General features: G+C 73.1%; 50 protein-coding genes and 1 pseudogene (2 of these 51 only partly in view). 16 read left to right on the top strand and 35 right to left on the bottom strand.

The window, feature by feature from the left end; all coding sequences use genetic code 11:
* Positions 1 to 907, top strand: partial view of an MFS transporter gene (locus ACIBBD_RS08940; RefSeq protein ID WP_399418611.1) — the 3' portion only. The gene continues 371 nt to the left of window position 1, outside the view; only the last 907 of its 1278 coding nucleotides appear in the window; the start codon falls outside the window, past its left edge; its stop codon occupies positions 905 to 907.
* A 222-nt stretch (positions 908 to 1129) separates the two neighbouring features.
* Positions 1130 to 1423: a zinc-ribbon domain-containing protein gene (locus ACIBBD_RS08935; RefSeq protein WP_399418610.1), complete on the top strand. Its 294-nt coding sequence runs from the start codon at positions 1130 to 1132 to the stop codon at positions 1421 to 1423.
* A gap of 39 nt (positions 1424 to 1462) precedes the next feature.
* On the opposite strand, the gene ACIBBD_RS08930 is transcribed toward ACIBBD_RS08935, so the two are convergent.
* On the bottom strand, positions 1463 to 2269 hold the full coding sequence (locus tag ACIBBD_RS08930; protein ID WP_399418609.1) for a TIGR03943 family putative permease subunit: 807 nt from the start codon (positions 2267 to 2269) through the stop codon (positions 1463 to 1465).
* A complete protein-coding gene (locus tag ACIBBD_RS08925; protein WP_399418608.1) occupies positions 2266 to 3285 on the bottom strand; it encodes a permease in 1020 nt (339 codons plus the stop codon). The genes ACIBBD_RS08930 and ACIBBD_RS08925 overlap by 4 nt, the downstream gene beginning before the upstream one ends.
* Positions 3286 to 3470: 185 nt before the next feature.
* On the opposite strand from ACIBBD_RS08925, the gene ACIBBD_RS08920 reads away from it, so the two are divergent.
* The gene (locus ACIBBD_RS08920; protein ID WP_399418680.1) at positions 3471 to 5426 is read left to right on the top strand and encodes an NAD-binding protein; all 1956 of its coding nucleotides are present in this window, start codon (positions 3471 to 3473) and stop codon (positions 5424 to 5426) included.
* A 219-nt stretch (positions 5427 to 5645) separates the two neighbouring features.
* Here the strand turns inward: ACIBBD_RS08920 and ACIBBD_RS08915 are convergent, their stop codons facing one another.
* Positions 5646 to 7463 (bottom strand): prolyl oligopeptidase family serine peptidase, encoded by a 1818-nt coding sequence (locus tag ACIBBD_RS08915; protein ID WP_399418607.1) that lies wholly within the window; start codon positions 7461 to 7463, stop codon positions 5646 to 5648.
* Between the two features lie 166 nt (positions 7464 to 7629).
* On the opposite strand from ACIBBD_RS08915, the gene ACIBBD_RS08910 reads away from it, so the two are divergent.
* Positions 7630 to 8484 carry an SURF1 family protein gene (locus ACIBBD_RS08910; RefSeq protein WP_399418606.1) on the top strand — a complete coding sequence of 285 codons (855 nt, stop codon included), beginning with the start codon at positions 7630 to 7632 and terminating at the stop codon, positions 8482 to 8484.
* Here ACIBBD_RS08910 and ACIBBD_RS08905 read toward each other — a convergent pair.
* From ACIBBD_RS08905 to ACIBBD_RS08875, 7 genes are all read right to left on the bottom strand, one after another.
* Positions 8454 to 9503, bottom strand: coding sequence for a hypothetical protein (locus tag ACIBBD_RS08905; RefSeq protein WP_399418605.1), 1050 nt, complete (start codon positions 9501 to 9503; stop codon positions 8454 to 8456). The genes ACIBBD_RS08910 and ACIBBD_RS08905 overlap by 31 nt on opposite strands.
* A 125-nt stretch (positions 9504 to 9628) precedes the next feature.
* The gene (locus ACIBBD_RS08900; protein WP_399418604.1) at positions 9629 to 10321 is read right to left on the bottom strand and encodes a SigE family RNA polymerase sigma factor; all 693 of its coding nucleotides are present in this window, start codon (positions 10319 to 10321) and stop codon (positions 9629 to 9631) included.
* A 556-nt stretch (positions 10322 to 10877) separates the two neighbouring features.
* On the bottom strand, positions 10878 to 11945 hold the full coding sequence (locus tag ACIBBD_RS08895) for an aspartate-semialdehyde dehydrogenase (protein WP_399418603.1): 1068 nt from the start codon (positions 11943 to 11945) through the stop codon (positions 10878 to 10880).
* Positions 11945 to 13237 carry an aspartate kinase gene (locus ACIBBD_RS08890; RefSeq protein WP_399418602.1) on the bottom strand — a complete coding sequence of 431 codons (1293 nt, stop codon included), beginning with the start codon at positions 13235 to 13237 and terminating at the stop codon, positions 11945 to 11947. Before ACIBBD_RS08890 ends, ACIBBD_RS08895 begins: the two co-directional genes overlap by 1 nt.
* 260 nt (positions 13238 to 13497) lie before the next feature.
* On the bottom strand, positions 13498 to 14154 hold the full coding sequence (locus tag ACIBBD_RS08885) for a DUF5063 domain-containing protein (protein WP_399418601.1): 657 nt from the start codon (positions 14152 to 14154) through the stop codon (positions 13498 to 13500).
* Complete coding sequence (gene recR / locus ACIBBD_RS08880; protein ID WP_399418600.1) at positions 14147 to 14746, bottom strand: recombination mediator RecR; 600 nt, start codon at positions 14744 to 14746, stop codon at positions 14147 to 14149. The genes ACIBBD_RS08885 and recR overlap by 8 nt, the downstream gene beginning before the upstream one ends.
* 98 nt (positions 14747 to 14844) lie before the next feature.
* Positions 14845 to 15189, bottom strand: a complete 345-nt coding sequence (locus ACIBBD_RS08875; protein ID WP_399418599.1) for a YbaB/EbfC family nucleoid-associated protein — start codon at positions 15187 to 15189, stop codon at positions 14845 to 14847.
* Between the two features lie 300 nt (positions 15190 to 15489).
* Here ACIBBD_RS08875 and ACIBBD_RS08870 point away from each other — a divergent pair, with 300 nt between their 5' ends.
* Positions 15490 to 16224 carry an SLATT domain-containing protein gene (locus ACIBBD_RS08870; RefSeq protein ID WP_399418679.1) on the top strand — a complete coding sequence of 245 codons (735 nt, stop codon included), beginning with the start codon at positions 15490 to 15492 and terminating at the stop codon, positions 16222 to 16224.
* Positions 16225 to 16256: 32 nt separating this feature from the next.
* On the opposite strand, the gene ACIBBD_RS08865 is transcribed toward ACIBBD_RS08870, so the two are convergent.
* The 4 genes from ACIBBD_RS08865 to ACIBBD_RS08850 form a co-directional block, all read right to left on the bottom strand.
* Positions 16257 to 17822 carry a substrate-binding domain-containing protein gene (locus ACIBBD_RS08865; protein WP_399418598.1) on the bottom strand — a complete coding sequence of 522 codons (1566 nt, stop codon included), beginning with the start codon at positions 17820 to 17822 and terminating at the stop codon, positions 16257 to 16259.
* Positions 17823 to 17921: 99 nt separating this feature from the next.
* Positions 17922 to 19733 (bottom strand): protein kinase, encoded by a 1812-nt coding sequence (locus tag ACIBBD_RS08860; protein WP_399418597.1) that lies wholly within the window; start codon positions 19731 to 19733, stop codon positions 17922 to 17924.
* Between the two features lie 78 nt (positions 19734 to 19811).
* Positions 19812 to 20270 carry a MarR family winged helix-turn-helix transcriptional regulator gene (locus ACIBBD_RS08855; RefSeq protein ID WP_399418596.1) on the bottom strand — a complete coding sequence of 153 codons (459 nt, stop codon included), beginning with the start codon at positions 20268 to 20270 and terminating at the stop codon, positions 19812 to 19814.
* Positions 20267 to 20872 carry a DJ-1/PfpI family protein gene (locus ACIBBD_RS08850; RefSeq protein WP_399418595.1) on the bottom strand — a complete coding sequence of 202 codons (606 nt, stop codon included), beginning with the start codon at positions 20870 to 20872 and terminating at the stop codon, positions 20267 to 20269. Before ACIBBD_RS08850 ends, ACIBBD_RS08855 begins: the two co-directional genes overlap by 4 nt.
* Positions 20873 to 21047: 175 nt before the next feature.
* Between ACIBBD_RS08850 and ACIBBD_RS08845 the strand changes: the two genes are divergently transcribed.
* The 4 genes from ACIBBD_RS08845 to ACIBBD_RS08830 all read left to right on the top strand — a co-directional run bounded on the left by ACIBBD_RS08845 (position 21048) and on the right by ACIBBD_RS08830 (position 26459).
* A complete protein-coding gene (locus ACIBBD_RS08845) occupies positions 21048 to 22403 on the top strand; it encodes an aspartate aminotransferase family protein (RefSeq protein WP_399418594.1) in 1356 nt (451 codons plus the stop codon).
* A gap of 164 nt (positions 22404 to 22567) precedes the next feature.
* On the top strand, positions 22568 to 23269 hold the full coding sequence (locus ACIBBD_RS08840) for a GntR family transcriptional regulator (RefSeq protein WP_399418593.1): 702 nt from the start codon (positions 22568 to 22570) through the stop codon (positions 23267 to 23269).
* A 29-nt stretch (positions 23270 to 23298) separates the two neighbouring features.
* Positions 23299 to 25767, top strand: a complete 2469-nt coding sequence (locus tag ACIBBD_RS08835) for a glycosyltransferase (RefSeq protein ID WP_399418592.1) — start codon at positions 23299 to 23301, stop codon at positions 25765 to 25767.
* 41 nt (positions 25768 to 25808) lie between these two features.
* Positions 25809 to 26459 carry a hypothetical protein gene (locus ACIBBD_RS08830; protein ID WP_399418591.1) on the top strand — a complete coding sequence of 217 codons (651 nt, stop codon included), beginning with the start codon at positions 25809 to 25811 and terminating at the stop codon, positions 26457 to 26459.
* 106 nt (positions 26460 to 26565) lie between these two features.
* On the opposite strand, the gene ACIBBD_RS08825 is transcribed toward ACIBBD_RS08830, so the two are convergent.
* Positions 26566 to 27849, bottom strand: coding sequence for an adenylosuccinate synthase (locus ACIBBD_RS08825; protein ID WP_399418590.1), 1284 nt, complete (start codon positions 27847 to 27849; stop codon positions 26566 to 26568).
* Between the two features lie 218 nt (positions 27850 to 28067).
* On the opposite strand from ACIBBD_RS08825, the gene ACIBBD_RS08820 reads away from it, so the two are divergent.
* From ACIBBD_RS08820 to ACIBBD_RS08810, 3 genes are all read left to right on the top strand, one after another.
* Positions 28068 to 28919: a diacylglycerol kinase family protein gene (locus tag ACIBBD_RS08820; protein ID WP_399418589.1), complete on the top strand. Its 852-nt coding sequence runs from the start codon at positions 28068 to 28070 to the stop codon at positions 28917 to 28919.
* A 190-nt stretch (positions 28920 to 29109) separates the two neighbouring features.
* Positions 29110 to 29526 (top strand): DUF6086 family protein, encoded by a 417-nt coding sequence (locus ACIBBD_RS08815; RefSeq protein WP_399418588.1) that lies wholly within the window; start codon positions 29110 to 29112, stop codon positions 29524 to 29526.
* A gap of 151 nt (positions 29527 to 29677) precedes the next feature.
* A complete protein-coding gene (locus tag ACIBBD_RS08810; protein WP_399418587.1) occupies positions 29678 to 31189 on the top strand; it encodes an APC family permease in 1512 nt (503 codons plus the stop codon).
* A gap of 117 nt (positions 31190 to 31306) precedes the next feature.
* Here ACIBBD_RS08810 and ACIBBD_RS08805 read toward each other — a convergent pair whose 3' ends face one another.
* Complete coding sequence (locus ACIBBD_RS08805) at positions 31307 to 31801, bottom strand: GbsR/MarR family transcriptional regulator (RefSeq protein ID WP_399418586.1); 495 nt, start codon at positions 31799 to 31801, stop codon at positions 31307 to 31309.
* A 73-nt stretch (positions 31802 to 31874) separates the two neighbouring features.
* Here ACIBBD_RS08805 and ACIBBD_RS08800 point away from each other — a divergent pair, with 73 nt between their 5' ends.
* Positions 31875 to 32771 carry an ATP-binding cassette domain-containing protein gene (locus ACIBBD_RS08800; protein WP_399418585.1) on the top strand — a complete coding sequence of 299 codons (897 nt, stop codon included), beginning with the start codon at positions 31875 to 31877 and terminating at the stop codon, positions 32769 to 32771.
* Positions 32768 to 34363: an ABC transporter permease gene (locus ACIBBD_RS08795; RefSeq protein ID WP_399418584.1), complete on the top strand. Its 1596-nt coding sequence runs from the start codon at positions 32768 to 32770 to the stop codon at positions 34361 to 34363. Before ACIBBD_RS08800 ends, ACIBBD_RS08795 begins: the two co-directional genes overlap by 4 nt.
* 325 nt (positions 34364 to 34688) lie before the next feature.
* Here the strand turns inward: ACIBBD_RS08795 and ACIBBD_RS08790 are convergent, their stop codons facing one another.
* The 8 genes and pseudogenes from ACIBBD_RS08790 to ACIBBD_RS08755 form a co-directional block, all read right to left on the bottom strand.
* Positions 34689 to 35906, bottom strand: a complete 1218-nt coding sequence (locus tag ACIBBD_RS08790) for a cytochrome P450 (RefSeq protein ID WP_399418583.1) — start codon at positions 35904 to 35906, stop codon at positions 34689 to 34691.
* A 105-nt stretch (positions 35907 to 36011) separates the two neighbouring features.
* The gene (locus ACIBBD_RS08785) at positions 36012 to 36677 is read right to left on the bottom strand and encodes a response regulator (protein WP_399418582.1); all 666 of its coding nucleotides are present in this window, start codon (positions 36675 to 36677) and stop codon (positions 36012 to 36014) included.
* Positions 36674 to 38032 (bottom strand): histidine kinase, encoded by a 1359-nt coding sequence (locus ACIBBD_RS08780; protein WP_399418581.1) that lies wholly within the window; start codon positions 38030 to 38032, stop codon positions 36674 to 36676. Before ACIBBD_RS08780 ends, ACIBBD_RS08785 begins: the two co-directional genes overlap by 4 nt.
* Before the next feature lie 136 nt (positions 38033 to 38168).
* Positions 38169 to 38843, bottom strand: a complete 675-nt coding sequence (locus tag ACIBBD_RS08775; RefSeq protein WP_399418580.1) for a response regulator — start codon at positions 38841 to 38843, stop codon at positions 38169 to 38171.
* Positions 38840 to 40330 (bottom strand): sensor histidine kinase, encoded by a 1491-nt coding sequence (locus ACIBBD_RS08770; RefSeq protein WP_399418579.1) that lies wholly within the window; start codon positions 40328 to 40330, stop codon positions 38840 to 38842. The genes ACIBBD_RS08775 and ACIBBD_RS08770 overlap by 4 nt, the downstream gene beginning before the upstream one ends.
* Before the next feature lie 10 nt (positions 40331 to 40340).
* Positions 40341 to 41551: pseudogene (locus ACIBBD_RS08765) on the bottom strand (acyltransferase).
* Positions 41544 to 42524, bottom strand: a complete 981-nt coding sequence (locus ACIBBD_RS08760) for an alpha/beta hydrolase (RefSeq protein ID WP_399418578.1) — start codon at positions 42522 to 42524, stop codon at positions 41544 to 41546. The pseudogene ACIBBD_RS08765 and the gene ACIBBD_RS08760 overlap by 8 nt, the downstream one beginning before the upstream one ends.
* A 587-nt stretch (positions 42525 to 43111) precedes the next feature.
* Positions 43112 to 44011 (bottom strand): alpha/beta hydrolase, encoded by a 900-nt coding sequence (locus ACIBBD_RS08755; protein ID WP_399418577.1) that lies wholly within the window; start codon positions 44009 to 44011, stop codon positions 43112 to 43114.
* A 222-nt stretch (positions 44012 to 44233) separates the two neighbouring features.
* On the opposite strand from ACIBBD_RS08755, the gene ACIBBD_RS08750 reads away from it, so the two are divergent.
* The gene (locus ACIBBD_RS08750; RefSeq protein ID WP_399418576.1) at positions 44234 to 44845 is read left to right on the top strand and encodes a TetR/AcrR family transcriptional regulator; all 612 of its coding nucleotides are present in this window, start codon (positions 44234 to 44236) and stop codon (positions 44843 to 44845) included.
* Between the two features lie 13 nt (positions 44846 to 44858).
* Here the strand turns inward: ACIBBD_RS08750 and kynU are convergent, their stop codons facing one another.
* The 11 genes from kynU to ACIBBD_RS08695 all read right to left on the bottom strand — a co-directional run bounded on the left by kynU (position 44859) and on the right by ACIBBD_RS08695 (position 55947).
* Positions 44859 to 46073, bottom strand: a complete 1215-nt coding sequence (gene kynU / locus ACIBBD_RS08745) for a kynureninase (protein WP_399418575.1) — start codon at positions 46071 to 46073, stop codon at positions 44859 to 44861.
* Complete coding sequence (locus ACIBBD_RS08740) at positions 46066 to 46905, bottom strand: tryptophan 2,3-dioxygenase family protein (protein WP_399418574.1); 840 nt, start codon at positions 46903 to 46905, stop codon at positions 46066 to 46068. Before ACIBBD_RS08740 ends, kynU begins: the two co-directional genes overlap by 8 nt.
* A 171-nt stretch (positions 46906 to 47076) precedes the next feature.
* Positions 47077 to 47490, bottom strand: a complete 414-nt coding sequence (locus tag ACIBBD_RS08735) for a DUF3151 domain-containing protein (RefSeq protein ID WP_399418573.1) — start codon at positions 47488 to 47490, stop codon at positions 47077 to 47079.
* Between the two features lie 303 nt (positions 47491 to 47793).
* Positions 47794 to 49242 (bottom strand): MFS transporter, encoded by a 1449-nt coding sequence (locus ACIBBD_RS08730; RefSeq protein WP_399418572.1) that lies wholly within the window; start codon positions 49240 to 49242, stop codon positions 47794 to 47796.
* 70 nt (positions 49243 to 49312) lie between these two features.
* Complete coding sequence (gene fbaA / locus ACIBBD_RS08725) at positions 49313 to 50344, bottom strand: class II fructose-bisphosphate aldolase (protein ID WP_399418571.1); 1032 nt, start codon at positions 50342 to 50344, stop codon at positions 49313 to 49315.
* Between the two features lie 155 nt (positions 50345 to 50499).
* Positions 50500 to 51048, bottom strand: coding sequence for an orotate phosphoribosyltransferase (pyrE, locus tag ACIBBD_RS08720; protein ID WP_399418570.1), 549 nt, complete (start codon positions 51046 to 51048; stop codon positions 50500 to 50502).
* 10 nt (positions 51049 to 51058) lie between these two features.
* Positions 51059 to 51865, bottom strand: coding sequence for an aldose 1-epimerase (locus ACIBBD_RS08715; RefSeq protein ID WP_399418569.1), 807 nt, complete (start codon positions 51863 to 51865; stop codon positions 51059 to 51061).
* 38 nt (positions 51866 to 51903) lie between these two features.
* Positions 51904 to 52815: an SRPBCC family protein gene (locus ACIBBD_RS08710; RefSeq protein WP_399418568.1), complete on the bottom strand. Its 912-nt coding sequence runs from the start codon at positions 52813 to 52815 to the stop codon at positions 51904 to 51906.
* Positions 52816 to 52932: 117 nt separating this feature from the next.
* On the bottom strand, positions 52933 to 54522 hold the full coding sequence (locus tag ACIBBD_RS08705) for a polyamine aminopropyltransferase (protein WP_399418567.1): 1590 nt from the start codon (positions 54520 to 54522) through the stop codon (positions 52933 to 52935).
* A gap of 201 nt (positions 54523 to 54723) precedes the next feature.
* The gene (locus ACIBBD_RS08700) at positions 54724 to 55260 is read right to left on the bottom strand and encodes a DUF2617 family protein (protein WP_399418566.1); all 537 of its coding nucleotides are present in this window, start codon (positions 55258 to 55260) and stop codon (positions 54724 to 54726) included.
* Positions 55261 to 55656: 396 nt separating this feature from the next.
* On the bottom strand, positions 55657 to 55947 hold the full coding sequence (locus ACIBBD_RS08695; RefSeq protein WP_399418565.1) for a hypothetical protein: 291 nt from the start codon (positions 55945 to 55947) through the stop codon (positions 55657 to 55659).
* A gap of 141 nt (positions 55948 to 56088) precedes the next feature.
* Between ACIBBD_RS08695 and ACIBBD_RS08690 the strand changes: the two genes are divergently transcribed.
* A protein-coding gene (locus ACIBBD_RS08690) for a pyridoxal phosphate-dependent aminotransferase (RefSeq protein ID WP_399418564.1) crosses the window boundary here: on the top strand, positions 56089 to 56985 show its 5' portion. It continues 300 nt past the right edge of the window; only the first 897 of its 1197 coding nucleotides appear in the window; its start codon is at positions 56089 to 56091; the stop codon falls past the right edge of the window.

The following is a 56985-nucleotide window of genomic DNA, read 5'->3' as shown; positions in this document are numbered from 1 at the left end:
CATCGCCAGCCGCGCCCTGGTCGGTGTCACCGAGGCCGCGATCATGACGTGCTGCACGACACTGATCGCCGACTACTACTCCGGTCACCGGCGGGTGAAGTACCTCGCCCTGCAGACCATGTGCTCCTCCGCGTCGGCCACCGCCTTCTTCGTGCTCGGCGGCGTCGTCGGCTCGGCCGGCTGGCGCTTGCCCTTCTGGGTCTACGCCGTGAGTCTGGTGCTCGCCCCGCTGATGGCCACCGCCCTGCCCCGGCCCGCGGCCCGGACCGCCGCCGACGGGGCCACGACGGTCACTCCCGCCGAGACCGGGGACACGGCCCGGCGTCCGTTCCCCTGGCGGCGGATGGCGGGCATCTGTGCCCTCACCTTCTTCGGGGCGATGGTCTTCTACGCGGTCCCGGTGGAGATGGCGTACCTGCTCGACGACCTCGGGGTGGAGGACTCCCGTGTGATCGGTCTGGCCACCGCCGTCGCGAGCGCCGCCACGGTGGGCGGATCGGTCACCTTCGCCCGGCTGAAGCGCTCTCCCGACCCGATGCTGCCCGCCGTCCTCGCGGTCTGCGCGGCCGGTTTCGGGGTGATGTTCCTGGCCGGCAACGCGCCGCTGCTCGTCGTCGGAGCGGTGATCAACTGCCTGGGAACGGGCATGCTGCTGCCCGCCCTCCTCACCAGCGCCATGTCCCGGCTGTCCTTCGAGGACCGCGGCCGGGGCACGGGGCTGTGGATGGCGGCCTTCTTCGGCGGTGAGTTCGTCTGTCCGCTGGTGCTGCTCGCCGTGGAGGCGTGGGTCGGCAGCCTCGCGGGTGCGGTGGGCGTGCTGGGCCTGGCCGCGGCCCTCGTCGCGGGCGGGCTGTCGGCGGCCCGTCGCCGTACGGCCGCCCTCGCCCCGTCGCCCCGTCATCCCTGATCGCCCCCGACGTTCCGTCGCCCCGTCATCCCTGATCGCCCCCGACGTTCCGTCGCCCCGTCATCCCTGATCGCCGCGACGTTCCGTCGCCGTTGTCTCTGTTCGCCCCCGTCGCCGTCGTTTTCTGTGGCCCGTAAGGGAAAGCCGGGAGAGGATCTGGACCGACTCACCCACGGAAGACGACAGCAAGAACCACGGCAAGATCACGGGAAGGCCAGCGGAGTGATCATCTTCGGCACCAAGGGGTACCTGTACCAGCTCGCGATACTGACGCTGGTGTGCGGCCGCTGCGGCAACCCCGCCGCGCACACGCTCAGGAAGCGCGTCACCAAGTTCACGTTGTTCTTCGTGCCGCTGTTCCCGGTCTCCACGAAGTTCATCACCCAGTGCACCTTCTGCGGCGCGGAGCAGAAGGTGACCAGGGAGCAGGCGGAGCAGCTGCTGGCGCAGGGCACGGACGGTCCCGGCGGTCAGCCGTACGGGCAGCCGCAGCGGCAGCCGTACCAGGGAGGATGACGGGTCCCGCGGGCGCCTCGCCGGCCCGTCACCGGCCGGTCAGTCGTTCCAGGTCTCGTCGTAGGGGTCCCGGGGTGCCGCCACCGGCGCCGCGGTGGCGACCTCGATGAACGGGATCGGTCCGTCGTTGACCGGGTCGCGGGCCAGCCGCGCGGTGTAGGTGCCCGTGACCCGCAGCCAGGTGTCCGGCTGGAGGACCGGCGGGATGCGGCCGGCGAGGCCCACCTTGACCGGCTGGGCGTCCGCCGCGCAGCAGTTGAGGGTCATGCGCACCAGGTACGGGGTGCCGTCGCGGTCGAGGGCGACGAAGCCGGTGAGGACGACGCGGCGGCCGGTGAGGGTGCGGCCGCGGTCGTACACCGCGCGCCCCGCGTAGTCGGCCACCCCGAGGGGCAGCGGGTCGGTGGAGGGGAGGGCGGGGTAGGCGACGGGTTCCTGGAGGGCGGTGCCGGTGCGGGTCGCGCTGTAGGAGCCGAGGGCCGGCGGGGCCACGAGGATCAGGGCCAGGAGGGGGAGGATCAGCAGCCAGGAGATCCGGGGTTCGGGATGGTGGTCCCGGTACTGGTCCTCATCCTGGCCCTGGCCTTCCTCCTGGTCCCGGTCCTGGGCTCCGTCCCGGCCCCGGTCCTGGGCTCCGTCCCGGTCCCGGTCCTGATGGGGCCCCTTCGGTCGCCGCCACTCGTAGTACGCCGTCGCCAGCGCCGTGGCGATGAGGACCGCGCCGGAGGCCAGGAGGAGCGGCTGCAGACCCGCCTTGACGTAGCGCAGGTAGAGGTCGGTGGTGCCGGCGTGCAGGAGGCTCGCGCCGAGGAGGAACAGGACCGCTGCCTGGGCCTGGCGGTTCACAGGAGCACCGCCCCGGTCAGCACGGACACGGCTACCGCCAGGACGAAGGTGGCGGGCGCGAAGCGCAGGGCGAAGGCGCGGCCGAAGGTGCCCGCCTGCATCGCGAACAGCTTGAGGTCGATCATCGGGCCGACCACCAGGAAGGTGAGCCGGGCCGTGAGCGAGAACTGGGTCAGGGACGCGGCGACGAACGCGTCCGCCTCCGAGCAGATCGACAGGACCACGGCCAGGACGGCCAGCGCCAGGACCGCCACCACGGGATTGTCGGCGGCCGTGCGCAGCCAGCTCTCCGGGGCGAACGCCTTCAGTGTCGCCGCCGCCATCGCGCCCACGACGAGGAAGCCGCCCGCGTGCATCACGTCGTGCCGCACCGAGCCCCAGAACGCCGCTCCCCTGCCGCCGCCCCCGTGCGGCGCGCGCGTCGGTGGGCGCAGCCAGTCCGCGCGGCCGAGACGCTGCCAGAGCCAGCCCATCGCGCACGCCACGAGCAGGCTCGCGACGAACCGGGCCAGGACCATTTCGGGGTCGCCGGGGAAGGCGACGGCCGTGGCCGTCAGCACGATCGGGTTGATGGCCGGGGCGGAGAGCAGGAAGGCGAGCGCCGCGGCGGGCGGGACGCCCCGGCGTACCAGGGCGCCGGCGACGGGGACGGACGCGCATTCGCAGCCCGGCAGCACCGCGCCGGCGGCCCCCGCCACCGGGACCGCCAGCGAGGGACGGCGGGGCAGGGCGCGGGCGAAGAAGGACGGGGGGACGTGCACGGCGATCACCGCCGACAGCAGGACGCCCAGCACGAGGAACGGCAGGGCCTGCACGACCACCGCCACGAAGACCGTCGTCCAGCTCTGCATCACCGGTGCGGACAGGGCCCGGCGGAGCGGGCCCTGCAGCAGCATCGAGACGAGCAGGATCAGGGTCAGGACCAGGGGGGAGGTCAAACGCCGGGATTCCCGGGGAGGACCGGACGCCGAAAGCTCCGTGCCCTCCTCGTGCGGGGCCGCTCTGGTGATGGCCACGGGCGGGCACCTCCGGGTTCCGTGTCTGTCCCTCCCCTCCCCTACGGCCGCACGGCCCCGCGCGTTCACCGCACCCGGCCGTGCCCTGCCGCACGCAGGGAACCACCCGTCCCGGTGAGGCAGTCTTTCCTCTTGTGGGGAGCGTTCCGAATCAGAGTGCGCCGTCGGGCGGCGCCGGCGCGCACATGGTGGTGTGCGGCGACGACGGGCTCGCGCACCGGCTGGCCGCCGAGTTGCGGCATGTGTACGAGGAGCAGGTCACGCTGGTCGTGCCGCCCTCCGAGCGCACGGTACGGCCGCCGGTCGTCGGGCGCGCCCGCTCGGTGTCGGCGGCGCTGCTGGACCGGGTGGTGAGCGCGGCCGTCAACCGGGCGTCCGGCAGCGGCAGTAACGGTTCTGCGAGTACCGGTACCAGCACTGGAACCGGCACCGGCACCGGCACCGGCGGCGCGGGTGGCGGCGGCGAACACGGCGGCTTCGGACCGGTGTTGGAGGCCGCCGAGCCCACCGAGGCGGTGCTCGCCGAGGCCGGGGTGGAACGCGCCGCCGCACTGGCGCTCGTGTACGACGACGACGAGACCAACATCCGCGCCGCCCTCACCGCCCGTCGGCTCAACCCCCGGCTGCGGCTCGTCCTGCGGCTGTACAACCGGCGGCTGGGCCAGCACATCGAGGAACTCCTGGACCAGGCGGCAGCGTTGGCGGTGGGCGGCGCGGCGGACGGCATGGTGGAGGGCGCGGTCGTGGCCGACGCGTCGACGACCGTGCTGTCCGACGCCGACACCGCCGCGCCCGCCCTGGCCGCGACCGCCGTCGCCGGGACCACCAAGGTGGTGCAGACGGACGGGCTGCTGCTGCGGGCCGTCGAACGTCCGCCGCCCGGGCCGGGGCGGGCCGCCGACCCCGGGCTGGCCACCCTCGCGCTGTTGTCCTCGACGAGCAACGACCCCGCCTTCGCGGACGGTTCCGAGGCCAGCGGGGAACAGGGGCCCCGGCTGCTGCCGGACGCGGCGACCGTGGCCGCCGCGACCGGGCGGGGCAGTGTCGTCCTGGAGCAGGTGGCGTACTCGGCCGGCACGGCGCTGCCGTCCGGACGGGGCGTCGGAGTCGTGGCGCCGTTCGCCTCGTTGTTCTCCCGGCGGTTGCGGTGGTCCCTGGCCGGGCTCGTGGGATGTGTGGTCGCGCTGGCGGTGGCGCTGTGGCTGGTCACCGGGATCCATCCGCTGGGCGCGCTGTACCTGACACTGCTGGATCTGTTCGCGATCAACGACCCGGCGGTCGGGTCGTCGACGGAACGGCAGGTGCTGCAACTCCTCTCCGGGCTGATCGGGTTACTGCTGCTGCCGGTGCTGCTGGCGGCGGTGCTGGAGGCCCTGGGCACGTTCCGCGGGGCGGGGGCGCTGCGCAGGCCGCCGCGCGGACTGGGCGGGCACGTGGTGCTGCTCGGGCTGGGGAAGATCGGGACGCGGGTGCTGACCCGGCTGCGGGAGCTGGACATCCCCGTGGTGTGCGTCGAGGCCACGCCCGAGGCGCGGGGCGTCGCGGTGGCGCGGCGGCTGCGGGTGCCGGTCGTGCTCGGGGACGTCACGCAGGAGGGGGTCCTCGAGGCCGCCAAGATCGGTCGGGCGCATGCGCTGCTCGCGGTGACCAGCTCCGACACGACGAATCTCGAGGCCGCGCTGTACGCCCGCTCCCTGCGGCCCGATCTCCGGGTGGTGCTGCGGCTGTACGACGACGACTTCGCGACCGCCGTGTACCGCACCCTGCGGGCCGCGCACCCTCATGCGCTCACCCGGAGCCGGAGCGTGTCGCATCTGGCGGCGCCGTCGTTCGCCGGGGCGATGATGGGCCGGCAGATCCTGGGAGCGATCCCGGTGGAGCGGCGGGTGCTGTTGTTCGCCGCGCTGGAGGTCGCGGGGCACGGGCAACTGGAGGGGCGGACGGTCGGGGAGGCCTTCCGGGCGGGGTACTGGCGGGTGCTGGCGCTGGACACGGGGGACGAGGGGCGGGGCGGGTCCGGGCTGGTGTGGGACCTGCCGGAGACGTATGTGCTGCGGGCCGAGGACCGGGTGGTGCTGGCGGCCACCCGGAGGGGGCTGGCGGAGTTGCTGGGACGCCGGCGCAGGGCTTCGGGGGTGTAGGAGGCCTGGGGCCACTCCACCCGGAGTCCGGGTCCCGGCCCGGCGTCCCGGCGAGTGGCCCCCACCCCGCCCGGAGTCCGGCGTCCCGGCGAGTGGCCCCGACTCCGCCCGGAGTCCGGCGTCCCGGCGAGTGGCCCCGACTCCGCCCGGAGTCCGGCGTCCCGGCGAGTGGCCCCGACTCCGCCCGGTATCCCGGAGAAGTGGCCCTCGCCCGGCCCTCTACCTGCGCAGGTGCCTCTCCGCGAACTCCAGCTCCAGCCGCACCTGCTTGATCCGCTCGTCCACCACCAGGGAGCCGTGCCCGGCGTCGTAGCGGTACACCTCGTGGACCGCGCCGCGGGACTCCAGGCGCTTGACGTAGTTGTCGACCTGGCGGATGGGGCAGCGGGGGTCGTTCACCCCGGCGGAGATGTAGACGGGTGCCTTGACCTGGTCGACATAGGTCAGCGGGGAGGACGCCTCGAAACGCTCGGGGACCTCCTCCGGGGTGCCGCCCAGGAGGGTGCGGTCCATGGCCTTCAGGGCTTCCATCTCGTCGTGGTAGGCCGTGACGTAGTCGGCGACGGGGACCACCGCGATGCCCACGGCCCACGCGTCGGGCTGGGTGCCGAGGCCGAGGAGGGTGAGGTAGCCGCCCCAGGAACCGCCGGTGAGGACCAGGCGGTCGGGATCGGCAAGCCCGGAGTCGATCGCCCACGCGCGGACCGCCGCGATGTCCTCCAGCTCGATCAGGCCCACCCGGTGCTTGAGGGCGTCCGTCCAGGCGCGGCCGTACCCGGTGGAGCCGCGGTAGTTCACGCGGACGACCGCGTAGCCGTGGTCCACCCAGGCCGCCGGGGCCGCCGCGAAGGAGTCGCTGTCGTGCCAGGTGGGGCCACCGTGGATGTCGAACACGGTGGGCAGCGGGCCGGTCGCGCCCTGCGGCTTCTGGACCAGGGCGTGGATGCGGCCGCCGGGGCCCTCCACCCACACGTCCTCCACCGGGACCGAGCCGGGTGACTTCATGCCGGGCGGGTCCAGGACCACCTCACCGGTCGTCGAGCGGACCGCCGGCGGACGGGCGGCGCAGGACCACAGGTACTCCACGCTGCCGTCGGGGCGGGCCGTCGCCCCGGACACCGTGCCCGGCGGGGTCGGCACCCTCACCAGCTCGCGGGTCGCCAGGTCGTAGCGGAACAGTTCGCTGCGTGCCTCGAAGCTGTGCACGACCAGGAGGCCCGAGCCGTCCGGGTACCACTCGGCGCTGACGTCACCCGGCAGCTCCAGCGCCAGGTCCGTCTCCTCGCCCGACGCCACGTCCCACACCAGCGGCTCCCAGCGGCCCCGGCGCTGGTGGCCGATGAGCAGCCGGCTGTCGCCGTCGACGGGGGCGAAGCCGAGCACCTCCAGGCCCAGCTCCAGGGTGCCGCCCTTGGTGTCGTCCAGCTCGGCGACCGTCGTGCCGTCGGGACGCAGGACGCGCAGCGCGGAGTGCATCGCGTCGCCGTGCTCGGTGTGCTCGACGGCGATGAGGGAGCCGTCGTGGGAGAGGTCGCCCACGCCCGCCGACTCGCGGTGGCGGTACAGCTCGAAGGGGGGCTCGCCCTCCCGGGCCAGGTGGATCGTCGTACCGTCCTCGTCGGTGGAGCGGCCCACCACCGCCGTACGGCCGTCTCGGCCCAGGGCCAGGCCCGCCGGGTACGACGGGTCCAGGCCCGGCGTGGCCAGTTCGTCCTCGCCGCCCTCGAAGGGCTGGCGGCGCCAGACGCCGAACTCGTCGCCGTCCTTGTCGTCGAACCACCAGATCCACGCGCCGTCCGGGGAGAGCACGCCGTCCGTCGTGCCGTTCGCCCGGTTCGTCACCTGGCGCTGGGCGCCGGTGGACCGGTCCCAGGCGTACAGCTCATAGGTCCCCGTCGCGTTCGACACGAACAGGGAGCGGTCCGGCGCGTCCTCGGCCCAGTCGGGCAGCGACACCCGGGGCGCCCGGAAGCGCTTCTCCCAGTCCGGCATCTCCTCGTACCGCTGCGGCGCGGCGGACCCGTTGCTCTCAGTCATGGCCCCATACTGCCCGTCCGCGGCGACGAGCGAGCGCCGAGGTCCCCAGGCTGTGGACAACTTTGCACGGACCCCACCGCGCACCCTCACTCCCGCCGTACCGCGCGGGCCCCTCACCCCCACCCCGCGGACCGCTTCCCGACGTCCGCCCCGTACCGTTGAGGGCGTGTACCGGTTTCTGCTGACGCCCCGCTGGTGGGGGATCAACGTCTTCGTCCTGCTGGCCATCCCCTTCTGCGTGTTCATGGGGTCCTGGCAGCTGAGCCGGTTCGAGTCGCGGGTCGACGACCACCGCAGCGCGCAGGAACGGGTCTCGTCGGAGCGGACCGAGGCGGCGCGCCCGTTCGCCGAGATGCTGCCCGTGGACAAGGCGACCTCCGGCAGGCGCGTCACCGCGACCGGCCGGTACGGCGAGCAGCTCCTGGTCCCGGACCGCGAGCTCGACGGGAAGCGGGGCTTCTACGTCCTGACCCTGCTGCGGACGGACGCCGGGAAGGCCCTGCCCGTCGTGCGCGGCTGGCTGGCCGGTACGGCCGACGCGGCGAAGGCCCCGGCCCCGCCCGCCGGCGAGGTCACCGTCACCGGGGCGCTCCAGGCGTCCGAGACGCCCGGCGACAACGGCGTGAGCGCGCAGGGGGGCCTGCCCACCGGACAGACGGCCGCGATCAGCGCCGCCTCGCTGGTCAACCTGGTCTCCTACGACCTGTACGACGCCTGGATCACGCTCGACACCGCCGACTCGGGCATGAAGGCGGTGCCCGCGAGCGCGCCGACCGGCTCCGGGCTGGACCTGAAGGCGTTCCAGAACCTCGGGTACACCGGCGAGTGGTTCGTCTTCGCCGGGTTCGTGGTGTTCATGTGGTTCCGGTTGCTGCGCCGCGAGGTGGAGTTCGCACAGGACGCGGAGCTGGGGATCGCCCCGGAGGGGACCACCCCGGACGGGACCGGCCCGGAGAGGACCGACCCGTCACCCGCGGCGGGCGCCGGGGCTCACGACGAGGCCAGCACGCCCGTCCGGTAGATGGTCCCCGCGCACGCGTTCGGCACGGTCGCCGACACCGTCGGGGAGCCGCCGTCGGCGGTGTACGTCACCACGACGCTGCCGTCGGCCGTGCCGTCCTCGACGAGCATCTGGGTGGAGGCGCCGTCGGTGCCCGTGCCGGTGGTGCCGGTGGTGCCGGACTGCTCGCTCGGGCTGGGGTCGGGGGAGGCCGAGCTGCCGCCGTCACCGCCGCCGTTGCCGCCGCCGCTGTCGGTGGGGCAGGTCTCGGAGGGCACCCAGGCGAACTTCACGTCGTAGGCCGAGCCCGGGGCGAGGGACAGCTGGGAGACGTAGAGGGAGGGGTCGGGCAGACCGGCCGCCGCGTCCCCGGAGGTGTGCTCCACCACGCTGATCTTCGTGCCGTCGGCGGCGCCCTGGGCGGTGGGCGACACGGAGACGCCCCCGCCGACCGCACAGGCGCTGTCGGAGACGTTGACGACGCGGAAGGTGCCGTAGACGATGCCGGCCGAGTCGGGGACCTCGACATGGGCCGAGGACTCGCCGAGCTGGGACGCCGTGCAGGCGGAGTCCGACGACTCGGCCGAGGAGGCGGAGTCGTCGCCGTCGGCGGAGCCGGTGGCGCCGCCGGGGTCCTTGCCCGGGCCGGTGCCCTCGGAGGCGTCCTTGCTCTGCTCGCCGGTCTGACCGGCGGAGCCGCCGGCCGGGCCGGAGGAGCCGCTGTCGGGGACCTTGCCCTCACCGGCGCCGCCCTGCGTCTGCGAGGCCTGGCCGGCCATGGCGGGGTTGGGGTCGGAGCCCCCGGCCCGGGAGACGTGCAGGAGGGCGGGGACGGCGGTGCCGACGAAGAGCGCCGCCGCCGCCATGCCGACGGCGGCCTGCCGCTTGCGGGCCCGGCGGGCCGGGACGGCGCGCCGGAGGTGGTCCAGCGTCCCGTCGCGCGGCTCCATCTCCTGGACCGCCTGGTGCAGCATGCGGCGCAGTGCCAGCTCGTCCGAGTCGAGCCCGTCGAGGCTCTGGTCGTCGAGGTGGTGGTTCACGGTTCCGTTCCCAGCGTGCGATTGCTTCGGCTCTTGCTTGTGCGCCTTCATCGGCTCGTCCGGCGGATTCCCGCGGGCGAACGGCTCATGCCGCTCGTGCGGATCGCCTCCCTCGCCGCGCCCGCTCACGCCCGCGCCTCCATGGCGACGCGCAGAGCGGCGATGCCGCGGGAGCCGTAGGCCTTGACCGAGCCGAGCGAGATGCCGAGGGTCTCGGCGACCTGGGCCTCGGTCATGTCGGCGAAGTAGCGCAGGACGAGGACCTCACGCTGGCGGCGCTGGAGTCCCTTCATCGCCTTGATGAGGGAGTCACGCTCCAGCTGGTCGTACGCGCCCTCCTCCGCGCTGGCCATGTCCGGCATCGGCTTGGACAGCAGCTTCAGTCCGAGGATGCGGCGGCGCAGGGCGGAACGGGAGAGGTTGACGACCGTCTGGCGCAGGTAGGCGAGGGTCTTCTCCGGGTCGCGGACGCGCTTGCGCGCGGAGTGGACGCGGATGAAGGCCTCCTGGACGACGTCCTCGCAGGAGGCGGTGTCGTCGAGGAGGAGGGCGGCGAGACCGAGCAGTGAGCGGTAGTGCGCCCGGTAGGTCTCGGTGAGGTGGTCGACGGTGGTGCCGGCGGCGACCGTGTTCTCTGCGTACTCGGCGAGTTCGGCACCGTCACGCTGGCTGGGTATGCGGGCGGGCCGCGCTGCGGGCATGGGCGCGATCACCGGCATGCCACCGGGCGCCCCGGCCAGGCGGGGTCGGAGGGCGCCGCGGGCCGGCCGTAGGGCCGTGCCGCGGGTCGCCACAGGAAAGTCGAGTACCTCTGCCACGCCAGTTGGACACACGTCCCCCCGTGGGGGTTGTACGCGCCGGGCATCCCTTTCGCGCCGTACGGCGAAACGCGCACCCGTCTGATGCCGGTCGCCGCCCCGGACGCCCGTCTCGCACCGGCCGGCAGCACCACGGACGGCGCCTCACATGCCCTCATGTGTCCCGCTCTTCCCCTATATCCCATATGAACGGGCGCCCCCACGCCCCGATCACGGCGCCCCCTATGCGCCGGGATCACCTCCGCGCACCCCGAAGGGTGACCGCAAAGACGCTCCCCGCACGCCGCGTGGTTGCGGGGTGCGGGGAGGAAATCTTCGGATACATCTTCGATTGTCAAAGGTGTCCGATACAAGTGATCCGGACGATCGACCGGCTCACATTCGCCCCATAGATCCTACAAACACGGGGAGCCGTGGCCAGGGATTTTCCGGTGGAGGGCCCTGTCCTCACCAAGCGTTGCGAGGGCCGCCGACGTCACACCGCCCGTCACCCGTCACCCGGACGTCGTGACCCGTCACCCGGACGTCGTGACCCGGACGCCCGTCACCCGAACCCTCACCCGAACTCCGCCGCCACCAGCTCCGCGATCTGAGCGGTGTTCAGGGCGGCCCCCTTGCGCAGGTTGTCCCCGCACACGAACAGCTCGAGCGCCGTGGGGTCGTCCAGCGCCCGGCGCACCCGGCCCACCCAGGTCGGGTCGGTGCCGACGACGTCGGCGGGCGTGGGGAACTCTCCGGCGGCCGGGTCGTCGCAGAGGACGACACCGGGGGCGGTGGCGATGATCTCCCGGGCCCGGTCGACGGTGACCTCGTCCTGGAAGCGGGCGTGGACGGTGAGCGAGTGCACGGTGATCACCGGCACCCGCACGCAGGTCACGGCGACGGGAAGCTTCGGCAGGCCGAGGATCTTGCGGGACTCGTCCCGCACCTTCATCTCCTCCGACGACCAGCCGTCCTCGCGCAGCGACCCGGCCCACGGCACCACGTTCAGCGCGACGGGCTCGGGGAACGGCCCGGTCCGGTCGCCCACGGCCCGCCGCACGTCACCGGGGCTGGTCCCCAGTTCCGTACCGGCCACCAGCGACAGCTGCTGCCGCAACGTCTCCACGCCGGCCCGGCCCGCCCCGCTGACGGCCTGGTACGACGACACCACCAGCTCGCGCAGCCCGAACTCGGCGTGCAGCGCGCCCAGGGCGACGATCATCGACAGGGTCGTGCAGTTCGGGTTGGAGACGATCCCGCGCGGCCGGATGCGCACCGCGTGCGGATTGACCTCGGGGACGACGAGCGGCACGTCGGGGTCCATCCGGAAGGCACCGGAGTTGTCGACCACGACCGCGCCCTTGGCGGCGGCGACCGGCGCCCACCGCTCGGCGACCTCGTCCGGAACGTCGAACATCGCGATGTCGACGCCGTCGAAGGCCTCCTCGGTGAGCGCCACCACCTCGACCTGCTCCCCGCGCACGGCCAGCTTGCGGCCGGCCGAGCGCGGGGAGGCGATCAGACGGATCTCACCCCAGATGTCGGCGCGCTGGGACAGGATCTGGAGCATGACCGTGCCCACCGCCCCGGTCGCTCCCACGACCGCGAGCGTCGGTCGCACGGTCACACGAGGGCCTGCCATCAGCGCCCGGTGCCTCCGTAGACGACGGCCTCGTCGCTGTCGGAGTCGAGACCGAAGGCGCTGTGCACGGCGCGCACGGCCTCCGGCACGTCGTCGGCGCGGGTGACCACGGAGATGCGGATCTCGGAGGTCGAGATCAGCTCGATGTTGACGCCCGCGTCGGACAGGGCCTTGAAGAAGTCGGCCGTGACGCCCGGGTTGGTCTTCATGCCCGCGCCGACCAGGGAGATCTTGCCGATCTGGTCGTCGTAGCGCAGCGAGTCGAAGCCGATGCCGCCCTTGTTCTTCTCCAGGGCGTCGATGGCCTTGCGTCCCTCGGCCTTCGGCAGCGTGAAGGAGATGTCCGTCAGGCCCGTGGAGGCGGCGGACACGTTCTGCACGATCATGTCGATGTTGATCTCGGCGTCGGAGATCGTGCGGAAGATCGCGGCGGCCTCGCCCGGCTTGTCCGGCACGCCGACGACCGTCACCTTGGCCTCGGAGGTGTCGTGCGCGACACCGGAGATGATGGCCTGCTCCACCTGCTTGTCCCCTTGCTGCTGGGTCTTTCGAACGACTGGCTCGCTGCTGACCCACGTGCCCTGCAGTCCACTGAAGGACGAGCGGACGTGGATCGGGATGTTGTAGCGGCGCGCGTACTCCACACAGCGGTGGAGCAGCACCTTGGACCCGGACGCGGCCAGCTCGAGCATGTCCTCGAAGGCGATCCAGTCGATCTTCCGGGCCTTCTTCACCACGCGCGGGTCTGCGGTGAACACGCCGTCGACGTCGGTGTAGATCTCGCACACCTCGGCGTCGAGGGCGGCCGCCAGCGCCACGGCGGTGGTGTCGGAGCCACCACGCCCGAGGGTGGTGATGTCCTTGGTGTCCTGGCTCACGCCCTGGAACCCGGCGACGATGGCGATGTTGCCCTCGTCCAGCGAGTCACGGATGCGGCCCGGCGTCACGTCGATGATCCGGGCTTTGTTGTGGACCGAGTCGGTGATGACACCTGCCTGGCTGCCGGTGAACGACTGGGCGCTGTGGCCCAGGTTTTTGATCGCCATGGCCAGCAGGGCCATGGAGATCCGCTCTCCCGCGGTCAGCAGCATGTCGAGCTCGCGCCCGGCAGGGATCGGGGAAACCTGCTCGGCGAGATCGATCAGCTCGTCCGTCGTGTCGCCCATCGCGGAAACCACGGCGACCACCTGGTGGCCGTTCTTCTTGGCTTCCACGATCCGCTTGGCGACGCGCTTGATGCCCTCGGCATCGGCTACGGAGGAGCCTCCGTACTTCTGCACGACAAGGCCCACGTGCGCTCCTCGCTCAGTTTGTCTCTTTCCGCACATACGCCCTTGTACTGCGGGTCGGCTCAGTCTAACGAGCGCCCGAATCCCGCCCCCGAGGTATCGCATCGTGAGATCGCGCGGCGAGACCGCCTCGGGAACGGGTCGGCCGCCCGTCCAGGACGTTCCCTGCCCACTTCGACCGGGCTGATAGCTGTGAATTAACTTTCAAGCAATATCGTGCGGCTGTGCGCGTGCTCCGCCCGTCCCGGGCGGGCGGCAGGAGGTCAGGTGTTGACCGGCCCCACACGGCCGCCGATCTCCTGCGCCATCACCCTGCCCGCCTCGAACTCCAGCGTGTCGTCGCCCATGCCCTGGTCGGTGTCGAGGCCGTCGAGTTCTTCCAGGGGCTGGTTGAGGCGGACGTGGGCGAGGACGGAGTGGAGGGCGCGCAGGGTCGCGGAGGCGGTGGAGCCCCAGTTGGAGAAGTAGGAGAACTGCCACCACCACAGCGCCTCCGAGGTGCGGCCGGCGCGGTAGTGGACCATGCCGTGGCGGAGGTCGGTGATGACGTCGGTGAGGTCGTCCGAGATGCGGGCGGGTACGGGCGCCTTGCGGGGCTCGTACGGGTCGAAGACCTCCGAGTAGACGTCGACCGGGTCCAGAAGGCGGGCGAGGTTCTCGCGGAGGTCGTCCACGTCCGGTTCCGGGCCGGGGTCGGGCTCGTAGCGCTCGTCGGGGACGATGTCCTCATGGGCGCCGAGACGGCCGCCGGCCAGCAGCAGCTGGGAGACCTCCAGGAGGAGGAAGGGAACGGCCGAGTCGGGCTCGTCGCCCTTCGCCACCTCCGTGACGGCCACCAGGAAGCTCTCGATCTGGTCGGCGATCTGGACCGCGAAGTCGTCCGGGTTCTGGTCGCTGGCGTGCAGCGTGGCGTCAGACATCTAGGAGTCGTCTCCCCTCGAAGGCGCGGCCAAGGGTGACCTCGTCCGCGTATTCCAGGTCGCCACCCACCGGGAGGCCGCTGGCCAGGCGGGTGACCTTCAGGCCCATGGGCTTGATCATGCGGGCGAGGTACGTGGCCGTCGCCTCGCCTTCGAGATTGGGGTCCGTGGCGAGGATCAGTTCGGTGACGGAGCCGTCGGCGAGCCTCGCCAGCAGTTCCCGTATGCGGAGGTCGTCCGGACCGACTCCCTCGATCGGGCTGATCGCTCCGCCCAGGACGTGGTAGCGGCCCCGGAACTCGCGGGTGCGCTCGATGGCCACCACGTCCTTCGGTTCCTCGACGACGCAGATGACGGACGGGTCGCGGCGGGTGTCGCGGCAGATGGCGCAGTGTTCCTCCTGCGCCACGTTGCCGCAGGTCGCGCAGAAGCGGACCTTCGCCTTGACCTCCATCAGGGCCTGCGCGAGGCGCCGTACGTCCGTCGGCTCCGCCTGGAGGATGTGGAAGGCGATCCGCTGCGCGCTCTTGGGACCGACGCCGGGCAGCCGCCCCAGTTCGTCGATGAGGTCCTGGACCACGCCTTCGTACAACGGACTGCCGTCCTTCCTGGGGTTCCTTGCAGTACGTACGGTAGTTGGCCGCCACCCGTCCTAGGAAGGCGGTGTGGGCGTCGCGCGGGCGACGAACATCAGAACGGCAGGCCGGGGATGCCGCTGCCGCCGCCCAGCCCCTGGGCCAGCGGGCCGAGCTTCTGCTGCTGGAGGTTCTGGGCGTTCTCGTTGGCCGCCTGGACGGCCGCGACGATCAGGTCGGCGAGGGTCTCGGTGTCCTCCGGGTCCACCGCCTTCGGGTCGATCTTCAGTGCGCGCAGCTCACCGGCGCCGGTCACCGTCGCCTTCACCAGGCCGCCGCCCGCCTGGCCGTCGACCTCCGTGTTCGCCAGCTCCTCCTGGGCACGGGCCAGGTCCTGCTGCATCTTCTGGGCCTGCTGAAGCAGCTGCTGCATGTTGGGCTGGCCACCACCGGGAATCACGATCAGCTCCTCTTCCGGGCCTGAGTCGGTGCGGGTTTTCCCGCTCGGCACGAGCCTACGTGGTCTGTGCGGGTGCCGCCGCGCCACTCTTTCGAGTGAGTCTGCGGCAGGTCTACACCTGATCAAGGCCCACTTACGGGCGTAAAGGCGGTGAAACCTTCCGTCCCGCCACCCATGGGGAGGTAGGAAAGGTGCGGCGCATCAGGCGTCGTCGGGTGTCACGCAGGGTGATCGGGTCGTCGGTCGGGTGTCGGTCGGTGCGGGATCAGTAGGGAGTGCCGGGTGGGTCAGCAGCCGGAGATGCAGCCCGAGGGTCCGCCTCAGGACGGGCGGGGCGAGGGCGCGGCCGGACTGCGGCCGGGCGATCTGACCGGGCGGGCGTTCCCGCTCGGGGACTGGGGTGAGCCCGCGGAACGACTGGACGAGCTGTACCGGTGGGTGGAGCGGGGGGCGCTGGAGACGGCGGCCTGGTATCTCGCCGACCGGGTGTGGAAGCGGCGGGGGGCGCGGGGGCTGCGGATCGGGGCGGCGGCGGGGGCGACCGTGGGGGCCGCGCTGCCGCTGCTGGATCTCACCGGGGCGCTGGGCGGGGTGGCTCCGTGGGGGTATCTCGCGTTGCTGCTCGCGGTGGCGTGTGTGGGCGTCGACCGGTATTTCGGGGTGACGTCGGGGTGGATAAGGGACATGGCGACCGCGCAGGCCGTTCAGCGGCGGTTGCAGGTGCTGCAGTTCGACTGGGCGTCGGAGAGTGTGCGGGAGGTGCTGGGGCCGGCGGAGGGGACGGCGAGCGACGCCGCCGAGCGGTGTCTGGGGGTGCTCCGGCGGTTCTCGGAGGACGTGACGGAGTTGGTGCGGGTGGAGACGGCCGACTGGATGGTGGAGTTCCGGACGGGGTCGGCGCCGCTGGGGATGCAGGGGGCGGTGGCCTCCGGCGGTCGGACGGAGGGTGGTGTGTCCCAGGGGAGGTTCCCGTTGCCTCCGGGGGCGGGGGCCCGGCCGAACATGCCTCGGCAGCGGCCGCCCGAGCCGCGGTGACGGCAGGGGGCCTGCTTCCGGGGTCTTCTTCCTCAGCCGCCCGACGGGCCGGCTTCGCCACCCGGGTTCCGCTGTGCGCACAGCCGCAGTCCCTCGGGCGTCCAGCACGGCAGGTGGCCGTGGGTGCGGATGACGTCCTGGCCGTTGCCGCGGGTGAGGTAGGTCAGGAAGCTCGACGCCAGGGAGTCGGCCGGGGGGCGGCCGTAGGTGTAGGCGTACTCGATCTCGCGGTACGGGTAGTCGCTCGTGCCGTTCTCGATGGCGTCGACGGACGCGGGGGCGCCGTCGAGGTCCAGCGGGTGCAGGCCCTCGGCGCGGTCGGCGACGTTGAGTTCGCTGTAGCCGATCGCGCCGGGGGTGGCGGCGACGGTCGTGAGGACCTGCTCGGTGGAGTCGAGTTCGCAGCGGACGACGGAAGCCGTCGGGTCGTCCTTGTGCAGGCAGTCGACGGAGGAGTTGGCGATCTCGCCCCGGCCCAGGACCCGGCGCTGGAACACCTGCCGGGTGCCGGAGTTGGCGTCGCGGCTGACGAGGATCACCGGCAGGTCCGGGCCGCCGAGCTCCCGCCAGCTGGTGATCTGCCCGAGGTAGAGGCGGCGCACGTCGGCCGTGGAGAGGTTCCTCAGACGGACCCCGTCGTTGACGACCAGCGCGAACACCGACACCGCCACCCGGTTCTCGCGCAACTCCGCCAGGCCGGACGGCTTGGGGCCGTCGGAGAGGGCCACCAGGGGCGGGGAGCCCTCCCGCGCGCGGGCGCCGGCCGCGGTGAGTTCGCGCAGGCCGGCCGTGGAGCCGTGCGGGTCCACGGTGAGGTGTGCGCCCTCGCAGTCGCTCTCGTACTTGCGGGCCACCTCGCGGATCACCGGGGCGAAGGCCGTCGAGCCGGTGAGGGTGAGGGTGCCGCGCTCGCAGCCGATGGGGGGCGGGGCGTCGTCGCCGACGACGACCATCGTGGCCAGGGTGATCACACAGACGGTCAGCAGGACCGAGATCAGGCGGGCCGCACGGCTGAACAGCGGCGGGGTGTCGTCGGGGGTCGCGCTGCGGTTGGGGTGGACCTCGCCGTCGCGGATGCCGCCGTAGAGCCGTATGCCGTGGCCGACGTCGCCGCCCGACAGCAGGACCAGCAGCTTGAAGTGCTCGCGCGGGTTGAGGGGGACGCGCGGGATGCGCAGGGTGTTGTCCTCGTAGCCGAAGCCGCGGTCCGCGGTGAAGTGGTCCATGAGGTGGTCGGTGTCGGTCGGCTGGGTGACCGACACGCCGCGGATGGTGCGGTCGGTGAAGACGGCGGTCAGGCCGTGGCGTTCCGGGCCGGTGTAGTCGTCGCGGGCGATGCCCTGTGAGCCGTCGTTCTCGATGCGCAGCAGGACGAGGGTGGCGTCCGCCATGCCGGGGGCCTCGTCGAAGAGGCCGAGGCGGCGGTTGGGCCGGCCGGATCTGACGTCGTCGCCGATCGGGTTGTCCATCTGCACCCGGTAGCCGATGCGCTTGCGGCGCGGTACCCGGCGCTCGTACCAGACCATCACCCCGGACGCGACGATGCCGAGGAAAGCCGTCCCGACGGCCACGAGGTTCTCAGCGTTCAGCCAGTCCACTGTGGGTGCCCCCGCCACTCCCGCCGACCGGATCGTGGGGTCACCGTACGGCTGTCCGCGGGGGCATTCCGGACGGGTCGGCGGAAGTTCGCCGGACGTTCACCGGCGGGTGTAGGTGAGCTTCTCCCCGGTGGTGGGGTTGAGCCGTTGCAGCCTGCCGTCGGGCAGCAGGGTGACCTCGGTGGCGGCGCCCGGGGTGCAGGAGGAGAGGGGCTCGCCGGTGGTGACCGTGGAGGGGCCTATCCGCAACGGGCCGCCGTCGTCCGGCCGTCGGTCGAGCCGGGCGGTGAACTCGCAGTGGTACGTGTCCCCGTCGGCGACCAGCTTCAGGACCTGGTCGCCGACCTCGCCCTGGGCGAGGGTGAGCCGGCGGGTGTTCGTGCCGGTCGCGTTCTCGATGGTGGCCGTCCAGGTGCCCAGGTAGTCCGCGGGGACGGCGCCGGCCTCCGACGAGGACGGGGACGGCGACGGGCTGCCGGACCCGGTGGCGGCCGGGCTCGGTGTCGGTGACCCGGGCGCGGTGGCCGTCGAGGCGGCGGGGCGCGCGCCGGGCGTGTCGGTGTCGCCGCCGTTCATCAGCGCGTACACCGAGCCGCCCGCGGCCAGCGCGACCACCGCGGCGACCACCACGAGCAGCGCGGTCGAGCGGCCGCGGCGGGGCGGCTCCGGGGGCTCGCCTCCGGGGGCGGAGAACGGGGGCTCCCCTCCGTGGGGAGGGTAAGGGGGCTGCGGCGAGGTCACGCCGGGGCCGCCCGCCGCGTAGGGGTTGTACGGCACCGGCTGCGGCGGCTGGACCGGCGGCTGCGGGTGGCCGTAGGCGCCGGGCGCGGGCTGTGGGTGCTGCTGCGGGTGGCCGTAGGCCGGGTGGGCCGGGGCGGCGGTCCCGCCCGCGGCCACCGGCGGGAAGCCCGCGACCAGGGTGGGGGTGTGGTCCGGGGAGGGGAGGCCGCCGCGCGGGCCCGAGTGCTCGGGGGCCGCCTCGCCGCCGTCCGGGTCCTCCGTCTCCAGCAGCCGCACCGCGTGCCGGCCCAGCTGCGCGACCAGGGTGTTGGGCAGCCAGGGGTCGCGGGAGCGTCCCTCGGCGACGGTGTCCCGCGCGCCGGTGCGCTCCAGGATCCACTCCAGGGACGGCCGGGCGGCCGGGTCCTTGCGCAGGCAGGCGCGGACCAGGTCGGCGATGCCCTCGGGGAGCCCGGACAGGTCGGGTTCCTCCTCGGCGATGCGGAACATCAGGGCGTGCACGCCGGAGTCGGCGGAGCCGAAGGGGAGGGTGCCGGTGGCGGCGTAGGTGAGGACCGAGCCGAGGCAGAAGACGTCGCACGCGGGGCTGATCCGGTCGCCGCGCACCTGCTCGGGCGCCATGAAGCCGGGCGAGCCGATCACCGCGCCGGTGCGGGTGAGACCGCTGTCGCCGGGCACCGTCTCCAGGGCCCGCGCGACGCCGAAGTCGATGACGCGGGGGCCCTCGATGGTGACCATCACGTTGGACGGCTTGAGGTCGCGGTGGACGATCCCGGCCGCGTGGATGTTGGTGAGCGCGTGGGCGAGCCCGGCGGCGAGGACGCGCACCGAGCGCTCGGGCAGCGGACCGTGGTCGTGGGCGACGACCTGCTGGAGGCTCGGCCCGGCGACATAGCCGGTGGCGACCCAGGGCACGGCGGCCTCGGTGTCGGCGTCGAGGACGGGCGCGGTCCAGAACCCGCCGACCCGCTGGGCGTGGCGCACCTCGTGCCGGAACCGGGCCCGGAACTCCTCGCGCGCCGCCAGTTCCCGCCGGATCAGCTTCACGGCGACGGTCCGTCCGCGGTCGGAGCGAGCGAGGTAGACCTGCCCCATCCCGCCGGACCCCAGCCGCGCGAGCAGCCGGTAGCCGCCGATGCGCTGGGGATCCCCCGGCTCCAGCTTCTCCATGGCCCCGCCGCCTCTCCCCCACATGTGTGAACGAGCCGAGAATAATCCGGCTGTTCGGGGAGTCGAGCGGTGCGGGGTCTACGGTTCCATAACGGGCGGTTCCAGCTCGTCCAGCACCTTCGACAGCCGCTCCAGGGCCCGTACGGCCTCGGCGAGCTCCGCCTCCCCGTACGCGCGGGCCAGCCGGTCGGCGAAGGCCGCGTGCCCGGGGTCGACGCGGGCGATCGCGGCCCGCCCCTCCCGCGTGGGCGCGAGCAGCTTGGCGCGCCGGTGGGCCGGGTTGGGCCGGTACTCGGCGAGCCCCTTGTCCACCAGCAGGTCGGCGACGCGCTGCACGCTCTGCCGGGTGATGCCCATGGCCCGGGCGATGCCGGACACCGGCAGGGGTTCGGTCAGCACCGCGCCGAGCACCTGCCACCAGGCGGCGGTGAGCCCGGCGGGCCTGGCCAGTTCCTCGGCGACGGCGAGGAACTGGCCGTTCAGCCGGAAGACGCCGAGGGCGCCGCGGCTGAGCAGGTCCTGACGTTCACGGTTCACCGCGCGGCCGCCTTCTCCAGCACGGCGTACGCCTCCGCGTCGGAGTCGTGGAACAGCCGGTACCAGGCGTCCAGCACCTCTCCCTCGTACACCCCGAGGAGCCGCAGGACTTCCCGGGCGAAGGCGACGGGTTCGGTGGGGCCGGCGGTGATCAGGCCGCGGTCGGTGACGGCGTCGGCGTCGACGTACCGGTCGCCGCCCGCGTACCCGGTGGCGGCGAGGTAGAAGGGGACGGCGCTGGTGTGGGCCCGGTCGTCGAGCAGGCCCTCGCGGGCGAGTCCGGCGGTGGCGCCGCAGATCGCGGCGACGGGGGTGCCGGCGTCCAGGAAGGCGCGGGCGGCGCGGGCGAACGGGGCGAGACCGTCGGAGGTGTCCCAGAGGTCGGCGCCCGGGAGGATCAGCAGGGCGCTGTCCTCGGGGCGTACGTCCGCCAGGGCCAGGTCGGGCCCGATCCGGAGGCCGCCGACGCTACGGACCTCCTCCGTGGTGGGGCCGACGGTGAGGACGTCGTACCCGTTCCGCGCCAGGTACGCGGTGGCGTACCCCGTTTCCCAGTCGGCGAGGGTGTCGTAGACGGCGAGATGCACGGGCTTGCGGCTCATGGTGCCTCCTCGGATTCCCTGATGACAGGAGACTGTCATTTAGACAGCGTACTGTCAATAAGGGTCCGTCGGCGGGAGCCGGGGCGCTCATGCGCGACAACCTGTCGCGGAAACCCCCCGCCACCCGACAGGACGCCGATACCGCTTCCGCATCGCGGACATTTACGCTCACCGCATGACCCCTCAGCCCAACCCCCAGACCGGCGCCGCCGTGAAGGCCGCGGACCGCGCGCACGTCTTCCACTCCTGGTCCGCGCAGGAGCTCATCGACCCGCTCGCCGTGGCCGGCGCGGAGGGGTCGTACTTCTGGGACTACGACGGCAACCGCTACCTCGACCTCACCAGCGGGCTCGTCTTCACGAACATCGGCTACCAGCACCCCAAGGTCGTCGCCGCGATCCAGGAGCAGGCCGCACACCTGACCACCTTCGCGCCCGCCTTCGCCGTCGAGGCCCGTTCCGAGGCGGCCCGGCTGATCGCCGAGCGCACCCCCGGCGACCTCGACAAGATCTTCTTCACCAACGGCGGCGCCGACGCCGTGGAGCACGCGGTGCGCATGGCACGGCTGCACACCGGGCGCCCCAAGGTGCTCTCGGCGTACCGCTCGTACCACGGCGGCACCCAGCAGGCCGTGAACATCACCGGTGACCCGCGCCGCTGGGCCTCCGACAGCGCCTCCGCCGGGGTCGTGCACTTCTGGGCGCCCTTCCTGTACCGCTCCCGCTTCTACGCGGAGACCGAGGAGCAGGAGTGCGCGCGGGCGCTCGAGCACCTGGAGACGACGATCGCCTTCGAGGGCCCCGGGACCATCGCCGCGATCATCCTGGAGACCATCCCCGGCACGGCCGGGATCATGGTGCCGCCGCCCGGCTATCTCGCCGGCGTGCGGGAGATCTGCGACAAGTACGGGATCGTCTTCGTCCTGGACGAGGTGATGGCCGGGTTCGGGCGCACCGGTGAGTGGTTCGCGGCCGACCTGTTCGGTGTCGTACCGGACCTGATGACCTTCGCCAAGGGCGTGAACAGCGGGTACGTGCCGCTGGGCGGTGTGGCCATCTCCGGCGCCATCGCGGAGACCTTCGGGAAGCGGCCCTACCCGGGCGGTCTCACCTACTCCGGGCACCCGCTGGCCTGTGCCGCCGCCGTCGCGACGATCAACGTCATGGCGGAGGAGGGGGTCGTCGGGAACGCCAGGGACCTCGGCGCGTCCGTCGTCGGGCCGGGACTGCGGGAGCTGGCCGAGCGCCACCCCAGCGTGGGCGAGGTGCGGGGCACCGGCATGTTCTGGGCCGTCGAGCTGGTGAAGAACCGTGAGACGCGCGAACCGCTGGTGCCGTACAACGCGTCCGGTGAGGCGAACGCGCCGATGGCCGCCTTCGGCGCCGCCGCCCGCAAGGCCGGGGTGTGGCCGTTCGTCAACATGAACCGCACCCACTTCGTGCCGCCGTGCACCGCGAGCGCGTCCGAGGTGAAGGAGGGCCTGGCGGCGCTGGACGCCGCGCTGACGGTGGCCGACGCGTACACGGAGTAGGGCCGGCACCCTGACCGGACGGCGCGTGGCGGGGACGCCGATCGAGCGGAACCCCGCTTCCGTCGAACGCGTAAGGTGACGTGCTCGTAGATGAGTACGAGTGTGAGTACACGTGCGCGTACGAGCACGCCACCTTACGTCCGCGACGAGGAGACGCCCCGACCATGCCCGGCAGCAGCGGCAACGGCGCCGTGACCCGCAGCACCCTGCGGCAGCAGATCGCCGACGCGCTTCGTGACGAGGTGCTGGCGGGACGGCTCCAGCCGGGCCAGGAGTTCACGGTGAAGGAGATCGCCGAGCAGTACGGCGTCTCCGCGACCCCGGTCCGCGAGGCCCTGGTGGATCTCTCCGCGCAGGGCCTCCTCGACGCCGACCAGCATCGCGGCTTCCGCGTCCACGAGTACTCCCCCGACGACTTCCGGGGCATGATCGAGGCGCGCAGCCTGGTCATCGAGGGCATGTTCCTCGCCCTGGACAAGGGCCGTGAGGGCTTCCAGAACCCGCAGGACGCGCGGATCGCCGCCGCCATGGCGGGCGTGCGCCGGCGAGGGGAGGAGGCCCAGCGCGCCGCGGCCGCCGGTGACCTCACCGTCCTCATCGGCTACGACCTGCGGTTCTGGCGCGAGCTGAGCGCGCTGTTCGGCAACCCGTACCTCGCGGACTTCCTGCACCGGCTGCGCGTGCAGACCTGGGTGTGCCTGGTGCAGCATCTGCGCCGGCTGAGCGAGCTGCGCGGGCGCCTCTGGTCCGGCCACACGGAACTGGTCGACGCCCTGTACCGGCGCGACACCGCCACCGCCCGCTCGATCCTCGACGCCTACAACGCCCACTCGATCGCGCTGATCGAGCGGCCGACGGCGGAATGAGACCGGCGGACACGGGCGCGAGGAGGCCGGTGCCGAGCCGGGCGACGGTCGTCGGCCTGTCCGTCGTCATCCCCGCCTACAACGAGGAACACCGCCTCGGCCGCACCCTCGACGCCGTCACCCGCTACCTCGACGAGACCGCGTCCCGCTGGGGCGGCTGGGAGATCGTCGTCGCCGACGACGGCTCCACCGACGCCACCCGCGAGATCGTCACCCTCCGCCGCGACCCCCGTCTGCGGCTGGTCACCAGCCCCGGCAACCGCGGCAAGGGCCACGCCCTGCGCCTCGGGGTCGCCGCCAGCCGGGGGCGCCGCGTCCTCGTCACGGACGCCGACCTCTCCGCGCCCGTGGCCGAGCTGGAGCGGCTGGAGGAGGCGCTCGCGGCGGGACACGCGGCGGCCGTCGGATCGCGCGCGCTGCCGGGGTCGACGCTCGGCGACCGCCAGCACCGGGTGCGTGAACTCCTCGGCGCCGCCGGGAACTTACTCATCCGCGGGACGGCGGTGCGCGGGATACGCGACACCCAGTGCGGGTTCAAGCTGTTCGACGGCGAGAAGGCCCGCACCGCCTTCGCCGCGTCCCGGCTGGACGGCTGGGCCGTCGACGTGGAGGTGCTGCGCCACTTCCAGCAGGCCGGCTGGACGGTGGCCGAGGTGCCCGTGCACTGGTCGCACCAGCGCGGCTCGAAGGTGCGCCCGCTGGACTACCTGCGGGTCCTGCGCGACCTGGTCCGGCTGCGGACCCCGGTGCCGGGACCCGCCGACGCCGTCGCCGCCGCCCTGTTCCTCGCGATGGCCGTCGCGCTCTACTCCGGCCGCTTCCTCGACCCGGCCCACCGCTACCTCACCGACTCCCTCCAGGACCAGAACCAGTGGGAGTGGTTCTTCGCGGTGACCGCCGACAACGTCGCCCACCTGCGCAACCCGCTCTTCAGCGACCTCCAGGGCGCCCCCGGGGGCGTGAACCTGATGGCGAACACGGCCATGCTCGGCCTGTCCGTCCCGCTCACGCCGGTCACGCTCCTCCTCGGCCCGGCCGTCACCCTGAACCTGGTGATGACGCTGGGTCTGGCCGCCACCGCCACCGCCTGGTACCGGCTGATCGCGCGCCGGCTGGAGCCACAGCGGGGGGCCGCCTTCGCCGGCGCCGCCCTGGCCGCCTTCGCCCCGCCCATGGTCAGCCACGCCAACGCCCATCCGAACTTCGTCGTGCTGTTCATGATCCCGCTGATCGCCGAACGGGCCCTGCGCCTGTGCGCGGGCACCCGGACCACCCGCGACGCGGTGGTCCTCGGCCTGATGGCGGCCTACCAGCTGTTCCTGGGCGAGGAGCCCCTGCTGCTGGCCGCGCTCGGCATGCTGCTCTTCGCCGCCGCCTACGCGGCCGTACGCCCGCGCGTGGCCCGCGGGGCCGTACGCCCCCTGCTGCGCGGCCTGGCGATCGCCGCGGCCGTCTGCCTCCTCCTCGTCGTCTATCCGCTGGCCTGGCAGTTCTCCGGTCCGCAGAGCTACACGCACATCGATCACGGCCCCGGCACCGCCAACACCGTGCGCGCCCTGCTCACCTTCGCCGAACGCTCCCTGCTCTTCGGCGACGCCGACCGCGCGGACGCCCTCTCGCTCAACCCCACCGAGCAGAACGCCTTCTACGGCTGGCCCCTGCTCCTGCTGGCCCTCGCGATCACCGTACGGCTGTGGCGGCGGCCGGCCGCCAGGGCGCTGGCGTTCACCGCGGCCGCGGCGGCCGTCCTCTCCCTGGGCCCGCGCGTCCACGTCCCGCTCACCGGCACCACCGTCCCCGGCCCCTGGACCCTCCTCGCCGGCCTCCCCCTGTTCGAGTCGGTCATCGAGAGCCGGGTCGCGATGGTCTGCGCCCCCGTCCTCGGCATGCTGCTCGCCCTCGCGATCGGCCGGCTCGCGGCGGCCCGCTCCCTGGGCACGCGGTACGCCGGCCTGCTCGCCGCCGGCCTCGCCCTGCTGCCCCTCGTCCCGGCCCCGCTGAGGTCCGAGCCGCGCGCCGAGGTGCCCGCCTTCTTCACGGAGGGCACCTGGAAGGCGTACGTCCGCCCCGGGGAGTCCCTCGTGCCGGTGCCGCTGCCGGAGCCGGCCGCCGCCGAGGCCCTCCACTGGCAGACCGCCGCCGGCCTCGGCTTCCCGATGCCCGGCGGCTACTTCAACGGCCCGTACGGCGACGGCGACCGCAGCGGCGTCTACGGCGTCCCGCTGCGCTGGACGGCGAGCGTGCTGCGGGACGTGCGGGCCACGGGCGTCGCGCCGGTGATCGACGAGCGGGCCCGGGGCGAGACGCGCGCCGACCTCGCGCACTGGAGGGCGGGCGCGCTGGTGCTCGTCCCCCAGCCGCGCGACGGCGTGCTGCGGACGACCGTGGAGAAGCTGGTGGGCCGTCCCGGTAGATGGGTGGACGGCGTGTGGGTATGGGACCTGCACGAGGACGTACGAGGGGAGCTGAGGCGTGCCGCACCGACTACCCTTCCCTGACCGGGCAATAGCCGACGAACGCGCTGAGTGAGGAGCTCTCTTTGGCCTGTGACCTGTGGCTGGTACCGCTCGTCGACGTGTTGTGCCACACCCCCGACAACCCGTTCGCCGAGGAACTCGCGCAGTACAACAAGGTGCTCGCCGAGTCGGGACTCCCGCCCGTGCCGGTGTACCAGTACATGCCGGGCCTGTCCGGTGACGTCGCCCCCGTGGCCGGTTTCGACTACGACGCGCTGCACTTCCTGCGCCGCGCCTACCTGTTGCAGGTCTGCGGGCTTCCGGTGACCCCGGTCGACGAACTCGGCGGCGACTACGAGCAACTCCTGGAGATGTTCGAGGCGACGGCCCAGCAGTCCCACCTGGTCTGGCACTACGACCACGCGGGCGCCTACGTCCCCGTCGACTTCCCGCAGCCGCTGTCCAACGACGAACTCCTCGCCGGAGGCGGCCCGTTGGGCTCCTCGCAGTCCCTGCTGCGGGAGCTCGAGTACGTCGCCCCGTCGATCGGCATCGACCCGGCGAACCCCCCGGCCGCCCCCCATCCCCCGTCCGCGCCGACGGAACTGGAGGAACCGGCGGTCCCGGCACCGTACGACCCCAGCCCCTTCGCCCGCGAACGGCACGTCTGGCTGGGGCTGCACGCGGCGGCGACGCGGAGCCTGGCGCAGGGCTCGATGATCGTCTTCAGCTGAGGGGCCGCCGGGTGGACGTCGGCGGCCCGGCGACGCCCGTCTTCGGCCGGGGCCGGTGACCGGGCCGCCGCAGCAGCCTTCGGTCACCGGCACCTTTCACCGCGTCCTACAGGAACGAGTTGATCTCGATCGTCTCGTCCCGGCCCGGGCCCACGCCGATCGCGGAGATCGGGGCGCCGGACATCTCCTCCAGCGCCTTGACGTAGTTCTGGGCGTTCTTCGGCAGGTCGGAGAAGGACTTCGCCTTGCTGATGTCCTCGGACCAGCCGGGCAGCGTCTCGTAGACCGGCTTCGCGTGGTGGAAGTCGGACTGGGAGTACGGGAGCTCCTCCACGCGCCTGCCGTCGACCTCGTAGGCGACGCAGACCGGGATCTCCTCCCAGCCGGTGAGGACGTCCAGCTTGGTGAGGAAGAAGTCGGTCAGGCCGTTGACGCGGGTCGCGTAGCGGGCGATGACCGCGTCGAACCAGCCGCAGCGGCGGTCACGGCCGGTGGTGACGCCCCGCTCGCCGCCGATGCGGCGCAGCGCCTCGCCGTCCTCGTCGAACAGCTCGGTCGGGAACGGGCCGGCGCCGACGCGGGTCGTGTACGCCTTGAGGATGCCGATCACGCGGCTGATCTTCGTCGGACCGACACCGGCACCGGTGCAGGCGCCGCCCGCGGTCGGGTTCGACGAGGTGACGAAGGGGTACGTGCCGTGGTCGATGTCGAGCAGCGTGCCCTGGCCGCCCTCGAACAGGACGACCTTGTCGTCCTCCAGGGCCTGGTTGAGGACGAGGACCGTGTCGGCGACGTACGGCGCCAGCTTCTCGGCGTAGCCGAGCAGCTCCTCGACCACCTGGTCGACGGCGATCGCGCGACGGTTGTAGAGCTTGGTGAGCAGCTGGTTCTTGACGTCGAGCGCCGCCTCGACCTTCTGCTGGAGGATCGACTCGTCGTACAGGTCCTGGACGCGGATGCCGACGCGGTTGATCTTGTCGGCGTAGGTCGGTCCGATGCCGCGGCCGGTCGTGCCGATCTTGCGCTTTCCGAGGAAGCGTTCCGTCACCTTGTCGACAGTGACGTTGTAGGGCGTGATGATGTGCGCGTTGCCGCTGATGAGCAGTTTCGACGTGTCGACGCCGCGCTCGTTCAGACCGCTCAGCTCGGAGAGCAGGACCGACGGGTCCACGACGACGCCGTTTCCGATGACGGGTGTACATCCGGGCGAGAGGATTCCGGAAGGGAGGAGGTGGAGTGCGTACTTCTGGTCGCCCACGACGACCGTGTGGCCGGCGTTGTTGCCGCCCTGGTAGCGCACTACGTAGTCCACCGAGCCACCGAGCAGGTCGGTGGCCTTCCCCTTGCCTTCGTCACCCCACTGAGCACCGAGCAGCACAAGTGCGGGCACGCGCGTACACCCCTTCCGGGTGGGGCATGTCCAGGGTCAGGGGCGTACGCGGAGGGTGTTTCCACCGCGTGCACCGCGACCGTCGTTGGCCGCTGTTCGACCGTCACCGGTCGCACACCGTCGGACCCGGATGCCCCGGAATAGACGAAGCCCCTGGCGCAATAGCGCAAGGGGCTCTTGCACAAAGATGCTACCCGAGGAAGCGAGGCAGGACCGAGGTGGCGACTTTCGCGACGCCGGATCAGCTGCTGGTGATCATCGATCCGGTCGCCCGGAGGACCGACGGGGAGTCCGTACGGATCGCGAAAGACGTGCTCAGCGCGGGTGCGGCCGCGAAAGTGTGTCTGCCGGACGGCCCGGAGGAATTCGCCCGGGCGCTGGCCCGCCGCGGTTCGCGACGGCCGGTCGTCATAGGCGACGACCGCGCCCTGATGCGGGCGGTGGCCCTGCTGCACCGGCAGCGGGCGCTGGCCGAATGCGCCCTGTCGGTGGTGCCGGTGGGCAGCTCCCTGGGCGTCGCGCAGTCCCTGGGGGTGCCCACGGGGGCCGTGGCGGCGGCGCGGGCGGTCCTGGACGGCGCCGAGCGGCGGCTGGACCTGCTCGTCGACGACAGCGACGGGGTGGTGCTCGGGGCGCTGCGGATACCGGCGGTCCCGCTCTCCTCCCAGGGGGAGACGGCGCTCGCGGGAGGAGCCCGGCCCTGGCTGCGGACGTGCCAGTCCCTCGTACGGACCCTGGTGCCCTCCCGGCCGCCCCGGATCGCCGCCGCCCCCGTCCCGTCGGGACCCGCGCGGCTGCGGGTCGAGGTGGACGGGGAGACGCTCGTCGACCTGGACCAGCCGGTGGAGGCGGTGTCGGTGACCCCGGACGCCTCCGGCACGGCCGTCGTCGAGGTACGGCCCCTGTCGCTGGGCGCGGAGGCGTCGCCGCTGGAGGCCCGGGGGCGGACGGTGACCGTGTCGGGCTCCGACTTCCGCTACCGGGCGGACGCGGCGGTGGGGGGCCCGGTCCGGAGACGGACGTGGGTGGTGCGGGAGGGGGCGCTGGGATTGGTGCTGCCGGGGCGGTGAGGGGGCGGCGAGCCGGTGGTGAAGGGATATCTCCCGGGACGGCGCGTGGGCGGCGAGGGGGCGCGGCGAGCGGGCGGCGAGGGAGGCGGCAGCGAGCGGGGCGGCGACGGGTGGCGAGGGGAAATTCCGTGGGCGGTGGCCGGGCGCCGGGTTAGGGTGCGCAGCCGTCGACCATGCGGGGAGGACGTCCGTGAGCCAGTACTACGAGGTGGACGGGGAGACGCTGTGGAACCCGTCGCAGGGGGCGTCCCGGCTGTTCCTGGCCCATGTGCGCGTCCACGAGGAGTGGCTGGGCGTTCCCTCGGGTCTCGGACCGATGGAGTGGGACGAGTGCCAGATCGACGTCGCCGTCTTCACCACGTTCGTGAACGCCTTGCTGGAGCGGCACAGCCGGACCCGGCACGCCGTGGTCAACGCCCTGTCCGACGGCTTCGTCGCCACGGTGCTGGCGCTCGCCGCGCGGGCCGGGATCGACGTACGCCCGCCGCGGCCGCCCGCCGGGCTCGAAGGGTTCACGGACGTGCAGGTGCCGTCGGCCGCCGAGTCCGACCGGTCCGCCCGGCTGCTCGCACAGGCCGAGGAACTGCAGCGGGCCATGCCGCGCTGAGCCGCCGTCACCCGGCGTGAGCGACCTCGCCAAAGGTCTGATTGACAAACATTTAACCGCTCCCACCCCTTGAGCGACCCACGAGGAGTACAGCATCCTCCTGCATCAGGGCGTCCGTGAGGCGCACGCGACGGCAGGAGGGGGCCACCCGATGGCAGTGGACGAGGGCGTCGCCCCGGCGGCGAGGACAGGCGGCGAAGAGCCGGTTCACCGGCTCAAGCCCAACGCCGTGGGCCTGCTCGGCGTGGTCTTCATGGCCGTCGCGACGGCCGCGCCGATCACCGCGATGACCGGCAACGTGCCCTTCATGGTGTCGTCGGGCAACGGTGTCGGCGCCCCGGCGAGCTACCTCGTCGCAATGGTCGTCCTGGCCATCTTTTCCGTCGGCTTCACCTCGATGGCGCAGCACATCACGTCCACGGGCGCCTTCTACGGCTTCATCTCCTACGGCCTCGGCCGCAGCGTCGGCCTCGCCTCCGGGCTGCTGGCGACCTTCGCGTACGTCGTCTTCGAGCCGGCGCTGATCGGCATCTTCTCCACCTTCGCGACGACGACCCTGAAGGACCAGAGCGGGCTCGACGTGCCGTGGTGGGCGTTCGCGGTCCTGATGCTCGCGATCAACGCGACCGGCACCTGGTTCGGCGTCTCGGTCGCCGAGAAGCTGCTCGTCGTGCTGCTGGCCACCGAGGTGACGGTCCTCGCGGCGATGGCGGTCTCGGTCGCCCTCCACGGCGGCGGCCCGCACGGCTTCACCTTCGACCCGGTCAATCCGGTCAACGCCTTCCACGGCACGTCCGCCGGGCTCGGCCTGTTCTTCGCCTTCTGGTCGTGGGTGGGCTTCGAGTCGACGGCGATGTACGGCGAGGAGTCCCGCGACCCGAAGAAGATCATCCCCAAGGCGACGATGATCTCCGTCCTCGGCGTCGGCGTCTTCTACGTCTTCGTCTCCTGGATGGCCATCATCGGCAACGGCGAGAAGGAGGCCGTGGCCGCCGCCTCCTCCGCGAACCCCCTGGCGATGTTCTTCGACCCCACCGAGCAGTACGTCGGCCACTGGGCGGTCGTCGTCATGCAGTGGCTGATGATCACCGGCTCGCTGGCCTGCGGCATGGCCTTCCACAACTGCGCCGCCCGCTACCTCTACGCGCTCGGCCGCGAGGGCGTCCTGCCGTCGCTGAGGAACACCGTCGGCCGCACCCACGCCCGGCACGGCTCCCCGCACATCGCGGGCCTGGCGCAGACCGTGGTCAGCGGCGTGCTGATCGCCGCGTTCTGGATCGCGGGCAAGGACCCCTACACGGGGACGTACGTCCTGCTCGCGATCCTCGGCACCATGGCGATCCTCGTCGTGCAGGCGGTGTGCTCGTTCGCGGTACTGGCGTACTTCCGCTCCCACCACCCGGAGAGCCGGCACTGGTTCAGGACCTTCACCGCGCCGCTCCTCGGCGGGGTCGCGATGCTCGCGGTGGTCGCGCTGCTGGTGTCCAACATGGGCGTCGCGGCCGGCCCGGAGTCGGGTTCACGGGTCCTGAGGGCGACGCCGTGGATCGTGGCGCTGGTCGCGGTCGCGGGCGTCGGGTACGCGCAGTACCTCAAGCGGCGCGATCCGGCCCGCTACCGGCTGCTGGGGCGGACGGTGCTGGAGGAGACGAAGGAACGCTGAGCGCCTCACTGGCGGGAGGAACGCCGAGCGTGTCACCGGGCGCGGGAAGGATGAGCGCCTCGCCGGCCACGGGAATGACGAGCGTGTCACCGGCCGGGGGAACGCGCTGGGCGCGCGTCACTGGCCGAAGGTCTTCTCGCGGTGGACGCGCCAGCGGTCCATCATGGCCGCGACCTCGCCCTCGATGAACTCGAAGAAGGCGAGCGTCTCGGCCATGCGGCGGCCGGCCGGCGTGTCGACGCCGAGGCTGCTCACGCCGTCGCGCAGGGCCCCCTCCCAGCGCTTGATGACGGTCTCCCGGTTGGCCAGGGCCTCGTACCACTGGTCGCCGTGCACCCGGTAGCGCTCCCGGCGCGAGCCGGGCTCCCGCTCGCGCGACACCATGTGCGTCTGGGCCAGGTAGCGCACCGCACCGGAGACCGCGGCGGGGCTGATCCGCAGCTGCTCGCCCAGCTCCGCCGAGGTCAGCGCGCCCTCGTCGGAGGAGAGGAGCGCCGCGAAGACCCGCGCCGCCATGCGCTGCATCCCCGCCTCGACGAGCTGGGCGGCGAAGGACTCGACGAACCTCGACACGGCCTCCGCGTCCCGCCCGGTCCCGGTTGGTTCCCTCATGCGGTCATCCTATCCGGGCTTCACGAGCTTCCTTAACTTCACAAATTTCTGAAGCAAGCGTATGTTCCGAAGCATGACCAAGGCCATCACGGTGTCCGGACTGCACAAGTCCTTCGGCCGTACTCACGCGCTCGACGGCCTCGACCTGGAGGTCGAGACGGGCGAGGTGCACGGTTTCCTCGGCCCCAACGGTGCCGGCAAGTCCACCGCCATCCGCGTCCTGCTCGGGCTGCTGCGCGCCGACTCCGGCGCCGCCCGGGTCCTCGGCCGCGATCCGTGGAAGGACGCGGTGGAGGTGCACCGCCGGATCGCGTACGTCCCCGGGGACGTGACCCTGTGGCGGAACCTGTCCGGCGGCGAGGTCATCGACCTCCTGGGCCGGCTGCGCGGAGGCCTGGACGCCCGGCGCCGCGCGGAGCTGGTCGAACGCTTCGAGCTGGACCCCACCAAGAAGGGCCGCACCTACTCCAAGGGCAACCGGCAGAAGGTCGCCCTGGTCGCCGCCTTCGCCTCGGACGTCGACCTGCTCGTCCTGGACGAGCCGACCTCGGGACTCGACCCGCTGATGGAGGAGGTCTTCCAGCGGTGCGTGCGGGAGGAACGCGACCGGGGCCGTACGGTCCTGCTGTCCTCGCACATCCTGAGCGAGGTCGAGCAGCTCTGCGACCGGGTCAGCATCATCCGCAAGGGCCGCACGGTCGAGACGGGCTCGCTGGCGGACCTGCGCCACCTGACCCGCACCAGCGTCACCGCCGACCTCGCGGGCGCCCCCGACGGGCTGGCCGGACTGCCCGGCGTCCACGACCTCGACGTCCAGGGCAACCGGGTGCGGTTGCAGGTCGACACCGACAGGCTGGACGCCGTCCTGCGGTCGCTGAGCGCGTCGGGCGTCCGTTCGCTGACCTCGACGCCGCCGACCCTGGAAGAGCTGTTCCTGAGCCACTACCAGGACGAGGTGGCCGCGCGATGACGACGCTCGCCGCCCGCGGAACCGGCCAGCTGGCGGGCACCGGCACGCTGGTGCGCTTCGCGCTGCGCCGCGACCGGGTGATGATCCCCGTGTGGACCGCGGTCAACGCCCTGATGGTCCTGTCCATGCCGAACACCCTGAAGGGCCTGTACGGCACGGACGCCGAACGCGCCGACCTGATCCGGCAGGTGGCGGCCAACTCCTCGCTGCGGGCCCTGGTCGGCCCCGTCTTCGACGACTCCCTCGGCGCCCTCACCGCCTGGCGGGCCGGCGTCTACGCGGGCGCGCTCGCGGCGGTGACGAGCCTGCTGATCGTCGTACGGCACACCCGTGACGAGGAGGAGAGCGGCCGTCAGGAACTCATCGCCTCCGGCATGGTCGGCCACCGCGCCTCCCTGACGTCGGCCCTGCTGACGGCGGCCGTCGCCAACATGGCCCTGGCGCTGCTGGTCACGGCCGGCCTCGCGGGTCACGGCGCCGCCGGAGCGCTGGCCCTCGGGCTGGGGCTGGCGGCCGTGGGCATGCTCTTCGCCACGACGGCCGCGATCGTCGCGCAGCTCACCGAGAGCGCGCGGCTCGCCCGGGGCCTGACCGCGGCCGTGCTGGGCGCCGCGTTCGTGCTGCGCGCGGCGGGCGACTCGGCGACGGACGACGGCTCGTCGGTGCTGACGTGGCTGTCACCGCTGGGCTGGCTGGAGAACCTGCGCGCCTTCGCGGACGAACGGTGGTGGGTGCTGCCGCTGTTCGCGGCGGCGATCACCGCGCAGGGCCTGGTCGCGTACGCGCTGGCCGGACGCCGGGACGTCGGCATGAGCTTCCTGCCCACCCGGCCGGGACCGGCCGCCGGCCGCCTCGGCACCGCCGGGGCACTGGCCTGGCGGCTGCACCGGGGCAGCGTGCTCGGCTGGAGCGTCGCCTTCTTCCTCGCCGGGGTCGTCTACGGCGGGATGGCGGAGAGCGCGGCCGACCTGGTCGGGGACAACGCGCGGGCCCGCGAGATCTTCGAGCGGATGGGCGGCCAGTCGGCGATCACGGACGCCTTCCTCTCCGCGATGGTCGGCATGCTCGGCCTGGTGGCGGCCCTCTACATCGTCGCGTCGGTCCTGCGTCTGCACGGTGAGGAGACCTCCGGCCGCGCGGAACCCGTCCTCGCGACCGCGGTCGGCCGGCTGCGCTGGGCCGCCGGCCACCTGGTCGTCGCCTTCGGCGGCGCCGCCCTGATCATGCTTCTCGCGGCCCTCGGCTTCACCGCGGGCCACGGAAAGGACCTCGGCCCTCTCCTGGCCGCCGCCCTGGTCCAGCTCCCGGCGATCTGGGTGATCGGCGGCACGGCGGTCCTCCTCCACGGCCTGGCCCCCCGCCTGGCCCCCGCCGCCTGGGCCGTGGCCGGCGCGGCCCTCCTCCTGGGCTGGATCGGCCCCGCGCTGGACCTCCCCCGGTCGGTGCTGAACCTCTCCCCCTTCGGCCACCTCCCGAAGCTGCCGGGGGGTGACATGTCCTGGACACCGGTGGTCCTCCTGACCGTCCTGGCGGCGCTCCTGGTCACGGCCGGCCTGGCGGGAGCACGCCGGCGGGATGTGACCAGCGGGTGAGGGGGTGGGTTCAGGGGGTGAGGGGGCGGTTCCGGCGGGTGAGGGGGGATACAGCGGGTGAGGGGACCGGGGCGGGACGGGTCGGCGGGCTCGACGGGTCGGCGGTGGGGTGAGCCGCGCCGGGGTCGGCAGGGCCGGGCGGGGCCACGCCGGGGTGGGCAGGCCGGGATGGCCGTCCCACGCCGAACCGGCCCGTCTCGGCTCGGGCGCCGACCGGTGCGGAGCCGTACCGGGATGGGACGGGCCGGAGTCGGACCGGGACGGGTCAGAGTCGGGACGGGGCGGACCGGGACCGGTCGGAACCGGGCGGGTCGGAAGCGACGAGTCAGAGTCGGACCGTGAGGCCCTCCAGGCCTCGGATGACGAAGTTCGGCTTGCGGTGTGGTTCCTTCGCCAGGCTCAGGGTGGGAGCCCGCTCAAGAAGGGCCGTCATCGAGGCCGCCAGCTCGATGCGGGCCAGGGGAGCGCCGATGCAGTAGTGGATGCCCGCGCTGAAGGAGATGTGCGGGTTCTCGGCCCGGGTGAGGTCCAGGCGCTCCGGGGCGGTGAAGACCGCCGGATCGTAGTTGGCGGAGCCGAACAGCATCGCGATCTCCGCTCCCCTCGGGATCACCGTGCCGTCGATCTCGATGTCGTCCAGGACCCACCGCTCGAAGAGCTGCAGCGGGGTGTCGTAGCGCATCAGCTCCTCCACGGCGGAGGGGACCAGGGAGTGGTCGGCGCGCAGGGCGGCCAGCTGGCCGGGGTTGCGGAACAGCGCCCACCAGCCGTTGACGGTGGCGTTCACCGTGGCCTCGTGGCCGGCGTTCAGCAGCAGGACCGCGGTCGAGATCATCTCCTGCTCGGTGAGCCGGTCCCCCTCGTCGTGCGCCGCGATCAGCCCGGAGATCAGGTCCTCACCGGGCTTCTCACGGCGGGCGGCGATCAGTTCCCGCAGGAACTGGGAGAACTCCACCGAGGCCCGCACCGCCTTCCGCGCGGTCTCCTCGGACGGGCTCAGCTCGTACATCCCGCAGATGTCCGCCGACCAGGGCCGCAGCTGCGCCCGGTCCGCCTCCGGGATCCCCAGCATCTCCGCGATCACCGCGACCGGCAGCGGTTCCGCGACATCGGTCAGCAGATCTCCGCCGCCCGCCGCCACCAGCCCGTCCACCAGTTCACCGGCCAGCCGCTCCACATACGGCTTCAGCCGCTCCACCGTGCGCGGGGTGAACGCCTTCGACACCAGGCGCCGGATCCGCGTGTGGTCCGGCGGTTCCAGGTCGAGCATCCCGTGGTCGTTGAGCGTGTGGAACGGCTCGTGCTCCGGCGGCGGTGCCGTCCGCCCGAAGTCCTCGTGCGAGAACCGGTGCTGGTACGTCCGCCCCAGCCGCCGGTCGCGCAGCAGCGCCGAGACGTCGGCGTGGTGCGGAACGAGCCACTGGTTCGTGGGCTCGTAGTGGATCACCCGGCCCCGGTCACGCAGTTCGGCGTAGGCGGGGTACGGGTCCGCGACGAACGCCGGGTCCCAGGGGTCGAATGCGAGAGCGGTAGGGCCTGACATGCCCGGACGCTAACCCGTCGGACCGGCCGCTGACCAGGGGTCCCGCCCCGTTCCCGGTCCGTTCCCGGTCCGGCGGGAGGAGGACCCTCCCGTGGCGGCCCGTCCCTAGCCCGGCGTCACCAACCGCGCCTCGTACGCGAACACCGCCGCCTGGGTGCGGTCCCGCAGGCCCAGCTTCACCAGGATCCTGCTGACATGGGTCTTGATCGTGGACTCGGCGACGACCAGCCGCTCGGCGATCTCGGCGTTGGACAGGCCCTGCGCGATCAGGACGAGGACCTCCGTCTCCCGCTCGGTCAGGACGCCGTAGGACGCCTGGGCGGTGCGCGGCAGGCGGGGGCCGTCGGTCAGCTTGGAGAACTCGGTGATCAGGCGCTTGGTGACGGAAGGGGCCAGGAGGGCCTCGCCCGAGGCCACCACCCTCACCCCGTCGGCGAGCTGGCGCGCCGAGGCGTCCTTCAGCAGGAAGCCCGAGGCTCCCGCGCGCAGGGCCTGGTACACGTACTCGTCGAGATCGAAGGTGGTCAGCACCAGCACCTTGGCCGTGCCGTCCGAGGCGACGATCTCCCTCGTCGCCTCGATGCCGTTCAGCTCGGGCATGCGGATGTCCATCAGCACGACGTCCGGAGCCAGTTCCCGGACGCGTTCCACCGCCTCGCGGCCGTTGACCGCCTCGCCGACGACCTCGATGTCCGGCATCGCGTTCAGCAGGACGGAGAAGCCCTCGCGGACCATCATCTGGTCGTCGGCGATCAGTACCCGGATCGTCATGCTCCACCCTCAGCCGCGGAGGACATCGCCACCGGCAGGAACACCGTCACCTCGTAACCGCCGTCGGGCGTGGTGTCCGCCGTCATCTCGCCGTTCAGCATGGTCACCCGCTCCCGCATGCCGGTGATGCCGTGTCCGGCGCCGGGTGACGGCTTCAGCAGGGAGGGGTTGGGCGGCGGGCCATTGACTATGCGCAGACCCAGGCCGCCGAGGACGTAGCCGATCTCGACGCGGGCGCCCGCCCCGGGCGCGTGCCGCAGGGTGTTGCTCAGCGCCTCCTGGACGATGCGGTACGCCGACAGCTCCACACCCTGGGGAAGTTCGCGCACCGCGCCGGTCACCACCTTCTCCACCTCCAGCCCGGCTTCCCGCACGTTCGCGAGCAGCGCGTCCAGCTCGGCGAGCGTGGGCTGCGGGGTGTCCGGGGCCTCGTAGTCCTCGGCGCGGACCACACCCAGCACCCGGCGCAGCTCCGTCAGGGCCGCCACCGCGTTCTCCCGTATCGTGGCGAACGCCTTCTCCAGCTCCGGCGGCGGGTTCTCCACCCGGTAGGGCGCGGCCTCGGCCTGGATGGCGACCACCGACATGTGGTGGGCGACCACGTCGTGCAGCTCGCGGGCGATGGTGGTGCGCTCCTCCAGCAGGGTGCGCCGGGAGCGCTCGTGCTCGGTCACCGTCTGCTGGGCCGTCACCTGCTGCTCGGCCTGCCGGCGTATCTGCCAGACGGTCACGGCGAGCAGGGCCAGCGCGGAGAAGACCAGCATCGGCGCGACGTTGGTGCCGTAGTGACCCCAGCTGAAGGCGGTCTCCGCGACGAAGCCGTAGGCGGCGGTCAGCAGCCACATCCAGGCCGCCGTGCGCGGCCGGGTGCGGATGGCGACGACCACCAGCACCACCAGGTGCGAGATGAAACTGCCGGGCAGCCAGGGCCAGCTGCTCCACGCCGAGCCGACGGAGGCGACGAGCGTGGTCGAGAGGAGCGACAGCCAGAACGCGCCGACCGGGCGGCTCAGCGTCAGCAGCACCGGTGCCACGACGAGCAGGCCGCACAGGACGGCCGTCGTGGTGCCCCCGCCGTCCGTCCAGGCGGTCAGCATCGCCACCACGCCGGCCGCCACGACCAGCGCGTGCGACCGCCAGGTCGCGTACTCCCGCTTGCGGCCCTTCAGCCGGCCGGTGAGGCGGCCGTGGGGCTCCCTGCGGGGCAGCGGGCGGTAGGCGAAGGCGTCCTGGAACAGGTCCTCGCGCAGGCCGCGCAGGGCGTCCATGGCCGCCCGGAACTCCGGGCTGCGCGGCCGGTAGGCGCCGTACGGGTTCTCCGGGGGCGTCATGTGCGTCTGCGTCGTCTCGGTCACGTGGAAAACGGTAGGCGGGGGCCGGTGTCGCGGTCGTCACCAGTGAGGGGGGTTCTGCGGGATCCCTCTCAAGTACTACGGGGGGCAGGGGCTCCCGTACTACGGGGGGCAGGGGCTCCCGCAGGTGGGGTCCGGGTCAGTATCCGGACGGTCTCACCAGGCCCGACTCGTACGCGAACACCGCGGCCTGGGTGCGGTCGCGCAGGCCCAGCTTCACCAGGATGCGGCCCACGTGGGTCTTCACGGTCTGCTCGGCGACGACGAGGTGCCGGGCGATCTCCGCGTTGGACAGGCCCTGCGCGATCAGTGTGAGGACCTCCGTCTCGCGTTCGGTGAGATCGCCGACGCGCTCCTTCAGCGGGGCGCGGGGCGTGCCGTCCAGCCGGGAGAACTCGGCGATCAGCTTGCGGGTGATGCCGGGCGCGAGCAGGGCGTCGCCGGCCGCCACGACCCGGACGGCCTCCGCGAGCTGGTCGGCGGAGGCGTCCTTCAGCAGGAACCCGGACGCCCCGGCGCGCAGCGCCTCGTACACGTACTCGTCGAGGTCGAAGGTGGTGAGGACGAGGACCTTGATGTGCGGGGTCGCGACGGTGATGCGGCGGGTGGCCTCGATACCGCCGAGCTCGGGCATGCGGATGTCCATCAGGACGACGTCCGGGGACAGCTCGGCGACCTGCGCGACGGCGTCGAGGCCGTCGACCGCCTGCCCGATCACCTCGATGCCCGGGTGGGCGTCGAGCAGCACGGTGAAGCCCTGCCGGACCATCTGCTGGTCGTCGGCGATCAGTACGCGGATGGTGCCGCTCGTCATGGTGTTCCTTCGTCGGTCGAGGGCGAGGCCTGGTCCGCGGCGGTGGTCCCCGGCGGGGTTCCGCCCGTCTCCGTCCTTGAGGTTCCACCCGTCGTCCGGGGCGGGTCGTCCGGGAAGAGCAGTTCGAGGCCCTCGGGGGTTCCGGGGTCGTCGGCGGACGGTGGTGCGGCGCCGTCCTTCGGGAGGAACGCCGACACCGTGAACCCGCCGTGCAGCGTCGGGGTCGCCGTCACGTGACCGCCCAGCATCGCGGCCCGCTCCCGCATGCCCAGCAGGCCGTGGCCCGCTCCCGGCGAGGGCCTCGTGGGACCGTCCGGGCGGGAGTTGGTGACCTCCAGGTGCACGCCGCGCGAGGCGTGCGTGATGCCGACGCGCACGCTGGAACCCGGCGCGTGCCGCAGGGCGTTGCTGAGCGCCTCCTGCACGATCCGGTACGCCGACAGCTGCACGCCCGGCGGATACCCGGACGCCTCGCCGCGGACCTCGGTGACGACGCGCAGTCCGGCGGCGCGGGTGTTGTCGATGAGGGCGTCGAGACGGTCGAGGGTGGGCTGAGGCGTGTCCGGCGCGGTGCCGGTTCCGGCCGCGCCGAGACCGTAGGGGTCCTCGGGGTTCTCGGAACGCAGCACGCCGAGGACCCGGCGCAGTTCGGTGAGCGCCTCCAGGGCGTTCTCGCGGATGCCGGCGAGGTTCTCCTTCAGCTCCTCGGACGGGTTGTCCACGAGGTGGGGGGCGACCTGGGCCTGGATGGAGATCACCGACATGTGGTGGGCGACCACGTCGTGCAGTTCGCGCGCGATGCGGTTGCGCTCCTCCAGCAGGGTGCGGCGGGCGCGCTCCTCGGCGGTGATGGTCTCCTGCTCGACGAGTTGGGTGCGGGCCTCGCCGAGGCCGCGGAAGGCGGCACCGACGAGGACGACCGCCGCGAAGACCGCGAAGGAGGCGAGCCCCGTCGAGGTGTACGTCGCCCCGCCGATCAGGCCCTGCACCACCCAGGTCGCCAGTCCGGTGCCGGCCAGCACGGCGAGGGAGACGCGACTGGGCACGCGGAGCGCCAGGAACAGCAGCACGATGGCGTGGGCCAGGACTTCGGCGGTGTTCCAGGGCCAGGGCGGACCGGGGAGCGGATGTCCTTGCAGGGCCGGCCGGGCGGCCACCGCGGCGACGACGGTGCCGGACAGCGACAGCGTCCACGCGGGGACCGGCCGCCACAGGGCGAGGACGACGGCCGCGCCCTGCGCCAACGCGGTCAGCACGCCCAGTTCCACGCCCAGGTCGTAGCGGCGCATCTGCTCCGTGCCGGCCAGGGCGATGCCGAGGGCGATCCAGCACACGACCAGGTACCCGGGCAGCCGCAGCCAGCGCAGGCCGCGCCAGCGCGGCGGAGTGCGGGTGGGGCCGAGGACGCGGAAGCGGTCGAGGCGGACGGGACGTGCGGGTGCGGGCGTGGCACGGTCGTGCGGGCTGCTGCTCTCCTCGCCGGTCACGGGCTCAACCCTAGGCACCGCGGGCCGCCTTCACTTCCCTCTTCTCGACGCGACGGTCGGCACGGACCACCCGGGACCGGCGGCCGTCGCGGCGGCGGGGCCCGTGTTCCCAGGAGCGGAACGCCGCCCAGCACACCGCCAGCGCCGCCGCGAACACCGGCAGCCACAGCAGCCGGGCCGCCACCCAGCCCGGACCGTCCGGCACCGTGTGCAGGCCGGGCAGGCGGCCCGCGAGGAGTCCCGTCGCGGTGGTCGCCATCAGGGCCGTCTGGTGCCAGAGGAGACGGTCATCGCGGACAGGTTGACCAGCGCCACCGCCGCCCAGGCGAGCGGGCGTCGCATGGCGCCACGCAGTCGGTCACGCAGCAGCAGGGCCGCGCCGCACTGCGCCAGGCCGAAGGTGACGGCCGCCAGCGTCGGCGGGTCGAGGTTGGAGACGGTGTCACCGGGCACGCCCACCATCGACGCCGGATAGCCCGCCCAGGCCACCAGCACCGCCGTCACCACCGCTCCGCCGGTGAGGAGCACCCAGCCCGCGCGTGGGCGCTCCAGTTCACCGCGCGTCCAGGCGGCGCCCAGGGCGTACGGGACCAGCCAGCCCGCCGCCACGTTCACCCAGCCGAGCCAGGAGGGGCCGCCGAGGCCGAAGCGGACCAGGTCCACATGGAGGACGACGGCCAGCGGCCACAGCGGGTTGAGGCGGGCCAGCAGCGGGGTCGCCGCCGTCAGCGCGGCGAACACCAGCAGGAACCACAGCGGGGACAGCGCGAGCTTCACCAGCGTCCGCGCCGTGACGAAGGACGCGCCGCCGAGCAGGAGGCAGAGGGTGGTCGTCGTCCACAGGGCGAGGAGGGCCGCCACCGGCCCGAACAGCCTGGACAGGCGTGCCCGCAGCCACGAGCGGTACGTGCCCCCCTTCGCGCGGGCCGAGGCGTGACTCCTCGTCGCCACGTGGCCGCCCACCATGAAGAACACCGCGAGGGTCTGGAACGTCCAGGAGACCGGGGCCAGCCAGGGCATGTGGGCCAGGGGGCTCGCGGCGCGGAGGGTGCCGCCGTCGGCGACGAGGGCGGTGACCAGCCAGTGGCCGAGGACGACGCCGAGGATCGCGAAGGCGCGCAGGGCGTCCACGGCCCGGTCCCGGTGGGCGGGGGTCGAGGCGTCGACGGCCCGCGCCGCCCGGCCTGCCGCGGTTGTGAGGGAAGCGAACCTCTCACGCACGGGTGACCTCCGTGGTCTCGCCCAGGACGATCCGGGCGAGGTTGGCCAGGGAGACCGAGCCCGGGCGGAAGTAGTCGCTGTGGCCGGCGTCGCCGGCGGTGAAGACCCGCGCGCCGAAGGAGGGGGAGACCGGGTCGGTGCCGAAGCCGACGGTGGTCCCGAACAGCTCGACGCTGACGTGTGGCACCTCGGCCACCCAGTCGTCGGCGCCCCGGGCCGCCCAGACCCGCGCGCGGGTGCGCAGGGCCGTGGCCGAGCCGGCACCCGTGCCCGGGCTGCCGAGGAGGACCAGCTCGTCCACGTCCAGGCCGGCCACGGCGCGACCGCACACCACCGAGCCGTAGGAGTGACACAAGAGGCTGACGTGGGTGTCCGGGCGGGTGAGGGCGCGCAGCCCGCGGAGGAACTCCCCCAGGCCCGGGGCCGCTTCGTCGGCGCGGTCCGTGGTGAGGACCGTGGAGCTGACCGTGCCCGGGGTGGTGTAACCGAGCCAGGCGACGACCGCGGTGGAGGTGCCCGCGGGCGCCTGCCCGGCGAGCCGCCGGTACAGGGACGCAGCGGCCTCGTGGAACCGCTCGTAGGTGTCCAGTGAGGTGTCGGATCCGGGCACGACGACCGCGACGTGGTCGGCGTGGGCGAGGTCGCCGAGGACCTCGGTCAGACGGCCGGCGCCGCGGCCGTCGTAGGAGAGGAGTCTGCGGGAGGGCACCGCCAGCGCGCGGTCCGCCGCCGCGCGGTGCGCGTCCCCGTGGGCCGCCGCCATCCGGGAGGCCAGCTCGGCGTTGGCCCGGTTCGCCGCGTACGCCCGCTCCAGCGTCGCCGCCGTCGCCGGGGCGAGGGCGGCGGGGGCCGGGGCGGGGATGCCCGGCCGGGCCGCGGCCGTGAGGGGGACCACCACTGCGGCGGTGACGAGGACGGCGAGAAGGGCACGGATCCCGCGCCGGTGGCGGAACACACGGCGGCCGGGGAGCACAGGCCGATCGGGGAACACACGACGGCCGGACAGCACAGTGCGACCAGGCACCACACGACGGCCGGACACCACGGCGCGACCAGCCCCCACACGATGATCCGGGAACTCACTACGGTCCGGCACCCCCTGCCCACCGCCGGCCGTTCCGCCCCCGCGGCCTCCTCGTGCCCGACGGCCCTTCCCCGCGCCGACCCCCATCGCCCGACCCTCCCCATCCGCTCCGCCCGGCCCTCGGGCGTCTCTGGTGGGGAAATTACGGATCAGCCGTCGTCGCTCGCGTCCCGCCGCAGAGCTGTCCTCGCACGTAGCTCTCAGGTACTACGGGTACGACTCCTACGGGGACCCGTCCTGCCGGCACGACTCCCACCGGCACGCGACTTCCTACCGGCACGGCTCCTACCGGCACGACCATGCCGTCAACGGGGCGGCCCGCCCGGCCTACGGGCACGCAACTCCCACCGGCCGGACGTCCTACCGGCACGACTCCTACGAGCACGGCTCCTACGGGCACGACCCTGCCGTCGGCAGGGCAGCGCAGCCCCCGGCCTACGGGCACGACCCTGCCGTCAGCAACCCGGCCCGCCCGCTCACCACGCCAGCTGGGCGATCTCCTCCGCCACCACCGCGCACGCGTCCGCCGCCGGGTCGATCAGCGGGAAGTGTCCGACGTCCTCCAGCAGCGTCAGGCCCACGACCTCCCCCGCCTTCGCCGCCGCGTCCGCGTACGACTCGGCGACCGCCTGCGGGACGACCAGGTCGGTGCGGCCCTGGACGAGGGTCGTCGCGATGCCGGTCGGCAGCAGCAGCGCGGGGTCGGCGTACGGCCGCCGTTCGACGAAGTGCTCGTCACCGCCGAGCAGTTGGCGGGGCGCGCCACCGCAGACGTCGAGCTTCTCGGCGACCTCGAAGTCGGCGATCGGGGCGAGGGCGACCACGCCCCGCAGCGCGGCGGGACCGCCGGTGCGCCAGGGCGCGTCGGCGGGCAGCAGGTGACGGGCCGCGGCCCACAGGGCGAGGTGACCGCCCGCCGAGTGACCGGTGAGCACCGTGCGGCGCGCGTCGGCCTGCGGCAGGGCCTCGCGGACGAGGGCCGGGAGCGCGTCCAGCGCGGCGGCGACGTCGTCGAGGGTGTCGGGCCAGCGGCCCGCGGCCGGAGACGCCCCGGAGGACTCGCCCTCCGCGCCCCTGCGGTACTCCACGTTGGCCACGGCGAACCCCCGCCGCGCCAGGAAGTCCGCGAACGGTGTGACGTGCCGCCGGTCGTGCGGCGCCCGCCAGGCACCCCCGTGCAGAACGACGACCAGCGGGGCGAGGCCGCCCGGGCCGCCCGCTCCCGCTGTCCCCGCCGTTTCCCGCGGCGCGTAGAAGTCGATCACCTGGTCGGGGTGGTCGCCGTAGGCGGCGGTGGTGTCGGGGTCGACCGCCGGGTGCGAGAAGGCCGACTCCTCTTCAGCGGCGGCCCGGGCTGCGACGACGTCGTCCGGCATGCTCCAACCTCTCAGCAACGAAACGTATTTGGACGGGACGGATGTGGCGGACCAGGTGGGAATTTCGGCCGTTGGCGGGGACGGTATCAGGCCCGTGACGTGCGCGGACACGGGGATGTCACGCTCGGTGAGGGGTAAACGGTTCTGCAGTTCCGTTAGGCTCTCCCTGCTGGTCCGTTCGCCGCCCGTACGCGCACCCCGGCGCGCCCCGAGGAGGCCGTGATGTCCACCGAGCCCGGCACCGTGCGCCCCGGCGGGCGTACCGCACGTGTTCGTGCGGCCGTGCTGCGGGCGGCCGGGGACGTCCTGACCGAGGAGGGGTTCCACCGTCTCGATCTGGCGGACGTCGCCCGCCGTGCCGAGGTGGGCAAGACGACCGTGTACCGGCGCTGGGGATCCGTGCCGGGACTGGTCGCCGACCTCCTCACCGACCTGGCCGGGACGCCGGCGCCCCGGGAGGAGACCGGGCCGGTTCTGGAAGACCTGCTGGCCAACGCGCGTGCGGTGCAACGCATGGTGGCCGATCCTCGTCGAGGCGCGGTGCTTCGCGGGGCGTTCGCGGCGGCGGCGTGCGACGGGCGGGCGGCGGGGGCGCTGCGGCGGTTCCTCGAGGTGGGGGTGGCACAGTGGGCGCCGCGCGTCGAACAGGGCGTGGCCCGGGGGGAGTTGCCCGCGGCCACGGACGCGGAGGCGGTCGTACGGGCGGTGGCGGCGCCCCTGTACCACGAGCTGCTGACGACCGGGGTGCCGCCCGGGCCTTCGGCGGCGGAGCGAGCGGCTCGCGCCGCGCACGCCGCCGCCGTGGCCGGGGTGCACCTGCTGCCACCGCGCTGACCGGGCGAAGGCCTCAGCCCTCCAGCGCCTCCCCCAGCACCTCCCCCAGCACCTCCCCCAGCACCCGCGCCGCCCGTTCCACGTCCGCATAGCCCACGTACAGCGGGGTGAAGCCGAAGCGGAGGACGTCCGGGTGGCGGAAGTCGCCCACGACGCCCCGTTCGATCAGGCGCTTCATGATCTTGCCGGCGTCGTCGCAGCGCAGCGCCACCTGGCTGCCCCGCTGCTCGTGGGCGACCGGTGTCAGGGATGCGACCCGGCCCCGCGGGACGTACGCCCCGACACACTCCAGGAAGAAGTCGGTCAGGGCGAGGGACTTGGCGCGGACCGCGTCGATCGACACGCCCTCCCAGACGTCGAGGGCCGCCTCCAGCGCGAGCATGGACAGGATGTCGGGCGTTCCGACGCGCCCGCGCAGGGCGCCCGCGGCCGGCTCGTAGGCGGGGCGCATGCCGAAGGGCTCGGCGTGCGAGTTCCAGCCGGGCAGCGGGGAGTCGAAACGGTCCTGGAGGTCGCGTCGTACATACAGGTACGCCGGTGATCCCGGGCCGCCGTTCAGGTACTTGTAGGTGCAGCCGACCGCGAGGTCCACGCCGTGCTCGTCGAGGCCCACCGGCAGGGCGCCCGCGCTGTGGCACAGGTCCCAGACGGCGACCGCGCCCGCCGCGCGCACGGCGGCGGTCAGCCCGGGCAGGTCGTGCAACCGGCCGGTGCGGTAGTCGACGTGGTTCAGCAGCACCGCGGCCGTACGCTCCGACAGGGCCGCCGGCACCTCCGCCGGGACCACGGGACGGATCCCGCACCCGGTCATCCGGGCCGCCGACCCGGCGATGTACCCGTCCGTGGGGAAGGTGGTCGCGTCGACGAGGATCTCGTCCCGGCCCTCTCCCGCCAGCCGCACGGCACCCACCAGTGCCTTGAAGACGTTGACGCTCGTGGAGTCGCCCACGACGATCTGGCCCGGCCCGGCGCCCACCAGCGGGGCGATCCGGTCGCCGATCCGCTCCGGCGCCGTCCACCAGCCGCTCTCCTCCCAGGAGCGGATGCGCAACTCGCCCCACTGTCGGCGTACGACGTCCTCGACGCGCCCGGGGACGGAGACCGGCAGCGCGCCCAGCGAGTTGCCGTCGAGATAGACGACCTCGTCCTCCAGGACGAACGCGGCGCGCAGGGAGGCCAGTTCGTCACCGGCGTCCAACTCCCGTGCCTTCAGGGTCGGTTCAGACATGGGATCGTGCCGTCCACAGCTCGGGGAACACGTTCTTCTGCGCGCGCTTCTCCAGCCACGCCACCCCGGCGGAGCCGCCGGTGCCGGCCTTCGCGCCCATCGCGCGGCGGGTGGCGACGAGGTGGTCGTTGCGCCAGCGCCACACCAGCTCGGCGACATCGGTCAACGCCTCGCCGAGACGGGCGAGTTCGTCGCTCTCGTCACCGGCGTAGAGCGCGGTCCACACCGCCTCCACCTCCGGCGACGGCTCGTACCGGCGTGAGACGTCACGCTGGAGGACGGACTCCGGGATCGCGTGCCCGCGGCGGGCCAGCAGCCGCAGCACCTCGTCGTACAGGCTCGGCTCGTGCAGCGCCTTCTCCAGCTCGGCGTGGACGCGGGGCGCGCCCCGGTGCGGGACCAGCATGGACGCGGACTTCTCGCCGAGCAGGAACTCCATCCGCCGGTACATCGCCGACTGGAAGCCGGAGCCCTCACCGAGGGCGGAGCGGTACGCGTTGAACTGGGCCGGCGTGAGCTGTCCGAGCGGCTTCCAGGAGGCGTTCAGCGCCTCGAGCTCCCGTACCGAACGCTTCAGCGCGGCGATCGCCACCGGCACCCGGTCCTCGCGCAGGGCCTGCGCCGCCGTCTCCCACTCGTGGACGACGACCGTGAACCACAGCTCCATCACCTGGGTCGTGACCAGGAAGACCATCTCGCCGGGATCGTCGGAGAGGGTCTGCTGGAGGTGGGTGAGCACGTCCGCCTTGACGTAGTCCTCGTACGGCGTCGTGCCGGCGAAATCGAGATGCGGGGTCTCGGGCTCGTGAGCCACATGAGCCTCATGGGACATCGCTGTCTCCTGTTGTGTACTCCGGGTAGCGGTCCGCCCCTGCCGTTACCGACACGGGGGCCCCGGTCCCCAACGGCATCCTCCGCAATCGTCACCCGAAAGTGCAAGGCCCGCCTGGTCACACAGGCGGGCCCGCAACTCGAAGAGCAGCCCGACAGGGCTACGGACGGGTCAGCCCAGCGTGCGGGCCGCCGTGGGCGAGGAGTCCTGCAGGAACTGCGTGCAGCGCTCGTACTCCTCCTGCTCGCCGATGGCCTGCGCGGCGCGGGCGAGGGCGTGCAGGGCGCGCAGGAAGCCGCGGTTCGGCTCGTGCTCCCAGGGGACCGGGCCGTGGCCCTTCCAGCCGTTGCGGCGCAGCGCGTCCAGGCCGCGGTGGTAGCCCGTACGGGCGTACGCGTACGACTCCACCACGCTGCCCCGCTCGAACGCGTCGTCCGCGAGCTGGGCCCAGGCGAGGGAGGAGGTGGGGTACTTGCCGGCGACGTCGGCGGGGGCCGTGCCGTTGGCGAGGAGCTCACGGGGCTCCGGGTCGTCGGGGAGGTGGGTCGGGGGCGGGCCCCCGAGGAGGTTCTCGTGAATGGACATGGGTCCAGTCTGGAGGATCCGTCCCCGGGACGGGGGCGCGGGCCACGTGCATGCCCCGCGCGTCGACGACGGCCACGGTGCCGACGACGGCGACCGGCCCTTCGACGACTACCGCCCCCCGCCGGCACCTCCCTCGCCGGCTACCGTCCTACCGACGACAACCGCTGCACCGCCCGCTGACGTCCCACCGCCGGCAACCGCCCCACCGAAGGCCACCCGCCTCACCGAAGGCCACCGGCCCCACCGAAGGCCACCCTCCCCACCGACGGCGACCATCCCGCCCAAGGCCCCGTCCCACACCCGCTACCGCCCCGCCTCCAGCGGCGGAGCCGTCACGCTCGCGTGCCTACGGCACTCCGGCTTACAGCAGTCCGCCCCCGGTCGGCGCACCATCGCGAAGGCGAGCGCCGCCCCCGCCACCAGCACCACCGCGCACACCACCATCGCCCGCCGGAAGGCGCCGTCGAAGGCGGCCGCCGAGCGGTACGCCTCCGCACCCATCCCGGTCAGCAGCGGCAGCGCGGCCACCGCGACCAGACCCGCCGCGCGCGCCGCCGCGTTGTTGACGCCGCTGGCCAGGCCCGCGCGGGAGACGTCCACCGAGGCCAGGACGGTCGCGGTGAGCGGGGCGACGAGGGTGACCATGCCGAGGCCGAGGACCAGGACGGCGGGCAGGACGCCGGCGGCGTAGGAGGCGTCCGGTCCGGCCCGGAGCATCAGGAGCATGCCCACGGCACAGAGCAGGGGGCCCACCGTGAGCGGGATGCGCGGGCCGATCCGGTCGGCCAGCTCGCCGGACCTCGCGGACAGCAGCAGCATCAGCACGGTCGCCGGCAGCAGTGCCGTACCGGCGCCGAGGGCGGAGTAGCCGACCACGACCTGGAGCTGGATCACGGAGAGGAAGAAGAAGCCGCCGAAGGCCGCGTACACGCACAGGGTGACCAGGTTGACGGCGGTGAACTGGCGGGAGGCGAAGATGTCCGGCGGCATCATCGGATCCGGCCGGCGCCGCTCGACGTATCCGAAGGCGACCCCCGCGGCGACACCGCCCGCCCCGGCGAGGGCGGCGGCCCGCGGGGACTCCCCCGCCTCGATCAGCGCGTACGTCACCAGCCCGAGCGCCAGCGCGCCCAGCACCGCGCCCAGGACGTCGAAGCCGCCGTGCGTCCGTCCTCCCGCCGACTCGGGCACCTGCCGCAACGCCACCGGCACGCACAGCAGGGCCAGCGGCACGTTCAGCAGGAACACCCACCGCCAGCCCGGCCCGTCCACCAGCCAGCCGCCCACGAACGGGCCGACGGCCGCCCCGACCCCGCCGAACCCGGACCACAGGCCCACGGCCCGGCCCCGGTCGTCGGGGTGGAAGGAGGCCTGGATGAGGGCGAGGGAGCCGGGTGTGAGGAGCGCGCCGCCGATGCCCTGCAGGGCCCGGGCGGCGACGAGCACGCCCTCGTTCGGGGCGAGCCCGCACAGCAGCGAGGAGGCGGCGAACCACACCACCCCCACCACGAAGACCTTCCGCCGGCCGTAGCGGTCGCCGAGTGAGCCGCCGAGCAGGATCAGGGCGGCCAGGGTCAGCATGTACGCGTTGACCGTCCACTGGAGGGCGGCGAGGCCGGCGCCCAGGTCACGGCCGATGCGGGGCAGGGCGACGTTGACGACGGTCGAGTCCAGCAGGGCCATGCTGGAGCCGAGGACCGTGGTGAGCAGAATCCACTTGCCCTGCGGTGAGGCCAGCCGGACGTCGGGCATGGTCCCAGGTATACAGCGAGCCCGGTGCCGAAGCACCGGGCTCGTCGTGAGCCGCCTGTCGGGCCAGGGGTTACTTGATCTTCGTACCGGCCGACCGCAGGTGCTGCGTGGCCTCGAGGACGCGCGCGGCCATGCTCGCCTCGGCCAGCTTGCCCCAGGTCCGCGGGTCGTAGGTCTTCTTGGAGCCGACCTCGCCGTCGACCTTCAGGACGCCGTCGTAGTTCTTGAACATGTGGTCGGCGACGGGACGCGTGAAGGCGTACTGGGTGTCCGTGTCGATGTTCATCTTGACGACGCCGTTCTCCAGCGCGGTCGCGATCTCCTCCTCCGAGGAGCCGGAGCCGCCGTGGAAGACGAAGTCGAACGGCTGCGAGCCGGCCGGCTTGCCGTACTTCGCGGCGACGCCCTCGTTGAGCTCCTTCAGCAGCTCGGGGCGGAGCACGACGTTGCCCGGCTTGTACACGCCGTGGACGTTGCCGAAGGACGCGGCCAGCAGGTAGCGGCCCTTCTCGCCCAGGCCGAGGGCCTCGACGGTGCGGACGGCGTCGTCGACGGTCGTGTAGAGGGAGTCGTTGATCTCGTGGGAGACGCCGTCCTCCTCACCGCCGGTCGGGGTGATCTCGACCTCGAGGATGATCTTCGCGGCGGCGGCGCGGGCGAGCAGCTCCTGCGCGATGTCCAGGTTGTCGGCGAGGGTCTCGGCGGAGCCGTCCCACATGTGCGACTGGAAGAGCGGGTTGCGGCCGGCCTTCACCCGCTCCTCGGAGATCGCGAGCAGCGGGCGTACGTACCCGTCGAGCTTGTCCTTGGGGCAGTGGTCGGTGTGCAGGGCGACCGTGACCGGGTACTTCTCGGCGACGATGTGCGCGAACTCGGCGAGGGCGACCGCGCCCGTCACCATGTCCTTGCTGTACTGGCCGCCCAGGAACTCGGCGCCGCCCGTCGAGATCTGGATGATGCCGTCGCTCTCCGCCTCCGCGAAGCCGCGCAGAGCCGCGTGCAGGGTCTGGGTCGAGGTGACGTTGATGGCCGGGTAGGCGAACTTGCCTGCCTTCGCCCGGTCGAGCATCTCGTTGTAGACCTCGGGGGTTGCGATGGGCATTCGTCCGCTCCTTGGGTGTGCGGGTTGGCGTTCTGCGTTTACGGCCCTGACCTAGACCTTGGGTGCGACGTCATCGTCGTCCCCATCTTTCCAGAGATGCGCGGATGGTCCATGCCTGGTCCGCGCGCTGGTCAAGTCCAGGTCAAACGGGCTCGTCAGTCCAGACCCAGTTCATCCTTCGAGAAGGCGAACAGGTACGGCACCCCGGCGCCCTCCTGGATCTTCTCGGCGGCGCCGGTCGCGCGGTCCACGATGGTGGCGACGGCGACGACCTCGGCGCCCGCCTCACGCACCGCCTCGACGGCGGTCAGCGGCGAACCACCGGTGGTCGAGGTGTCCTCGACGACCAGAACCCGGCGGCCCTTGATGTCCGGCCCCTCGACCCGCCGCTGGAGCCCGTGCGCCTTCGCCGCCTTGCGTACGACGAAGGCGTCCAGCGTGCGGCCGCGGGCGGCGGCGGCGTGCAGCATCGCGGCGGCGACCGGGTCGGCACCCATGGTCAGACCGCCCACGGCGTCGAAGTCCAGCTCGGCGGTCAGGTCCAGCAGCACCTGGCCGACCAGCGGAGCGGCCTGCCCGTCGAGGGTGATGCGGCGGAGGTCGACGTAGTAGTCCGCCTCCAGGCCCGACGACAGGGTCACCTTGCCGTGCACCACGGCCTTGTCCTTGATCTGCTGCAGCAGCGCGCCGCGTGTGTCCGTCATGCCGACCAGCTTAGAGGCGGGTCCAGCTCCAGGTGGTGGTGGCCTCCAGCGGCTCCAGGGGCGTGACCAGGCGCGGAAGGGTGTTCAGCCCGTCGGGCGGGCCGGTCTGCGGCTCCACGCACACGGCGGCCTCCTGCTCGTCGTAGACGACGACCCACTGCTCGGGGCTGCTCACCCTCAGCTCCAGGCGTCCCGGCCAGGTGAGGGTGACGTCGACGCCGTCCGGCATGCCGAAGCAGTCGTCCCAGGGCCCCGGCTTCGGCTCGACGCGGTTGCCGGTGGGCAGGTGGTCGTCGCCGCGCTCCTCCTGCCAGGCGGGGGAGAAGTCGAGCCGCACGCCCTCACCGGCCCTGCCGTCCTCGCGGGCGAGGGTCCGGTTGAACCACGGGTGCCAGCCGATCTGCGCCGGGAAGGACGACCCGTACGTCTCCACCGCCATGGACAGGGTCAGCGCGTCCTCGGTCAGCGCGACGATCTGCGTGACCCGCCCGGGGTAAGGCCAGGGCTCCACCAGGTCGTACGTCAGGACCGCCTCGTCCGCCGAGCTGCGGGCCACCCGCCAGGCGCCGTCGCGGACGGTGCCGTGGATGGCGTGCGGCGGGGAGTTCAGGGGCATCTGGTGGACGGTCGCGCCGTCCCGGAAGCGGCCGTCCCTGATCCGCCCGCACCAGGGGACCATCGGGAAGCAGCCGAACCGTTCCCCCTGCCGCAGCAGCTCCGTACCGCCGACGCGCAGCCCTCCGACCCGTCCGCCGTTGCCGGGCTGCACGGTCACCTCCGCGTCGCCCGCGGTCAGCGTGATGTCTTCGTTACTCACGGGACGACCCTACCCAGGCGATCAAGAGGGCGTCGGGGTCAGCGGCGGCGGCGCAGCGCCCTGCCCACCACGATCGCCGACGCCACGACGAACGCGGCGGCCGGGGCCGCCCAGCGCAGGGTGCTGTGGGGGGCGACGGTCTGCGGCGCCGGGACCGGTGCGTACCGGCCGCGCGGCGGGGCGTGGTCGACCTCCTCCGCACTGCGCCCGATCATCGTCCGGCGCGCGTGCGCGGCTTCGGCGGGGGCTTCGGCGGAGGACGGGAAGTCGTCCACGTCGTCCACCCCCTCGTCCACGTCGTCCACGTCGTCCACGTCGTCGACATCGTCGGCGTCGCCCACGGCCTCCCGGTCGTCGACGCCGTCGAGGCCCGCCCGAGGGACCTCGTCCTCGGAGACGGCCGGTGCCCCGTCACCGGGCGCCGGCGTCTCCCGTACGGCCGTGCCCTCGGCCTGGTCCGGAGCGGCCTCCCCGGCCGTGCCCTCGGCCTGGCCCGGAGCGGCCTCCCCGGCCGTCCCCGGTTCCGCTCCCGCCACCGTCCCGAGGCTCTCCGCGAAACGGTTCAGCAGCCGTACGACCGCCCCGTCCACCGCCTCCGCGGGGAGTTCGGTGATCCGGCCGTCCGCGGAGGCCGTGCCCTCGACGCGGAGCGTGGTGCCGCCGTCGGACTCCGCGAGCCGCACGGTGAGCGCGAGCTTGACCGCACCCGTCCCGCGGGCCTCGGTCGCGTCGCCCTCCACGGCGTACGCGCCGTCCTCGCGGGCGGTGACGCGCAGGGTGCCCCGGTAGGTGATGGTGTGGCCGCCGACGCGGACCTTCAGCCGGCCGGCGACGGGATCGCTGCCGGCGTCCTGCTGGAGCCCGGGAACCGCCCGGGCCACCCGCGCGGGATCGGCGAGCGCCGCCCGCAACCGCTCGACCGGAACCGGAACGAACACCTCTTGCTCCATAGCTGCGGAGCCTACCCAGGGGCGCGGCGGTACACCTCCCCTCTGCCGCAACTTGCCCGGCGCCGGCACGGACCTCGCCGGGGGCCTCCGTCCCGGCATCCCGCTCCCCCGCGTCCCTCAGTACCGCGGATACACCAGCGTGGAGGCCCGCACCCCCGCCGGCGGCGGCCCCAGCGGCCGTTCGTCGAGGTCCCGGGGCAGGGCCGGCCGGGTGGCCGCCGCGGCCAGGACGAAGCCCCAGTCGCGGGGAGCGCGGGAGGTGTCCTCGGTGCGGTCCGGGCCGGTGCTGACGCCGGTGTCGCGGCCGTCGACCCGGTAGGGGGACGTGCGCAGGCCCGCCGCGCGCATCGTCGTCTCGACCGTCCAGAAGACGCGGGGGCGGGAGGCGACCGGGCCGGCGTGCACGACGAGCCGGCCGCCGGGGCGCAGGGCGCGGCGGGCCAGGCCGTAGAACTCCTGGGAGTAGAGCTTCGTGCTGGCCGTGATGCCGGGGTCGGGCAGGTCGGCGATCACCACGTCGTAGCTGCCCGGCGGGGTCCGGCGCAGCAGCCCGAAGGCGTCGGCGACGGTGACGTGGACGCGGGGGTCGTCGTGGGCGTGGCCGTTGAGGCGGGCGAGGGGCGGGTCGGTGCGGGCCAGGCGGATCAGGCCGGGGTCGAGGTCGACGACGTCGACGTGGTGGGCACCGGGGTGGGTGAGGACCTCGCGGGCGGCCAGTCCGTCGCCGCCGCCGAGGACCAGGACCCGGGTGTGGGGGCCGTGCATCGCGGGGTGGACCAGGGCCTCGTGGTAGCGGCGTTCGCCCTGGCCGACGGTGCGCTGCCGGCCGTCGAGGTAGAGGCCGAGGGGGCGGCCGTCGGTGCCGCCGGTGAGGACGACCTCCTGGACGCCGGTGTGCAGGGCCACGCGGACGTCGTCGCCGTACAGGGCGTGGCGGGCGGCCCGTTCGAAGTCGTCGACGTGGACGGCGGCGCAGGCCAGGACGCCGAGTACGGCGACGGTGGCGGCCGGCAGGAGCCGGCGGGACCGGCGGGTGAGGTCGCGCCGGAACAGGCCCAGGACCAGGGCGCCTCCGGCGATCACGTTGACCGCACCGGTCAGCAGGGAGCTCGTCAACTGGCCGAGGAACGGCAGCAGGAGGAAGGGGAAGGCGAGACCTCCGACCAGCGCGCCGACGTAGTCCGCGGCGAACAGGTCGGCGACCGCGCCGCCCGCGTCCTGGCGGCGGATGCGCTGGATCAGTTCCATCAGCAGGGGGACCTCGGCACCGATGAGCAGACCGATGGCGAGGGAGAAGGCGACCAGCAGGGCCCGGGGGCCGTTCGCCCACAGGCCGCCCCAGTCGCCCGTCCAGGCGAACACCGCGTACAGCGCCATCGCGCTGCATCCGCCGGTCAGGGCGAGCGCCACCTCGATCGCGGCGAAGCCGGCCGCGCCGAGGCGGCGCAGCCGCTTGGCGACGAGGGAGCCGATGCCCATCGCGAAGACCATGACGGACAGCACGACGGAGGCCTGGGTGACCGAGTCGCCCATCAAGTACGAGGCGAGGGCGACCAGTTCGAGTTCGTACACCAGTCCGCAGGCCGCGCAGACGAAGACGCACGCGAGGACCATGAGCCGCCCGGTGTCCGGCCGGACGGGGAGCCGGGCGGGGCCGCGCCAGGGGGGTGGGGCACCGGGCGGGGCTGGGGCGTGCGGTTCGATCACGACTGCGACGTTACGTCACGGGTGCGGGACGTTATGTCACCCACACGTGTGGAACACCGGGTTGGTCGGGCGCCGGACGTTTAAGAGCTCCGAACGAAAGAGGACCCGGCTCGCGACCCCTTGTTGTCCGGAGCCCTGAGCGGGTGCCGCCGGGGACCACCGCCCCCGGACCGGCGTCCCGGCCCCGCACGGGACGCGTCCTCACCCGCCCGACGGGCTCGCCGAAGCCACCGTCGTCCGTGCCCCCACCCTCGTTCTCGTCGCCACCAACTGCCCGTCCTGCGGGTAGGCGTGCCACGTACGCCAGTGCACATGGCCCTCGTGGCGCTGGGCGAGGAGCGCGGTGAAGGCGTGGGGGCTGCCGGGGAAGACGCCGACGAGACCGTGGGGGTGGTCGGAGACGAGAGCCAGCAGTTCCTGGGCGCGGCCCGCGAACTGGCCGGGTGTCAGGACCTCGACGCGGGCCGCGAACTCGTACTCCCAGGCGCCGACCCGCTTGGCGACGCCGAGCGGGAGCGGCGTGCTGCTGCCCGGGATGCACGCGACCGTCTCGGAACAAGAGCCCTGCTCCTCCTCCAGCAGCACCTGGTGCGACGCTCCGAGCAATCGCAACTGGAGCTTGGCACCGGACAGTTCGAGGTCGAGCGTGGCCAGGGCGGGCAGCGGTTCGCGCCCCAGGGCCCAGGCGAGGTCGGCCGCGCGCGTGTCGGTGTAGGCGGTGTTCAGGGTCGTGAGCATGACTCGGCTCCGCTAGAACGCAAAGAAGAGGGGAAGGTACGGCGCGCCCCGGTCGACACCGGGGGTCGGCCCCAACCGGCCCGGTCTGGGAAGGACGTCCGCGCGGGACGTCCGAGGGGGGGTCCGAGGGGCTGCGTTGGTGATTTAGAGGGAATCATGAACGGTGGCGCCGCCACAGCGTTTTTACCCAACTTCGTGGGGTTTCCATCCCTCAGAGGGCTCCACAGCTCAACTGTTCAACCACGGCGTACGCCGTGCGGCTCACACACACCTCCACGCGCCCCACCAGCGAGGCCGCCGTGGGCCCCGTACATGGTGCGACCGCGGGGCGCCCTTGGTCGGGGGCGGCCCCGCGGTCCGGATGCGACTCCCCCTCGGGAGCTCAGCTGCCCCGTGTCAGCTGCCTCCGCCGCATCCGCCGCCTCCTCCTCCCCCGCAGGACGAACCGCCGCCGCAGGAGTGGCCGCCCGAGGACGAGCCGCAGGACGAGGATGAGCCGGTGTCCCCGCCGCCGGCCCACCAGCTGGTGCTGCCGCTGTCGCTGCGGCGGCTGCCGGAGCCACTCGACCGGCCGGCCCGGTACGTCCCCCGGTGCCGCGTGGTGCTGCCGCTCCTGCGTGCGGCGCCGATGGCGACCCCCACCACGACGAAGAGCGCGATCACCGCCAGGATGATGCCGAATGCCATGGCGTCACCCTCCTTCCGAATCCCCCGAAGCGGCCCCCCGTGGGCGCCTCGCGCAACCGAGCGGTCGGTGCGTGACCGGGGGATGCCCGCCCGCCACGGCCGCCAAAGCACACTTGAGGAACTCCAGAGCTTCGGCGCAGGATGACCGGCATGACCTCCACCGCGCGCCCCTTCCTCAACCGCCGTCTCGCCGCCTTCGGGACGACGATCTTCGCCGAGATGTCCGCCCTGGCGCTGCGGACGGGGTCGATCAACCTCGGGCAGGGCTTCCCGGACACGGACGGGCCCGAGGAGGTCCGGGAGGCGGCCGTGCGGGCGCTGCGGGACGGGCGCGGCAACCAGTACCCGCCGGGGCCGGGCGTCCCCGAGCTGCGCACGGCGGTCGCGGAGCACCAGCGCCGCTACTACGGCCTGACGTTCGACCCGGACACCGAGGTGCTCGTCACCGCGGGCGCCACGGAGGCGATCGCGGCCACCCTGCTGGCGCTGCTGGAGCCGGGCGACGAGGTGGTCGCCCTGGAGCCGTACTACGACTCCTACGCGGCCTGCATCGCCATGGCGGGCGGCACGCGCGTGCCGGTCACCCTGCGTCCGGACCCCGGGCGGGCCCGTTTCCGGCTCGACCTGGACGAGCTGCGGGACGCGGTCACCGACCGCACCCGGCTGCTGCTGATCAACACCCCGCACAACCCGACCGGCACGGTCCTCACCCGTGCCGAGCTGACCGCGATCGCCGAGCTGGCGGTGGAGCGGGACCTGCTGGTCGTCACCGACGAGGTGTACGAGCACCTGGTGTTCGACGACTCCGAGCACGTGCCGGTGGCCACCCTGCCGGGGATGCGGGAGCGGACGGTGACGATCGGGAGCGCCGGCAAGACGTTCTCGTTCACCGGCTGGAAGGTCGGCTGGGTCACGGCGGCGCCCGGGCTGGTGACGGCGGTGCGGTCGGCGAAGCAGTACCTCACGTACGTCTCCTCCGGCCCGTTCCAGTACGCGGTCGCCGAGGCGCTCGCGCTGCCCGACGCCTACTTCGACGCC

Origin of the sequence: Streptomyces sp. NPDC051315, assembly GCF_044455165.1 — a bacterium.
Lineage (GTDB): Bacteria > Actinomycetota > Actinomycetes > Streptomycetales > Streptomycetaceae > Streptomyces.
This window is presented reverse-complemented; position numbering and strand designations above follow the sequence as displayed.

What these genes read in the sequence shown, in the direction of transcription:
- ACIBBD_RS08920 (WP_399418680.1), top strand. Translation starts at nt 3,471, where the DNA reads ATGGTGGTGTGCGGCGACGACGGGCTCGCGCACCGGCTGGCCGCCGAG.
- ACIBBD_RS08915 (WP_399418607.1), bottom strand. Translation starts at nt 7,463, where the DNA reads ATGACTGAGAGCAACGGGTCCGCCGCGCCGCAGCGGTACGAGGAGATG.
- ACIBBD_RS08895 (WP_399418603.1), bottom strand. Translation starts at nt 11,945, where the DNA reads ATGGCAGGCCCTCGTGTGACCGTGCGACCGACGCTCGCGGTCGTGGGA.
- ACIBBD_RS08885 (WP_399418601.1), bottom strand. Translation starts at nt 14,154, where the DNA reads ATGTCTGACGCCACGCTGCACGCCAGCGACCAGAACCCGGACGACTTC.
- ACIBBD_RS08870 (WP_399418679.1), top strand. Translation starts at nt 15,490, where the DNA reads ATGCAGCCCGAGGGTCCGCCTCAGGACGGGCGGGGCGAGGGCGCGGCC.
- ACIBBD_RS08860 (WP_399418597.1), bottom strand. Translation starts at nt 19,733, where the DNA reads ATGGAGAAGCTGGAGCCGGGGGATCCCCAGCGCATCGGCGGCTACCGG.
- ACIBBD_RS08850 (WP_399418595.1), bottom strand. Translation starts at nt 20,872, where the DNA reads ATGAGCCGCAAGCCCGTGCATCTCGCCGTCTACGACACCCTCGCCGAC.
- ACIBBD_RS08845 (WP_399418594.1), top strand. Translation starts at nt 21,048, where the DNA reads ATGACCCCTCAGCCCAACCCCCAGACCGGCGCCGCCGTGAAGGCCGCG.
- ACIBBD_RS08840 (WP_399418593.1), top strand. Translation starts at nt 22,568, where the DNA reads ATGCCCGGCAGCAGCGGCAACGGCGCCGTGACCCGCAGCACCCTGCGG.
- ACIBBD_RS08810 (WP_399418587.1), top strand. Translation starts at nt 29,678, where the DNA reads ATGGCAGTGGACGAGGGCGTCGCCCCGGCGGCGAGGACAGGCGGCGAA.
- ACIBBD_RS08805 (WP_399418586.1), bottom strand. Translation starts at nt 31,801, where the DNA reads ATGAGGGAACCAACCGGGACCGGGCGGGACGCGGAGGCCGTGTCGAGG.
- ACIBBD_RS08800 (WP_399418585.1), top strand. Translation starts at nt 31,875, where the DNA reads ATGACCAAGGCCATCACGGTGTCCGGACTGCACAAGTCCTTCGGCCGT.
- ACIBBD_RS08795 (WP_399418584.1), top strand. Translation starts at nt 32,768, where the DNA reads ATGACGACGCTCGCCGCCCGCGGAACCGGCCAGCTGGCGGGCACCGGC.
- ACIBBD_RS08790 (WP_399418583.1), bottom strand. Translation starts at nt 35,906, where the DNA reads ATGTCAGGCCCTACCGCTCTCGCATTCGACCCCTGGGACCCGGCGTTC.
- ACIBBD_RS08785 (WP_399418582.1), bottom strand. Translation starts at nt 36,677, where the DNA reads ATGACGATCCGGGTACTGATCGCCGACGACCAGATGATGGTCCGCGAG.
- ACIBBD_RS08775 (WP_399418580.1), bottom strand. Translation starts at nt 38,843, where the DNA reads ATGACGAGCGGCACCATCCGCGTACTGATCGCCGACGACCAGCAGATG.
- ACIBBD_RS08755 (WP_399418577.1), bottom strand. Translation starts at nt 44,011, where the DNA reads ATGCCGGACGACGTCGTCGCAGCCCGGGCCGCCGCTGAAGAGGAGTCG.
- ACIBBD_RS08750 (WP_399418576.1), top strand. Translation starts at nt 44,234, where the DNA reads ATGTCCACCGAGCCCGGCACCGTGCGCCCCGGCGGGCGTACCGCACGT.
- kynU (WP_399418575.1), bottom strand. Translation starts at nt 46,073, where the DNA reads ATGTCTGAACCGACCCTGAAGGCACGGGAGTTGGACGCCGGTGACGAA.
- ACIBBD_RS08740 (WP_399418574.1), bottom strand. Translation starts at nt 46,905, where the DNA reads ATGTCCCATGAGGCTCATGTGGCTCACGAGCCCGAGACCCCGCATCTC.
- ACIBBD_RS08735 (WP_399418573.1), bottom strand. Translation starts at nt 47,490, where the DNA reads ATGTCCATTCACGAGAACCTCCTCGGGGGCCCGCCCCCGACCCACCTC.
- ACIBBD_RS08730 (WP_399418572.1), bottom strand. Translation starts at nt 49,242, where the DNA reads ATGCCCGACGTCCGGCTGGCCTCACCGCAGGGCAAGTGGATTCTGCTC.
- fbaA (WP_399418571.1), bottom strand. Translation starts at nt 50,344, where the DNA reads ATGCCCATCGCAACCCCCGAGGTCTACAACGAGATGCTCGACCGGGCG.
- pyrE (WP_399418570.1), bottom strand. Translation starts at nt 51,048, where the DNA reads ATGACGGACACACGCGGCGCGCTGCTGCAGCAGATCAAGGACAAGGCC.
- ACIBBD_RS08710 (WP_399418568.1), bottom strand. Translation starts at nt 52,815, where the DNA reads ATGGAGCAAGAGGTGTTCGTTCCGGTTCCGGTCGAGCGGTTGCGGGCG.
- ACIBBD_RS08700 (WP_399418566.1), bottom strand. Translation starts at nt 55,260, where the DNA reads ATGCTCACGACCCTGAACACCGCCTACACCGACACGCGCGCGGCCGAC.
- ACIBBD_RS08695 (WP_399418565.1), bottom strand. Translation starts at nt 55,947, where the DNA reads ATGGCATTCGGCATCATCCTGGCGGTGATCGCGCTCTTCGTCGTGGTG.